This is a genomic window from Acuticoccus kalidii, from assembly GCF_021556395.1.
Classification (GTDB): Bacteria; Pseudomonadota; Alphaproteobacteria; order Rhizobiales; family Amorphaceae; genus Acuticoccus; species Acuticoccus kalidii.
The window spans coordinates 261,392-319,062 of sequence record NZ_JAKGCS010000033.1; the positions used below are offsets into that span (position 1 = coordinate 261,392).

47 protein-coding genes and 1 pseudogene (1 of these 48 cut by a window edge) are annotated in these 57,671 nt (G+C 67.6%); 35 read left to right on the top strand and 13 right to left on the bottom strand.

What is annotated here, in order from left to right:
• Positions 1-190: 190 nt before the first annotated feature.
• The 11 genes from frr to lpxB all read left to right on the top strand — a co-directional run bounded on the left by frr (position 191) and on the right by lpxB (position 11,851).
• Entirely contained in the window at positions 191-745 is a 555-nt protein-coding gene (frr, locus tag L1787_RS19735) for a ribosome recycling factor (RefSeq protein WP_235710822.1), read from the top strand.
• A 38-nt stretch (positions 746-783) separates the two neighbouring features.
• A complete protein-coding gene (locus L1787_RS19740; RefSeq protein WP_235711028.1) occupies positions 784-1,527 on the top strand; it encodes an isoprenyl transferase in 744 nt (247 codons plus the stop codon).
• On the top strand, positions 1,524-2,465 hold the full coding sequence (locus L1787_RS19745) for a phosphatidate cytidylyltransferase (RefSeq protein ID WP_235710823.1): 942 nt from the start codon (positions 1,524-1,526) through the stop codon (positions 2,463-2,465). The genes L1787_RS19740 and L1787_RS19745 overlap by 4 nt, the downstream gene beginning before the upstream one ends.
• Entirely contained in the window at positions 2,462-3,625 is a 1,164-nt protein-coding gene (dxr, locus tag L1787_RS19750) for a 1-deoxy-D-xylulose-5-phosphate reductoisomerase (RefSeq protein WP_235710824.1), read from the top strand. The genes L1787_RS19745 and dxr overlap by 4 nt, the downstream gene beginning before the upstream one ends.
• A 106-nt stretch (positions 3,626-3,731) precedes the next feature.
• A complete protein-coding gene (rseP, locus tag L1787_RS19755) occupies positions 3,732-4,865 on the top strand; it encodes an RIP metalloprotease RseP (RefSeq protein ID WP_235710825.1) in 1,134 nt (377 codons plus the stop codon).
• Between the two features lie 168 nt (positions 4,866-5,033).
• Positions 5,034-7,361, top strand: a complete 2,328-nt coding sequence (gene bamA, locus L1787_RS19760) for an outer membrane protein assembly factor BamA (protein WP_235710826.1) — start codon at positions 5,034-5,036, stop codon at positions 7,359-7,361.
• A gap of 107 nt (positions 7,362-7,468) precedes the next feature.
• Positions 7,469-8,521: a UDP-3-O-(3-hydroxymyristoyl)glucosamine N-acyltransferase gene (lpxD, locus tag L1787_RS19765; RefSeq protein WP_235710827.1), complete on the top strand. Its 1,053-nt coding sequence runs from the start codon at positions 7,469-7,471 to the stop codon at positions 8,519-8,521.
• Between the two features lie 70 nt (positions 8,522-8,591).
• Entirely contained in the window at positions 8,592-9,053 is a 462-nt protein-coding gene (fabZ, locus tag L1787_RS19770) for a 3-hydroxyacyl-ACP dehydratase FabZ (protein WP_439648310.1), read from the top strand.
• A 7-nt stretch (positions 9,054-9,060) separates the two neighbouring features.
• On the top strand, positions 9,061-9,897 hold the full coding sequence (lpxA, locus tag L1787_RS19775) for an acyl-ACP--UDP-N-acetylglucosamine O-acyltransferase (RefSeq protein ID WP_235710829.1): 837 nt from the start codon (positions 9,061-9,063) through the stop codon (positions 9,895-9,897).
• Positions 9,894-10,721: an LpxI family protein gene (locus tag L1787_RS26150; RefSeq protein ID WP_235710830.1), complete on the top strand. Its 828-nt coding sequence runs from the start codon at positions 9,894-9,896 to the stop codon at positions 10,719-10,721. Before lpxA ends, L1787_RS26150 begins: the two co-directional genes overlap by 4 nt.
• Positions 10,718-11,851, top strand: a complete 1,134-nt coding sequence (gene lpxB, locus L1787_RS19785; protein ID WP_235710831.1) for a lipid-A-disaccharide synthase — start codon at positions 10,718-10,720, stop codon at positions 11,849-11,851. Before L1787_RS26150 ends, lpxB begins: the two co-directional genes overlap by 4 nt.
• Before the next feature lie 51 nt (positions 11,852-11,902).
• On the opposite strand, the pseudogene L1787_RS19790 reads toward lpxB, so the two are convergent.
• From L1787_RS19790 to L1787_RS19800, 3 genes and pseudogenes are all read right to left on the bottom strand, one after another.
• Positions 11,903-12,662, bottom strand: a pseudogene (locus L1787_RS19790) (IS5 family transposase).
• 47 nt (positions 12,663-12,709) lie between these two features.
• Positions 12,710-13,006, bottom strand: coding sequence for an immunity 53 family protein (locus tag L1787_RS19795; RefSeq protein ID WP_235710832.1), 297 nt, complete (start codon positions 13,004-13,006; stop codon positions 12,710-12,712).
• A 132-nt stretch (positions 13,007-13,138) separates the two neighbouring features.
• A complete protein-coding gene (locus L1787_RS19800) occupies positions 13,139-15,226 on the bottom strand; it encodes a ComEC/Rec2 family competence protein (protein ID WP_235710833.1) in 2,088 nt (695 codons plus the stop codon).
• Positions 15,227-15,369: 143 nt separating this feature from the next.
• On the opposite strand from L1787_RS19800, the gene gltX reads away from it, so the two are divergent.
• Positions 15,370-16,791 carry a glutamate--tRNA ligase gene (gltX, locus tag L1787_RS19805; protein WP_235710834.1) on the top strand — a complete coding sequence of 474 codons (1,422 nt, stop codon included), beginning with the start codon at positions 15,370-15,372 and terminating at the stop codon, positions 16,789-16,791.
• Here gltX and L1787_RS19810 read toward each other — a convergent pair.
• Entirely contained in the window at positions 16,779-18,014 is a 1,236-nt protein-coding gene (locus L1787_RS19810; protein WP_235710835.1) for an MFS transporter, read from the bottom strand. The genes gltX and L1787_RS19810 overlap by 13 nt on opposite strands.
• Positions 18,015-18,206: 192 nt before the next feature.
• On the opposite strand from L1787_RS19810, the gene gltA reads away from it, so the two are divergent.
• On the top strand, positions 18,207-19,502 hold the full coding sequence (gltA, locus tag L1787_RS19815; RefSeq protein ID WP_235710836.1) for a citrate synthase: 1,296 nt from the start codon (positions 18,207-18,209) through the stop codon (positions 19,500-19,502).
• A 2,475-nt stretch (positions 19,503-21,977) separates the two neighbouring features.
• On the opposite strand, the gene L1787_RS19820 is transcribed toward gltA, so the two are convergent.
• Positions 21,978-28,337, bottom strand: a complete 6,360-nt coding sequence (locus L1787_RS19820; protein WP_235710837.1) for an apolipoprotein A-IV repeat region-like domain-containing protein — start codon at positions 28,335-28,337, stop codon at positions 21,978-21,980.
• 335 nt (positions 28,338-28,672) lie between these two features.
• Here L1787_RS19820 and L1787_RS19825 point away from each other — a divergent pair, with 335 nt between their 5' ends.
• From L1787_RS19825 to L1787_RS19860, 8 genes are all read left to right on the top strand, one after another.
• Complete coding sequence (locus tag L1787_RS19825; RefSeq protein WP_235710838.1) at positions 28,673-28,993, top strand: 2Fe-2S iron-sulfur cluster-binding protein; 321 nt, start codon at positions 28,673-28,675, stop codon at positions 28,991-28,993.
• A 156-nt stretch (positions 28,994-29,149) separates the two neighbouring features.
• Positions 29,150-29,905 (top strand): alpha/beta fold hydrolase, encoded by a 756-nt coding sequence (locus L1787_RS19830; RefSeq protein ID WP_235710839.1) that lies wholly within the window; start codon positions 29,150-29,152, stop codon positions 29,903-29,905.
• Between the two features lie 65 nt (positions 29,906-29,970).
• On the top strand, positions 29,971-30,783 hold the full coding sequence (gene epsC / locus L1787_RS19835; RefSeq protein WP_235710840.1) for a serine O-acetyltransferase EpsC: 813 nt from the start codon (positions 29,971-29,973) through the stop codon (positions 30,781-30,783).
• Between the two features lie 221 nt (positions 30,784-31,004).
• Positions 31,005-31,220, top strand: a complete 216-nt coding sequence (locus tag L1787_RS19840; RefSeq protein WP_235710841.1) for a DUF3126 family protein — start codon at positions 31,005-31,007, stop codon at positions 31,218-31,220.
• Positions 31,221-31,224: 4 nt separating this feature from the next.
• A complete protein-coding gene (locus L1787_RS19845; protein WP_235710842.1) occupies positions 31,225-31,746 on the top strand; it encodes a gamma carbonic anhydrase family protein in 522 nt (173 codons plus the stop codon).
• A gap of 13 nt (positions 31,747-31,759) precedes the next feature.
• Complete coding sequence (locus L1787_RS19850; protein WP_235710843.1) at positions 31,760-32,647, top strand: rhomboid family intramembrane serine protease; 888 nt, start codon at positions 31,760-31,762, stop codon at positions 32,645-32,647.
• 62 nt (positions 32,648-32,709) lie between these two features.
• On the top strand, positions 32,710-33,138 hold the full coding sequence (locus tag L1787_RS19855; protein ID WP_235710844.1) for a CBS domain-containing protein: 429 nt from the start codon (positions 32,710-32,712) through the stop codon (positions 33,136-33,138).
• 171 nt (positions 33,139-33,309) lie between these two features.
• Positions 33,310-33,744, top strand: a complete 435-nt coding sequence (locus L1787_RS19860) for a DUF805 domain-containing protein (RefSeq protein ID WP_235710845.1) — start codon at positions 33,310-33,312, stop codon at positions 33,742-33,744.
• A 19-nt stretch (positions 33,745-33,763) separates the two neighbouring features.
• On the opposite strand, the gene hisI is transcribed toward L1787_RS19860, so the two are convergent.
• On the bottom strand, positions 33,764-34,162 hold the full coding sequence (gene hisI / locus L1787_RS19865) for a phosphoribosyl-AMP cyclohydrolase (protein WP_235710846.1): 399 nt from the start codon (positions 34,160-34,162) through the stop codon (positions 33,764-33,766).
• A 66-nt stretch (positions 34,163-34,228) separates the two neighbouring features.
• Between hisI and L1787_RS19870 the strand changes: the two genes are divergently transcribed.
• The 4 genes from L1787_RS19870 to L1787_RS19885 all read left to right on the top strand — a co-directional run bounded on the left by L1787_RS19870 (position 34,229) and on the right by L1787_RS19885 (position 38,012).
• Positions 34,229-34,669, top strand: coding sequence for an iron-sulfur cluster assembly scaffold protein (locus L1787_RS19870; RefSeq protein WP_235710847.1), 441 nt, complete (start codon positions 34,229-34,231; stop codon positions 34,667-34,669).
• Complete coding sequence (gene yidD, locus L1787_RS19875) at positions 34,666-34,971, top strand: membrane protein insertion efficiency factor YidD (protein ID WP_235710848.1); 306 nt, start codon at positions 34,666-34,668, stop codon at positions 34,969-34,971. The genes L1787_RS19870 and yidD overlap by 4 nt, the downstream gene beginning before the upstream one ends.
• An 81-nt stretch (positions 34,972-35,052) precedes the next feature.
• On the top strand, positions 35,053-37,212 hold the full coding sequence (gene thrS, locus L1787_RS19880) for a threonine--tRNA ligase (protein ID WP_235710849.1): 2,160 nt from the start codon (positions 35,053-35,055) through the stop codon (positions 37,210-37,212).
• Between the two features lie 95 nt (positions 37,213-37,307).
• Positions 37,308-38,012 (top strand): DUF4396 domain-containing protein, encoded by a 705-nt coding sequence (locus tag L1787_RS19885; protein ID WP_235710850.1) that lies wholly within the window; start codon positions 37,308-37,310, stop codon positions 38,010-38,012.
• A 43-nt stretch (positions 38,013-38,055) separates the two neighbouring features.
• On the opposite strand, the gene L1787_RS19890 is transcribed toward L1787_RS19885, so the two are convergent.
• Entirely contained in the window at positions 38,056-39,420 is a 1,365-nt protein-coding gene (locus L1787_RS19890) for an esterase-like activity of phytase family protein (protein ID WP_235710851.1), read from the bottom strand.
• 214 nt (positions 39,421-39,634) lie between these two features.
• Here L1787_RS19890 and L1787_RS19895 point away from each other — a divergent pair, with 214 nt between their 5' ends.
• The 3 genes from L1787_RS19895 to L1787_RS19905 all read left to right on the top strand — a co-directional run bounded on the left by L1787_RS19895 (position 39,635) and on the right by L1787_RS19905 (position 41,862).
• The gene (locus L1787_RS19895) at positions 39,635-40,681 is read left to right on the top strand and encodes an FAD-dependent oxidoreductase (protein ID WP_235710852.1); all 1,047 of its coding nucleotides are present in this window, start codon (positions 39,635-39,637) and stop codon (positions 40,679-40,681) included.
• A gap of 88 nt (positions 40,682-40,769) precedes the next feature.
• The gene (locus L1787_RS19900; protein ID WP_235710853.1) at positions 40,770-40,937 is read left to right on the top strand and encodes a hypothetical protein; all 168 of its coding nucleotides are present in this window, start codon (positions 40,770-40,772) and stop codon (positions 40,935-40,937) included.
• 40 nt (positions 40,938-40,977) lie between these two features.
• Entirely contained in the window at positions 40,978-41,862 is an 885-nt protein-coding gene (locus L1787_RS19905) for a CE1 family esterase (RefSeq protein WP_235710854.1), read from the top strand.
• Positions 41,863-41,901: 39 nt separating this feature from the next.
• Here the strand turns inward: L1787_RS19905 and L1787_RS19910 are convergent, their stop codons facing one another.
• The gene (locus tag L1787_RS19910; RefSeq protein WP_235710855.1) at positions 41,902-42,756 is read right to left on the bottom strand and encodes an EamA family transporter; all 855 of its coding nucleotides are present in this window, start codon (positions 42,754-42,756) and stop codon (positions 41,902-41,904) included.
• 92 nt (positions 42,757-42,848) lie between these two features.
• On the opposite strand from L1787_RS19910, the gene L1787_RS19915 reads away from it, so the two are divergent.
• Positions 42,849-43,757, top strand: a complete 909-nt coding sequence (locus L1787_RS19915) for a LysR substrate-binding domain-containing protein (RefSeq protein ID WP_235710856.1) — start codon at positions 42,849-42,851, stop codon at positions 43,755-43,757.
• A 239-nt stretch (positions 43,758-43,996) separates the two neighbouring features.
• Positions 43,997-45,304, top strand: coding sequence for an adenylate/guanylate cyclase domain-containing protein (locus L1787_RS19920; RefSeq protein WP_235710857.1), 1,308 nt, complete (start codon positions 43,997-43,999; stop codon positions 45,302-45,304).
• On the opposite strand, the gene L1787_RS19925 is transcribed toward L1787_RS19920, so the two are convergent.
• Genes L1787_RS19925 through L1787_RS19935 form a run of 3 tightly spaced genes read right to left on the bottom strand, consistent with a single transcriptional unit; the run spans position 45,286 to position 49,948 of the window.
• Entirely contained in the window at positions 45,286-47,340 is a 2,055-nt protein-coding gene (locus L1787_RS19925; protein WP_235710858.1) for a PP2C family protein-serine/threonine phosphatase, read from the bottom strand. The genes L1787_RS19920 and L1787_RS19925 overlap by 19 nt on opposite strands.
• Entirely contained in the window at positions 47,341-49,209 is a 1,869-nt protein-coding gene (locus L1787_RS19930; protein WP_235710859.1) for a hypothetical protein, read from the bottom strand.
• Positions 49,196-49,948 carry a hypothetical protein gene (locus L1787_RS19935; RefSeq protein ID WP_235710860.1) on the bottom strand — a complete coding sequence of 251 codons (753 nt, stop codon included), beginning with the start codon at positions 49,946-49,948 and terminating at the stop codon, positions 49,196-49,198. Before L1787_RS19935 ends, L1787_RS19930 begins: the two co-directional genes overlap by 14 nt.
• A 178-nt stretch (positions 49,949-50,126) precedes the next feature.
• Between L1787_RS19935 and L1787_RS19940 the strand changes: the two genes are divergently transcribed.
• The 4 genes from L1787_RS19940 to L1787_RS19955 are packed head-to-tail and all read left to right on the top strand — an operon-like array spanning position 50,127 to position 54,516.
• Positions 50,127-50,825 (top strand): hypothetical protein, encoded by a 699-nt coding sequence (locus tag L1787_RS19940; RefSeq protein ID WP_235710861.1) that lies wholly within the window; start codon positions 50,127-50,129, stop codon positions 50,823-50,825.
• Positions 50,812-52,782, top strand: a complete 1,971-nt coding sequence (locus L1787_RS19945; RefSeq protein WP_235710862.1) for an MFS transporter — start codon at positions 50,812-50,814, stop codon at positions 52,780-52,782. The genes L1787_RS19940 and L1787_RS19945 overlap by 14 nt, the downstream gene beginning before the upstream one ends.
• Before the next feature lie 8 nt (positions 52,783-52,790).
• Positions 52,791-53,789 (top strand): ABC transporter substrate-binding protein, encoded by a 999-nt coding sequence (locus L1787_RS19950; protein ID WP_235710863.1) that lies wholly within the window; start codon positions 52,791-52,793, stop codon positions 53,787-53,789.
• Between the two features lie 10 nt (positions 53,790-53,799).
• Positions 53,800-54,516 carry a GNAT family N-acetyltransferase gene (locus tag L1787_RS19955; RefSeq protein ID WP_235710864.1) on the top strand — a complete coding sequence of 239 codons (717 nt, stop codon included), beginning with the start codon at positions 53,800-53,802 and terminating at the stop codon, positions 54,514-54,516.
• Between the two features lie 32 nt (positions 54,517-54,548).
• Here L1787_RS19955 and L1787_RS19960 read toward each other — a convergent pair whose 3' ends face one another.
• Entirely contained in the window at positions 54,549-56,129 is a 1,581-nt protein-coding gene (locus L1787_RS19960; protein WP_235710865.1) for a DHA2 family efflux MFS transporter permease subunit, read from the bottom strand.
• 2 nt (positions 56,130-56,131) lie between these two features.
• Positions 56,132-57,469 (bottom strand): HlyD family secretion protein, encoded by a 1,338-nt coding sequence (locus L1787_RS19965; protein WP_235710866.1) that lies wholly within the window; start codon positions 57,467-57,469, stop codon positions 56,132-56,134.
• A 151-nt stretch (positions 57,470-57,620) separates the two neighbouring features.
• Here L1787_RS19965 and L1787_RS19970 point away from each other — a divergent pair, with 151 nt between their 5' ends.
• Positions 57,621-57,671, top strand: partial view of a TetR/AcrR family transcriptional regulator gene (locus L1787_RS19970; RefSeq protein WP_235710867.1) — the start only. It continues 609 nt past the right edge of the window; only the first 51 of its 660 coding nucleotides appear in the window; it begins with the start codon at positions 57,621-57,623; its stop codon lies off the right edge, out of view.

The following is a 57,671-nucleotide window of genomic DNA, read 5'->3' on the forward strand; positions in this document are numbered from 1 at the left end:
CGCAGGACGGCGCCGCTCTGGCGTGTGCGCCCCTTGGGCGGAACCCGTCTTTGTCTTTTTCAATAGGCGCTCGACGAGGGGACGACATATAACCTCGTCAAAACTCCACATTGCCCGAATGGTACTGTCCTTGATACGAAGGCCGCCATCTCGGGCGCTCCGATAAGAACGATGCGGAAGGAAATACGGTATGGACGCGGTTGATCTTGATGACCTGAAACGGCGGATGGACGGCGCGATCCAAGTCCTCAAGCAGGAATTGTCCGGCCTCCGCACCGGCCGCGCCAGCTCGTCGATGCTGGAGCCCATCACCGTCAATGCTTACGGCTCGCACATGCCGTTGAGCCAGCTCGCCACGGTTTCCGTGCCGGAGCCGCGTCTCGTCACCGTGCAGGTGTGGGACCGTTCGATGGCCCAGGCTGTGGAAAAGGCGATCCGCGAATCGAGCCTCGGCCTCAATCCGGTCGTCGAAGGGCAGCTCATGCGGATTCCGATCCCCGAGCTCAACGCCGAACGCCGGCAGGAGCTCATCAAGGTCGCGCATAAATATGCCGAGGCGGCGCGCGTCGCCGTCCGTCACGTGCGCCGGGACGGGATGGAAGAGGTGAAAAAAGCCGAGAAAGATGGTCTCGGGCAGGACGAAATGCGTGCCTTGTCTGATAAAGTGCAAAAATTGACGGACCAGAAGGTCTCCGAGATCGATCAGGTCCTCGCTTCCAAAGAGCAAGAGATTTCGCAGATCTGACAGTGAGTCATGACCCCCTCGCGTCCGAGCCGCTCGTGATGCCACAACGCGACGATCCGCATGTGGGGGTCCCGCGGCATGTTGCCATCATCATGGATGGCAATGGCCGTTGGGCCGGACAGCGCGGGATGCCGCGAACCTTCGGCCATCACAAGGGGGTCGAGGCGGTGCGGCGGATCGTGCGCCATGCCGGCGAACGGTCGATCAGAACGCTCACCCTCTTCGCCTTCTCGCGCGAGAATTGGGGGCGGCCGAAGTCGGAAATCTCCGAATTGATGTCGATCCTGCGGCGGTTCATCCGCAGCGATCTCGGCGAATTGGTCGAGGCGGGGGTCAATATCCGCGTCATCGGCTGCCGGGACGAGCTCGATCCCGACCTTCTGCAGATGATCGAGGACGCCGAGCAGCGCACGCGCCACAACACGCGCCTGCGCCTGGTGCTCGCCTTCAATTATGGCGGACGGGACGAGATCGTTCGCGCCGCGCGGCGCATGGCCGAGGCGGCCGCGAGCGGTGAACTCGATCCGGCGACGATCGACGAGGCGTGCTTCGCCTCCTACCTCGACACCGGGGCGTGGGGTGATCCCGATCTCGTCATCCGCACCAGCGGCGAGAAGCGGATCTCGAACTTCCTGCTGTGGCAGTCGGCCTATGCGGAGTATGTCTTTCCGGCGGTGCTTTGGCCCGATTTCGGCGAGGACGAATTCGACAAGGCGCTCGCGGAATATGCGAAGCGGGAACGGCGCTTCGGCACCGTTCCGGAATCGATCGTGGAATCATGAAGCGATTTCGCCGGCGCACCAACCCGACGGATCATACCAAACAAGTCCCGCCGCGCCCCCCCTCCCGGATCCGCGAGCGGGTGAGGGCGCTGCGCGCGCGCTTCGTCTTTCAGCGCGAGTTGCGGTTGCGCCTGTTGTCGGCGGTCATCCTCATTCCGATCGTCCTCTTCCTCACCTGGTATGACGAAATCACCTTCGGCGTGCTCGTTCTGGTCGCCGGTCTTCTCGTCCTTCACGAGTGGATGCGGATGATCGGGGCGGGAGGGCTCACGGTGTTGCGCGCCGTCGCCTTCATCGGGATAGGCGCGGTTGCCGTCGCGACGCTCGTTCAATCGGTCGTCTTCGCGCTCGGCACGCTCCTCCTCGCCACCATCGCGGCGATGGCCGTCGCCTCGCGTCACCGGTTCGACATCGCGGTGCGATGGGTCACGGTCGGGATGCTCTATTGCGGGATCGCCGTGATCGCGCCGATCGAGCTGCGCAAGGGCGATGACGGGTTCGGCGCGGTGATTTTCGTTCTCCTCATCGCCTGGGCGACGGATATCTTCGCCTTCTTTGTCGGCCGCAAGATCGGCGGGCCGCGCTTGTGGCGGCGCGTGTCGCCGAGCAAGACGTGGTCCGGCGCACTCGGCGGTCTCGTCGCGGGCGTCCTGTTCGGGGCGCTGGTCGCGGCCTTTCTCAACGTCCCGCTCGGGATCGCGACGATCCTCGCCGCCGCCCTCATCGCCGCCGCGGCGGAGGGGGGAGACCTTTTGGAATCGGCGGCCAAGCGTCGGTTCGCGATCAAGGATGCGGGATCGCTCATTCCGGGGCATGGTGGGGTGATGGACCGGGTGGACGGGGTGATCGCGGCGGTGTTCGTCACGGTCCTTCTCGGAAGCGCCGTTTCGGGGGAAACTCCGGCGAGCGGGCTTCTCATGCTGTTGGGGCGCTCATGACGACGCGCGTCGTGCTTCTCGGGGCGACCGGATCGGTCGGCACATCGGCGCTGGAGGCGATCGCCGCCGGCCCGTTCGAGCTCGTGGGCGTCGCCGCCAATCGCGACGTCGCGGCCCTCGCGGCCATCGCCGAGCGCTTCCGGCCGCAGATGACGGTGGTCTCCGATCCTTCGGCCGGGGGCGAGCTCGCCGCGCGGCTGAAGCCATCCGGCCTCGCGAGCGACGCGGGTGCCGACGCGCTCGCCGCGCTCGCCGCGATGGACGCCGATCGCGTCATCGTCGCCATTCCGGGCTTTGCCGCGCTGCGGCCGGCGCTCGCGGCGGTGGATGCGGGGCGAATCATCTGTCTTGCCAACAAGGAATGCCTCGTCGCGGCCGGGGACGTCGTGATGGCGCGGGCGCGGGCGCGCGGGGCGACGGTCCTGCCGGTTGATTCGGAGCACAACGCGATCTTCCAGGTGTTCGAGCCGGCGGCCGACGCGGCGATCACCAAGATCGTGCTGACCGCTTCCGGCGGCCCCTTCCGCACCGCGACGCGTGAGGCGATGGAGCGGGCGACGCCGAAAGAGGCGCTGAAGCATCCGAACTGGTCGATGGGGGCGAAGATCACCATCGATTCGGCGACGATGATGAACAAGGGTCTCGAGGTGATCGAGGCGCACCATCTCTTCCCGGTCGGGCCGGAGCGGATCGGCGTCGTCGTGCATCCCCAGTCGATCGTGCACGGGATGGTCGTCTATTCGGACGGCTCGTGCCTGGCGCACATGTCGAACCCGTCGATGGTCACGCCGATCGCCCATTGCCTCCATTATCCGGCTCGCGGGCCGGCGCCGGTCGCGCCGCTCGATCTCGTTGCGTGCGGCTCGCTCACGTTCGAGGCGCCGGACGAGGAGCGCTTTCCCGCGCTGCGCCTCACCCGCGAGGCGCTCCGCTCGGGCAATGTCGCGACCAACGCGCTGAACGCGGCGAACGAGGTCGCGGTCGCGGCCTTTCTCGCCGAGCGAATCGGCTTTCTCGACATCGCGCGCACGGTCGAAAGCACGCTCGATGCGATCGCGGGTCTCTCCCTCTCGTGCGACAGCCTCGACGATGTCGAGGCGACCGACCGCGAGGCGCGACGCCTTGCGCAGTTGGCATCGGCGGCGGCCGTCACGACCTGACAAGGCTGGTGCCACCGGGTGGATGCAGTTCTGCACCGCCCATACGTGACGATAAGCGTGCCGTCGACGCGGCGACGTTCGATTGGCTCGAACAGTAGGTTGCAACATGGAATGGGTTTCGCACCTTGCCACGAATGCGGTCGGCTACATCCTGCCGTTCCTGTTCGTGCTCGGGATCATCATCTTCATCCACGAGATGGGGCACTTTCTGGTGGCCCGCTGGTGCGGTGTCGCGGTCGACGCCTTCTCGATCGGCTTCGGGCCCGAGCTGTTCGGCCGGGTCGACAAACATGGCACCCGGTGGCGCCTGTCGGCGATCCCGCTCGGCGGCTATGTCAAGTTCGCCGGTGACGAGAATGCCGCGAGCGTGCCCGATCGCGAGGCGATCGAGCAGATGAGCGAGGCGGAGCGCCGGTCGAGCTTCTATCTGAAGCCGCTCTGGCAGCGCGCTGCGATCGTCGCGGCCGGGCCAATCGCGAATTTCCTTCTCGCGATCGTGATCTTCGCCCTCTTCTTCATGTTGAGCGGGCGGCCGGTCGCCGACGCGGTCGTCTCCGCCGTCGAGCCGGAGAGCCCCGCCGCCGAGGCCGGCTTCGAGCCCGGCGACGTCATTTTGTCGATCGACGGCAACTCCGTGCGGGATTTCTCGGCCGTTCAGCGCCGTGTCGCGAGCGCGGCGGGGTCGGAGCTCCAGTTCACCGTCGATCGCGGCGGCGAGATCGTGCAGCTCACCGCAACGCCCGAGCGGCGGGAGATGACGGATCCGTTCGGCAATGCCTACACCTCGGGGGTTCTCGGCGTGCGGCGCGATGTCGGGTCTGAAGGGATCCCACGGGAATATCTCGGACCGATCCAGGCCATCGGGGCGGGGATCGGGGAGACCTGGTACATCACGACCCGCACCGTCGAGGTCGTCGGCGGAATCATCACCGGCACCCAGTCGGCGAGCCAGCTCGGCGGGCCGATCCGCGTCGCCCAGGTCTCGGGCGAGGTCGCGGGGCTCGGAATCGCGGCTCTTTTCAGCCTCGCAGCGATGCTGTCGGTTTCAATCGGGCTGATTAACCTTTTGCCCATTCCCATGCTCGATGGCGGGCACCTTCTCTTCTACGCGATCGAGGCGGTGAGGGGACGACCCTTGTCGGAACGCGCGCAGGACGTGGGGTTTCGCATCGGTCTGGCGCTGGTGCTTTTGTTAATGGGTTTCGCCACTTTCAACGACATCGTTCACCTTACGTCTTAGAAAGGCGTTGCTCTTGCGCAACGGTCGGGGGGCAAACAGGCCTGAAGGCAGCCCTACTGCCTTGTTCTGCCAGGCTCGGTTGCGCATAGCTGTCGTGGGTCGTCACCACTTCGCGGCCCATGTCGAAAGCGAGGCACCGTCCCGACCATGTTCTTTTGTCCGGGCCCCATGATGCGAACATTTTTCCGAGCGCTGGTTCTCGTCGCCGTTCTAGGCACGTGTACCTTCACCGTCGTCGCGCCGGCTCTTGCCGCCGTCGCCAGCCGCATTGTGGTGGAAGGCAATGAACGGGTCGATGCAGACACCGTCCGCGCCTACGTCACGATCAAACCGGGGGTCAGCTACGGCCCCGGCGATGTGAGCGAGAGCATTGATACGCTCTTCGCCACCGGCCTCTTCGAGGACGTTTCGATCACCCAGCAAGGCGGCTCACTCGTCGTCCGGGTGACCGAGAATTCGGTGATCAACCGGGTTTCCTTCGAAGGCAATCGCCGCGTCTCCGACGAGATCCTCGAGGGGACCGTCGACAGCCGCTCCCGCGCGATCTTCAGCCGGAGCCGTGTCCAGTCCGACACGCAGAAGATCCTCGAGGTCTATCGCCGTCGCGGCAACTATCTTGCGACCGTTGAGCCGGAGATCATCGACCGCGGCCAGAACCGCGTCGACCTGATCTTCAACATCAACGAAGGCAAGAAGACCACGGTCGACCGGATCACCTTCATCGGCAACCGCTCCTTCTCGGATGCGCGCCTGCGCGACGTCATCCGCACCAAGGAGACGGGCCTTCTCGGCTTCCTGCGGTCCACGGACACGTATGATCCGGAGCGGCTCAATGTCGACCAGGAGCTTCTGAAGCGCTTCTATTTCAACCGTGGCTTCGCCGATTTCCGCATCCTGTCGGCGACGGCGGACTATGACCGCGAGCGCAACTCCTTCTACATCACCTTCACCCTCGACGAGGGCGAGCGTTACGAGTTCGGCACCGTCCGTGTCGACACGACCCTCGCCGACCTCGATCCCGAGGAGCTGCAGCGCCGTGTCGACACGCGTCCCGGCCGCCGCTACTCGGCCGAGAATGTCGAGAAGTCGCTCGAAGAGCTGACCCTCGCCGCGAACCGCCAGGGCTATCCCTTCGCGAACGTCGTGCCGACGGGTGAGCGCAACTTCGAGACCAACACGATCGACGTCGTCTATCGCGTCGACCAGGGCACCCAGGCCTATATCGAGCGGATCGATATCGTCGGGAACACCACGACGCGCGACTATGTCATCCGTCGCGAGTTCGATATCGCGGAAGGCGACGCCTATAACCGCGTGCTTCTCGACCGGGCGGAGCGTCGCCTGCGTGCACTCGGCTTCTTCGAGAGCGTCCGCATCGCGACGACCCAAGGCTCCGAGCCCGACCGCGTGATCGTGACGGTCTACGTCGTCGAGCAGGCCACGGGTAAGGTCTCCTTCGGTATCGGTTACTCGACCTCGGACGGCGTGATCGGCGATCTGTCGATCGAAGAGCGCAACTTCCTCGGCCGCGGCCAGTATGTGAAGGCGTCGATCGGCGGTGGTGAGAACACGCAGAACGCCGAGTTCTCGTTCACCGAGCCGTACCTCTTCGGTCGCCGGATCTCGGGTGGTTTCGACCTCTATACCCGCCTGTCGGAAGAGAGCGACACCCAGGCCTACGACATGAACGAGACGGGTGGCACGCTGCGTCTCGGCCTGCCGATCACCGAGCAGACCTCGATCCAGGTGTTCTACAACCTGTTCACCCGGAACGTGAACGTGAACGAGGGCGACTGCGGTGGCAGAAACCCGACGCTCCCGCGCGCGATCTGCGAATCGAACGGCGACCGTCTGACGTCGGCCCTCGGCACCTCGCTGATCTACAACTCGCTCGACGACCAGTACAATCCGAGCGAGGGCATCTACGCGAACTTCACGACCGAGTTCGCCGGTCTCGGCGGTGACGCCTACTACTGGCGCAACACGGCCCGTGCCCGCTACTACCAGGAGGTCCTCCCGGCCTATGGTATCGTCGGCATGCTGAGCTTCGAGGGCGGTGCGATGCAGGCGCTCAACGACGACCTGCGCATCCAGGACCAGTTCTTCGTCGGCGGCAGCAAGATCCGCGGCTTCCGGTCCTCGGGTATCGGTCCGCGCGACAAGGCGACCGGCGATGCGCTGGGTGGCCGCTACTACATGGTCGGCACCGCCGAGGCGACGTTCCCGATCCCGTTCCTGCCGCCCGAGGTGGGCCTGTCGGGCGCGGTGTTCGCGGACGCCGGTTCGCTCTGGGGCGTCGACCCGGACATCGTGCGGCGCAATGGCGGCTCCTCGACGATCGTGTCGAACGACTTCGACCTGCGCGCCTCCGGTGGTCTCGGCCTCATGTGGAAGTCGCCCTTCGGTCCGATCCGTGCCGACTTCGCGGTTCCGTTCATCGAGAACGATGCCGACAAGACCCAGGTCTTCCGCCTTTCGGGTGGCACGCAGTTCTGATCGAACGAACAACATTGTTCGAAAACGCCGCCGGTTTCGGCGGCGTTTTCATGTCAAACGGATCCTAAGCGAAACGGATCGTGGCCCTACACGTGGATCGTGACCCTATGTCGAGCCCCTTCTTTCCGCCCGCAGAGCCCCAGACCCTTGGCCGGATCGCCGATGCGGTCGGCGCCGTCGTCGACGATGCCGCGCGAGACAGGATCATGTCCGACGTGATGCCGCTCGACAGCGCCGGGCCGGAGCACGTGACCTTCCTGCGCGACGCGAAGATGCGCACGATGCTGCAAGAGACCCGTGCCGGCGCCGTCTTCTGCCATCCGCGCTTCGCCGATATCGTTCCCGCCGAGACGGTGGCGCTCCTGACGCCCTATCCGGCGAACGCGTTCGGCCTCGCGGCCGGCCTCTTTCACCCGTCGGCGATGCGGCCGCGCCCGCTGACCGCCCGCGCCGGCGGCGAGATCGCGGCGAGCGCCATCGTCGAGGAGCCGGACAGGCTCGAGGCCAACGTCATCGTGGAGGCGTTCGCGGTCATCTCGCGCGGCGTCGAGATCGGGCGCGGCTCGGTGATCGGTCCGAACGTCGTGATCGGTCCCAATTGCACGATCGGCCGCAACACCACGATCGGTGCGAACACCACCCTCCAATGCGTCCATATCGGCGATCGGGTCATCATCCATCCGGGTGTTCGGATCGGTCAGGACGGGTTCGGCCTCGCCCGCACCCCGGACGGCTATCGCAAGGTGCCGCAGGTCGGCTCCGTCATCATTCAGGACGATGTCGAGATCGGCGCCAATTCGACCGTCGATCGCGGCTCGCGCCGTGACACCGTGATCGGCAAGGGCACGAAAATCGACAACCTCGTGCAGATCGCCCACAACGTCGTCATGGGCTGCCATTGCGTGATCGCAGGTTGCACCGGCATCGCCGGATCGGTCACGATGGGCGACTATGTCACCATCGGCGGACATGCAGGATTGAAAGACGGTGTGACCATCGGAAGTGGTGTATCCATAGCCGGTAAGGCCGCCGTTGGGGATGACATTCCCGCCGGGGCGAGTTACGCGGGGTATCCAGCGATGCTCGCACGGGATTATTTGGCCGAGCGGCGCGCAATCGGGCGCCTCACCCGGCGCAAGACGGATGCTTCAAATTCATAAGCCGTCCACCTATGTTGGCGGCTTACCGTGACATGGGACGGACAACAGGACGATGGATGGAGGAAGCGGACTGACCGAGGCGAAAAGGACCGTCGAGACGGTCGAGATCCGCGACGTTCTCAAGTACCTGCCTCACCGCTATCCGTTTTTGATGATCGATCGCGTCATCGATATCGATCAGGACAATTTCGGAATCGGTATCAAGAACGTCACGATCAATGAGCCGCAATTCCAGGGGCATTTCCCGACGGAGCCGGTGATGCCGGGCGTTCTTCTCATCGAAGGAATGGCCCAGACCGCCGGCGTCCTGTGCGTCCTCGCGCAGGGGCAGGACGAAAGCCCCAAGCTCGTCTATTTCATGACGATCGATAAAGCGAAATTCCGCAAACCCGTCGTTCCGGGAGACGTCGTGGCCTATCACATGACGAAGGAGCGTCAGCGCGGGAACATCTGGCGCTTTCACGGCGAGGCCATCGTGCGCGACCAGGTCGTCGCCCAGGCCGACGTCAGCGCCATGATCGTCCGCGATTGAGACGGACGTGACCATCCATCCGACGGCCATCGTCGCCGAAGGGGCGCAAATCGGGGAGGGGGTCACGCTCGGCCCCTACACCGTGATCGACGGTGACGTCACCCTCGGCGACCGCGTCACCATCGGCCCTCATTGCGTCGTGACGGGCCACACCACGATCGGGGCCGACACACGCCTCTTTCCCGGTACCATGGTCGGCGGTCCCCCGCAGGATCTCTCCTATAATGGCGAGCGCACCGAAGTCGTCATCGGCGCGCGGACGGTGCTGCGCGAGCACGTGACGGTCCATGCCGGAACCCAGCGCGGCCGGGCGCGCACGGTCGTCGGCGACGATTGCTTCCTGATGGCCGGCGCCCATGTCGGGCACGACTGTGTCGTCGGCAATCATGTGATCTTGTCGAACAATGTGCTTCTCGCCGGGCACGCCTCGCTCGGCGATTATGTCCTGATCGGCGGCGGCGCGGCGATCGTCCAGCGCGTGCGGATCGGGGCCTATGCCTTCATCTCCGGCCTTTCCGGCGTCACGAAGGACGTGATCCCCTACGCCTATGTGATCGGCCATCGCGGCCGGCTCGATAGCCTCAATCTCGTCGGCCTCAAGCGGCGCGGGTTCGGGCGGCAGGACATCCGCACCCTCCTCGACGCCTATGCCATGCTGTTCGAGGGCGAGGGCCTCTTCCGCGAGCGTCTCGCCCGGTTGACCGAGGCAATGGGCGAGGATCCGCTCGTCGCCCGCATCGTCGATTTCATCGCCGAAGGGCACAATCGCCCGCTGCTCCATCCCCTTCCCAAATCCGACACCGACGCCCAGTCGGAAATCGATCTCCTCGAAGCCGGGGTGTGAGCGGGCCACTCGCGATCATCGCCGGCGGCGGCGCGCTTCCCTGGGAGGCGGCCGCACTGGTCGCCCCGCGCCGCGAGGTCGTGGTCTACGCGCTCGACGGGGAGGCCGATCCCGCGCCCGCCGGCATCGAGACCCATCCGATCGGCTACGGCCAGATCGGCCGCCTCTTCAAGATGCTCGCCGCCCGCAATTGCCGGGACGTCATGTTTCTCGGCGCGATCCGCTCCCGCCCCGATTATCGCCGCATTCTGGGTGACGTCGAGACGCTGAAGCTCGTGCCGAAGATTGTGCGCGCCATCGTCGGTGGCGACGACACGATCGTGCGCAACGTCATGGCGCTCGTCGAGGCGGAAGGCTTTCGCGTCGTCTCCGTCGAGGACGCCGTGCCGGAGCTTCTGGCGCCGGCCGGCCTCCTCGGGCGACATGGGCCGAGCGAGGCGCAGCGCGCCGATATCGCCTTCGGCACCCGCTATCTCGACGCCGCAGCGTCCTTCGATATCGGCCAGGCGGTCGTCGTCGCGGAAGGCCGGATCATCGCGGTGGAGGCGGCGGAGGGGACGGATGCCATGCTCGAACGGTGCGCGAGCCTGCGCGAGGCGAAGCGTTTTCGCACCCCACGCGGCGCGGGCGTCCTCGTCAAACGCGCCAAGCGCGGGCAGGACATGCGCTCCGACGTTCCGGTCGTCGGCGCGGGCACGCTCCAAAAGGTGATTGCGGCCGGTTTCGGCGGCATCGCCGTGGAGGCGGGGCGCACGATCCTTGCCGAGCGCGCGGCGATGATCGCAGCGGCCGACAAAGCGCGCGCCTTCGTGATCGCCCTATGAAGTCGCTCAAGATCGCGATCATCGCCGGCGAGGAGTCGGGCGACCGTCTCGGCGGAGCGCTGATGGCGGCGCTCGCCGAGCGGGCGGAGATCACCTGGTTCGGCGTCGGCGGCGAGGATATGGCGGCCGCCGGCCTTCAGCCGATCTTCCCGCTCGACGAGATCGCCGTGATGGGGTTCGACGCGATCGTCCGCCGCCTTCCACAGCTCCTGAGGCGCATCTCGGAGACGGCGACGGCGGTCGCCGAGTTCGGACCCGACGTCCTCATCATCATCGATGCGCCGGAGTTCAATCACCGCGTCGCCAAGCGCTTTCGCAAGGCAATGCCCGCGGTGCCGATCGTCAATTATGTGAGCCCCACCGTGTGGGCGTGGCGGCCGGGCCGGGCGAAGGCGATGCGGCCCTATGTCGACCTCGTGCTCGCGCTCTTTCCCTTCGAGCCGGAGGTCCATGCCCGTCTCGGCGGGCCCAAATGCGTCTATGTCGGCCATCCGCTCTATGAGCGCCTCCGTTCGCTGCGCCGCGGCGGAGAGGGGGAGACGCTGCTCGTCCTTCCCGGCAGCCGGCGCGGCGAGATCGATAGGCTGATGCCCCTCTTCGGCGATGTGCTCGCAAGGCTTCGGCCGGAGCTTCCGGTGCGCCTCCTTGCGGTCCCGCGCCATCGCGCGCGGATCGAGGCGCTTCTCGCCTCCTGGCCGCTCGCGCCCGAGATCCTGTCGGGCACCGAAGGCCAGCGCGAGGCCTTCCGTTCCGCCCGCGCGGCGCTCGCCGCGTCGGGCACCGTGACGCTGGAGCTTGCCGCCGCGCGCGTGCCGATGGTGGTCGCATATAAGCTCGACTGGGGCTATCGGCAGGTGAAACGCCTCCACCGCGTCCTGCCGATCGTCACCGCGCCCTCGATGGTGCTCGCCAATATCGTGATCGGGCGCAATGCGATCCCGGCCTTCCTGGAAGACGAGGCGACGCCCGAAGCGCTCGCCGCCGCGCTCGGCCCGCTGCTTCTCCCCGAAAGCCCGGAGCGGACGTGCCAGGCCGAGGCGTTTGACGCGTTCGACGCGGCGATGGGGGTGGAAGATTCGCCGGCCGAGCGGGCCGCCGACGCAGTGCTGACGCTTCTGTCCGAACGCTGATCCTCCCGGGTGCGGCGCGGCCGCGGCGCTCCGACGTCACCAAAAAACAGGCTAGGCCGTAGATGCATAAGCGTGGAGCCACAGGCGCACTGAGTCGAGCTGAACCATAGCGAGGAAGTTGGCAGCGAGCTTGTCCTAGCGGGTGGCGACGCGGCGGAAGTGCTTCAGCTTGGAGAAGAACCGCTCGATCAGGTTGCGCTCGCGGTAAAGCCACTTGCTGAAGCAGGGTTTCCAGCGGCGGTTGCTCTTGGGCGGGCTGTTGGGCGTGGCGACCTGGTCTTGGATCAGCTCGCGGATGCCGTCAGCGTCATAGGCCGAGCCGGCCAATACAATTGTACGTGTGCCAAGGTGGTCGAGCAGCGTGTCAGCGATCTGTCCGTCGTGCGTCTGCCCGGCGGTCAGGCCGAGCCGGATCGGGAGGCCCTGCGCATCGACGGCGACGTGGATCCTGGTCGTGAGCCCGCCGTGTGATCGACCGAGGCAATGATCTGCACACCTTTTTGCCGTCGCGGCCTGCTGTGGGCGCGAACGGTGCTGTTGATCATCTAGATGTCGCCGCCGTGCGCGGCGGATGTGGTATCCTCAGCCGGTCCCACACGCCTGCCTTTCGCCATCGCACGAAGCGGGTGTAGCAGGTGGTGCGTGGGCCGTAACGCTCCGGCTGGTCCCGCCACGGCGCACCGGAACGCAGCACCCGGAAGATGCCGTCTGGCACGCGCCGATCATCGACGCGCGGCACGCCTCGGGGGTTGTTGGGCAGAGGCGGCTCGATCACGCACCGCTCAAAATCAGTCAGGTCGTATCGGCTCATTCTGAGCGTGAATCATAAGTCGTGAGGACCGAAGAGCCTATGAACAGCTAGAAAGGCTTGGTCGCCCAATCTCGAAACGCTTCAAGAAGCGATCGAAGGTGTAGGGCGCCCCCGGCGCCGTGAAACACGTTGCCCTCAGTCCAACACATCCACCAGTCGGCTTCATGTTCACAATTGTGCGAGATCCGCTCCAGCGTCCGCCCGTCGCAATCCGTTCCTTCAAGGTCGATCTTCAGCGACCAGCCTGGATTGTCGATGGTGCCGATTGAAGCACCGAAGCTGTGCTCCCAGTCCCCATCGCATTGCGCCTCATACCACTGGGCTAGCCAATCCAGAACGTCCATCTCGCTATGCTATCGGAGCGCTGTCGAGGTGTGAAGATCGATCGCTCATTTCCCGGCCCTTATGGGTTCACGACCTAGGCGAGGCCTCTGTCTTCCGGGGGATGGGGCGAGGTTTCGGGGGCCAATAAAGGGTCAGTCGCGCTCCACGGTGGGCGCGACGTGCCAATGGCGGACGCGGCCGTTCGGGCGGGCGGTGTCGCGCCGCCACAGGCCGTCCACGCGCCGGGCGCCGATGCTGCCATGGGCGATCAGGTCGCGTCGGTCGATCCGCAAGGGGGCGGTGCAGGTTCGCACGATCCCGCGGCTCACGACCGCCTCGGCGCTCGCGCAATCCTCGGCGAGGGCGCGGGGGGAGCGGGGGACGGCGAGGAGGCCCTCGGCGAGCCCCAGCGTGCAGCCGAGCGCGTCGCAGCGGGGCGCGGGAGCGTCCGCCGCCGGCAAGGCGGGTGCGCCGTCGGCGCGGCGCCAGCTCTCCGCCGCGAAGCCCGCCGGGCGTCCGAGGATCGTGAGGCGGCCGTCTTCGCCGCGCGCGGCGACGGTCTCGCCGTCGTCGGCGACGAGGATGTCGTAACGCGGCGCCGTCGGGGCGAGCGCGAGGCCGGCGAGGATCGCGCCGATCCCGAGAAGGCGCCAGGGCGCGAGGAAGATCGCGAGCCAGAGGATGCCCGCCGCGACGAGGGCGAAGGAGAGAGCCGGGATCGCTCCGACCGCGCCGGCCGAACCCGTCCAGTCGCTAACCGTGTGGGCGAGAGCGAGGATCGCCGTGAGGCCCGTGCCCATCGCCATGAGCGGCAGTTCGGCGAGCCCGACGGGCCAGGCGAGGAGGGCGAGGACGCCGGCCGGCATCGCGAGGATTGTGAGGATCGGCATCGCGGCGAGATTGGCGAGGAGGCCGAGCGGGGCGAGCTGGTGAAAATGATAGGCCGAGGGTGCCGCCGTCGCGAGGCCGGCGATCATCGAGGTCGCCGCGAGGCCGGCGGGGAAGAGGACGAGGGGCCTCGCCCATCCTCGGACCGTTAAGCGGGGCCGTCCCGCCCACCATTCATAGGCCCCGACGAGGGCGACGACGGCGAGGAAGGACATCTGGAAGCCGGGCTCCACGACGCTCACCGGATCGATCAGCATGACGACGATCGCCGCCACCGCAATGGTGCGCATCGTGAGGGCGGGCCGATCGGCGAGGATCGCGACGAGCGCGACGGCGAGCATGATATAGGCCCGCATTGTGGCGACCGAGCCGCCCGAAATCGCGAGATAGAAGGTCGCCGCGAGGAGACCCACCACCGCCGCCCATTTGCGGATCGGATAGCGCAGCGCGATCGGCGGGACGAGAGCGAGCCCGCGCCGCACGAGGGCGAAGACGGTGCCGGCGACGAGCGCCATGTGAAGACCGGAGATCGCGAGGATGTGGCCGAGCCCCGATCGGCGGAGCGCCTCGACATCGCGCTCCTCCATTGCGCCGCGTCGGCCGACGAGGAGGGCGGCGGCGAAGGCGGCCTCGCGCGGGGGAAGGACCGCGGCGATGCCGGTCTCGATCCCGCTGCGCAGCCGGTCGATCGCGCGGATGGGGCCGTCGCGCGGTGGCGCGCCGGTCGGCCGCAAGGGGCCATAGGAGAAGCCGGTGGCGCCGATCCGGTCGAAGTAAAGGCGGCGGGCGGCATCATAGCCTCCGGGATAGACCGGCCCGGCGAGCGGGAAGAGGCCGACGAGGCCGCTCACCGCGTCGCCGACCGCGAACGTGTCGCCGCCGCGCATCGCGATCCGCACGGCGTGAGGCACCGGCCCGTCAAAGTCGCCTTCGAGGTCGCCGATGACGAGGCTCTGGCGGCCTTCGCCGCGCGATTCGGCTGCGAGGACGCGGCCTGTGATGGTCAGCGTTTCGTCGGCGGCGAGCACCGGGGTCGCGCGATATTCGGCCTGGAGGGCGAGGAGAAGGGCGCCGAGAACCACCATCGCGAGGGCGAAGAGCGGCCCCGTGAACGCGGCGAACCGGTCCGATCGCGCCGCGCCCCAGCGGACGACGAGGAGAGCGGCGAGCGCTTCGCCGAGGCGCAAAGGCGAGGGGTCGAAGGGGGCGGCGACCGCGAGCCCGATCCCCGCCGCGACGAAGACCGGCGTCCACAGCCCCGTGCGGCCGAAATCGACATCGTGCGCGATCATGCGGCCGAGCCACGTGGCGACGGCGAAACGGCCATCGGCCGGGGTGAGAACGAGGCTCATCGCCGATGCCCTCTTGCGTGCAGCGGGGACCCGCGTACTTAACGGGCTTCGTCTTCGTCCCGTCGGCCGGAAGGGTCGACGGACCGGCAGTCGGTTCGCTACATCTGCCGGGACCTAGCCACACTAACGTGTATCGGATGATAATGAAACCCAAGGTGGTAACGCGTTTCGCCCCGTCGCCCACCGGCTTCCTGCATATCGGGGGCGCGCGGACGGCACTCTTCAACTGGCTCTATGCCCGCCATCATGGCGGTGAGATGCGCCTGCGCATCGAGGACACCGACCGCGCCCGCTCGACCAAGGAAGCGATCGACGCGATCCTCGACGGTCTCACCTGGCTTGGCATCGAGGGGGACGGGGAGGCGCTCTATCAGTCCGAGCGCGCCGCGCGTCACCGCGAGGTCGCCGAGGCGCTGCTCGCCAAGGGCGCGGCCTATCGCTGCTATACGAGCGCCGAAGAGCTCGCCGCGATGCGCGAGACGGCCGCCGCCGAGGGGCGCCCGCCGCGTTATGACGGGCGTTGGCGCGACCGGGATCCGTCGGAGGCGCCGGCGGGCGTCGATCCGGTGATTCGCCTCAAGGCGCCGCTCGAGGGCGAAACGGTGATCCCCGATCTCGTACAGGGCGAGGTGCGTTTCGCCAACAAGGATCTCGACGATCTCGTGATTCTGCGGTCCGACGGATCGCCGACCTATATGCTCGCCGTCGTGGTCGACGATCACGATATGGGCGTCACCACCATCATTCGCGGCGACGACCACCTCACCAACGCCGCGCGGCAGTCGCTGATCTACAAGGCGCTCGACTGGCCGGTGCCGGAGATGGCGCACATTCCGCTGATCCACGGGCCGGACGGGGCGAAGCTCTCCAAGCGGCACGGTGCGCTCGGGGTCGAGACCTATCGGGCGATGGGCTATCTGCCGGAGGCGCTGCGCAATTATCTGGTGCGTCTTGGCTGGTCGCACGGGGATGACGAGTTCTTCTCCACCGAGGCGATGATCGAGCTGTTCGATCTCGGCAGCGTCGGCCGCTCGCCGGCGCGGTTCGACTTCGCGAAGCTCGAGAATATGAACGGCCATTATATGCGCGAGGCCGATCCGGCCGCGTTGCTGGACGCGCTCGGCCCGGTGATCGACGCCGAGGAGGACGCGCCCGCGCTGAAGGCGGCGCTGGACGCCGGCGGGCGTGAGCGGCTCGCGATCGCGATGCCCTCGCTCGCGGAGCGGGCAAAAACGCTCAAGGAGCTTCTCGACAACGCGCGCTTCCTCTGGGCCGCCCGGCCGCTCGCGATGGAGGAGAAGGCGCAGAAGCTGCTCGACGGCGAGGCGCCGGCCCATCTCGCGGCGCTCAACGCGCGCTTCGCGGCGTTGCCGGACTGGACCGCCGAGGCGATCGAGGCGGCGGTTCGCGCCTATGCCGAGGAGGCGGGGCTGAAGCTCGGCAAGGTCGCCCAGCCGCTTCGTGCGGCGCTCACCGGGAGCACCACGTCTCCCGGGATCTTCGACGTTCTCCTCGCTCTCGGGCGGGACGAGGCGATGGCGCGGATCGCCGATCAGGCGGCCTGACGGGCGAGCGTCGGGAGCTGACCCGACAGGCGCGTGGCGACGATGGTGAGAAGCACCGTCGTCGCCGCGCAATAGCCCGACATGAAGAGCGCCTGCTCGGGAAAGGTGACGCCGAGATCGATCAGCCAGCCGGTGACGCCCGGACCGAGAGCGGTCGAGAACACCATGCCCGACGTCACCAGCGCCTTGATGCTGCCGATATGGCGGGTGCCGTAGAGGGTCGGCCAGAGCGAGCCGAGGAGCGTCGCCGCGATGCCATGGCTGGCGGCGATGCCGACGAGGGTGGCGAACCAGATCCAGACCCCGCCCGGCACCGCGAGGAAGGCGACGCCGGCCGCGACCGGGATGAGGAAGACCGGCAAGACGCGCGTCGGCCCGAGCCGGTCGATCACGCTGCCCGCGATCAGCGTCGTCGTCAGCGATATGGCGGCGTAGAGCGGGAAGGCGAACGCCATCGTCTCGAGATTGAAGCCGCGGATCTCGGAGATGTGAACCTGGTGGAAGATCACACAGGTTCCGATGAAGGGCGGTGCGAGGACGGCCGGCAGCAACGCCCAGATCGACCAGTGGCGCAGCACCTCCCTGCGGCGCCAATGTCGGCCGCCGATGCCGACGGCCTCCTCGCCACCGCCTTCGCCCTGCGGCGTGCGGCCATGGCGCAGGAGAAGAAAGAGGATCGGCAGGAAGACGAGGAGGAGCACGGCGATCACCACCGCCCAGGTCGCGCGCCAGCCCAAAACCTCGATGAGGCGGACGGTGACGAGCGGAAAGATCGCCTCGCTGATCGGAAAGCCGATGATCGCGATCGCGATGGCGCGGGCGCGGTTCGCCCGGAACCAGCGGGCCATCGCCGTCATCGAGATGTGGGTCATCATGCCCTGGCCGCAAAAGCGCAGCCCGAAGACAGCAAGGGCGAGCATGATGGGGCCGGTGGACAGCATCATCGTCGCTGCCGCCGCCGCATAGAGAACGAGCACGGCCATCGTGAGGCGCGCGAGGGGCCGCGTATCCGTCAGGCCGCCGAACTGGAAGAGGCAGGCGGCTGAGAGGAAGGTCGCGATCGTGTAGAGCCCGCCCCATTCGCCGTCGGACAGGCCGAATTCGGAACGAATCCCACCGGAGAACAGCGAGATGAAGTAAGTCTGCCCAAATGCTGAGCCGAACGTCAGGAGGGTGCCCGTTGCGAGCCACCAAGCGTTCTGGCGATAGAAGCGAGATCGCATGCGCCAGTCCTACGCCTTTGTGGCCGCTCAATAAAGCGGCATCTGGGGCTCGTGGGACGTCGGAGACTTGAAGGGGCGGTGCGCTTCAGATAATCCGCGGTGGACAGAATCTGAACGCAACGTGAGCGGCTTCCTCTCCGGTTGCCTACAGACACGGCGCGTCATCCACTTTAGAGGAATACGGGGCCGACGATGACCACAGACCATAGCGCGCAGTTTGCCGTCGGTGCCGAGACGGTGGACTACGATGTGATGCACGGCTCGGAAGGGCCGAGCGTCGTCAATATCGCTTCGTTCTACAAAGACACCGGGATGTTCACGTACGATCCCGGTTTCACCTCCACCGCTTCGTGCGAATCGAAAATCACATACATCGACGGCGATAAGGGCGTTCTCCTTTACCGCGGTTACCCCATCGAGCAGCTCGCCGAGCACGGCGATTTCCTCGAGACTTGCTACCTCCTTCTCTACGGCGAGCTTCCGACGCAGCAGCAGAAGGCGGACTTCGTGAGCAAGGTGACCTACCACACCATGATTCACGAGCAGATGAACCGCTTTTATGCGGGCTTCCGGCGGGACGCGCACCCGATGGCCATCATGGTCGGCTGCGTGGGTGCCCTGTCGGCCTTCTATCACGACTCGACCGACATCCATGATCCGCAACAGCGGATGATCGCCTCCATCCGCATGATCGCGAAGATGCCGACGATCGCGGCCTGGGCCTACAAATACTCCGTCGGTCAACCGTTCGTGTACCCGCGCAACGATCTCGACTACTCGTCGAATTTCCTGCGCATGTGCTTCTCCGTCCCGTGCGAGGAGTACGCGGTGAACCCGGTCCTCGCCCGCGCGATGGACCGCATCTTCATCCTCCACGCCGACCACGAGCAGAACGCGTCGACCTCGACCGTCCGTCTGGCCGGCTCTTCGGGCGCCAACCCGTTCGCCTGTATCGCGGCCGGCATCGCCTGCCTCTGGGGTCCGGCGCATGGCGGGGCCAACGAGGCTGCGCTCAACATGCTGGAGCAGATCGGCAGCGTCGACCGCATCCAGGAGTACATCGCCCGCGCCAAGGACAAGGACGATCCGTTCCGCCTCATGGGCTTCGGACACCGCGTCTACAAGAACTACGACCCGCGCGCCCGCATCATGCAGAAGACCTGCCACGAGGTGCTCGGCGAGCTCGGCATCAAGGACGACCCGCTCCTCGAGGTCGCGATCGAACTCGAAAAGATCGCGCTCAACGACGAGTATTTCGTCGAGAAGAAGCTCTATCCGAACATCGACTTCTATTCGGGCATCACCCTGCGTGCGCTCGGTTTCCCGACGACGATGTTCACGGTCCTCTTCGCGCTCGCCCGCACCGTCGGCTGGATCGCGCAGTGGAAGGAAATGGTCGAGGATCCGAACCAGAAGATCGGCCGTCCCCGCCAGCTCTATACCGGCGCCCAGCGCCGCGACTACACCCCGATCGTCCAGCGCGGCTGATCGGCGGCGGAGGGCGAGGCCGCCCTCCGCGACATGTCGGGCGTCCGCCCCGACCATGCGAACAACGACCGAACCGGGTGCCCGACGGCGCCCGGTTTTTTGTTATCTCGCCGGTCGGGATCGAGCGGCGCTTGGGTGGGGCTCCGCGCTCCATGCTCCAGAATGCCGACATGCGGCTTCCAAGGAGGCCGGGTACCTCGGCCCCGCCGCGCCAAGTGCCGGATGTCGCCCGGATCCCCGCGGCGTGGCCGGTCCGGAGACCGTGAGCCGCGTGGCCGATGACCCGTTCACCTTGCCCTGCCTCTGACAGGAGGCGGACGCGCCGGCTGCGCCACGTCGGGCGCTGGAGGGCGCCGCGAGCTTTGTTGAGCCGCGGGTCTGGGTACGGCCGATGACCCGTTGCCCTAACCCTGCCGCTGACAGGAGGCGGGGACGTCGAGGATGCCACGCCGCGTGACGGGGCGCCCGGCGTTTCAGCTCCCTTGTCGGCGGCGGTGACGGGCGGGCCGGATAGCTCCGCGCCGCCAGGATGCTTAGAGGTGCGGCTCTGCTACGCCGGGACTGAAGGGCGTTCGGTGTTGTGTCGTCCCGTCGGTCGGCGTGGCCCCTGACTCGTTCATTTAACCTGACGCTGACATGAGGCGGTACGTTGAGGATGCCACGCCGCGTGATGGGGCGCCCGGTGTTTCAGTTCCCTTGTCGGCGGCGGTGATGGGCGGGCCGGATAGCTCGGTGCCGCCAGGATGCTTAGAGGTGCGGCTCTGCTACGCCAAGGCTGAAGGGCGTCCGGTGTTGTGTCGTCCCGTCGGTTGGCGTGGCCGCTGACCCGTTCATTTAACCCTGCCGCTGACAGGAGGCGGGGACGTCGAGGATGTCACGCCGCGTGACGGGGCGCCCGGCGTTTCAGCGTCCCTGTCGGCGGCGGTGATGGGCGGGCTGGATAGCTCCGTGCCGCCAGGATGCTTAGAGGTGCGGTTCTGTCCCGCCGGAGCTGGAGGGCGTCCGGTGTTGTGTCGTCCCGTCGGTCGGAAGCGCACAATGGGTGCCCTGCGTCCCGTGCCTGTTCACGGGAGCGGGATATCGGGCGCGTTAGCCCGAACGCTGGCTGAGCCGCTCGCCGGGTCCATGCCAGCCGGGGATGAGAGGGGCGTCTCGCGTCAGGCCTTCCACCTCTTATTGCTCACAGAGATTGGGGTCGGTCGCGCCAAAATGGGTGTGCGAGGCGTGTCCATTCTTTGGTTGTCCGGTAGGTCGCTGGCGGCGCGGCGCGACGCCGATGCTCGGGTGACTTGCCATGTTCGAGCACGTCCGCCGCCTCTACCAGCGCGACCGCGACGTCCGCAGCGAGGTCGATGGGTTATGTCGAGGGTTTCGAGGCGCAGACGGGAGCCCGCTGCCTGCGCCGATACCGCCGGGCGTTACCAGGGAATGGGGTGTCGATTTCGCCATCCGGTCCGCTGCGTGCTCGGGCGTCTTTACCCTCGAAGGCGGAGCGAGGTTGCTCGGTGAGGTGGTGCGTTTCCGGTGCCGCGCGCCGGACCGCTGGAACGGAACCTGTTGGCGCCGGCGTCGCCGGTCAAACGGCTCGACTTGCGGCACGCAGAGCGGCCGGGGCGGTGGCGGACGGCTCCGACCGGCAGCGGCTGGGGGCTCGGCCGGCGCTCTCCATGATCCGCCGCATGGGGCGGGCGCACGGGACTGCACGGGTCCGTCGGATGTGGGTGGTGCTCGGACGGACCGACCTTGTGCGGCATCGGGGCAGGGGCGAGGGACGCCTCTGCCGCGGGGATGCATAGCGCCTGAGGGATCGATCATTCCGGCCGAAGAATGCGCGAGGGCGCTCGCGGGGCATGTCTCGCCGTCGGCGGGGAATACGGCAATGCCGTTTGGGGTGGCCATGTGTGCACGCGGGCCGATTAAGGCCGACCGGTTCATGATGAATGCGGCCCCATCGTAGGCGCGTCATGCGGGCCGGGGATGTAGGCCGCTCGGGGTGGCGGGCTCTCTTCGTGACCGCCGGGTTTGGTCTGGTCTCCCGCCCGGTCGATGGGGCGGGTGATAGCATCCGCCTAGAAGGGCGCCCGCGATGATGGCCGCCGGGCCCTTGCCGGGGGCTTGGCGGCGTTGGACCGACGGGCGGGACGCCGCGTCGGCCAGCGCGCCGGGATGCGGCTTCAGCGCGCCGGGATGCGGCTTCAGCGCGCCGGGATGCGGCTTCAGCGCGCCGGGATGCGGCTTCAGCGCGCCGGGATGCGGCTTCAGCGCGCCGGGATGCGGCTTCAGCGCTTCGGGACGCGGCTACAGCGCGCCAGGACGCGGCTACAGCGCGCCAGGACGCGGCTACGGCGCGTCAGGACGCAGCTACGGCGCGTCAGGATGCAGCTACGGCGCGTCAGGACGCGGCGAGGCCGGGCAAAAGAAAAGGCCGCTCCGCGGGGGCGGGGCGGCCTTTTTCGTGGTTGGGGAGGCGCTCGGCTAGTTCAGGCGGCCGGAGGCGTGGGCGAGGAGGGTGTAGAGCTTGCCGTCGTCCGACATCAGCGCGTCGCGGGTGCGGCGGCCGGTGGTGTCGGCGCGGGCGGCGGCGTCCATCTGCTCCTCGAAGCCGTCGACATAACGGTCGACCTCGCTGCGGAAGTCGCGGTCGCGCTGGTAGCGGCGGCGGACGTCCTCGAAGGTCTGCTGCCCGTCGAGCGTGTAGAGCTGGCGGGAGAAGATCTGCCGCTCGCCGCGATTGAAGCGGGTCCACAGCTCGCGATAGGTGCCGTCTTCGATCGCGCCGGCGGCGGTCTGGGCGAGGCGGGAGAAGCGGTCGTCGCCGTTGCTCTCGCCGTTCTCGATGTTCGCCTCGGCGCGGCGCAGGAGGCCGTTCATCCAGCCGCCATTGTCGCGCCCATCCTCACGCCCGTTGTCGCGGGGGCGGCCGTTCGCGCCCTCCCGCTCCGTCGGAGCGGCGGCCCGGCGGACCTCCGGCAGACGACGCTGGTCGTTGCGGCGGTAGGTCTCCCGGCTGCCTTCGTCGGCGGCCTTGGCGCGACCCTCGGCATGGCCGGAGGAGTGGCGGGCGACGATCGCGCCCAGCTCGCGCACCGCGTCGAGCTGATCGGTGATCGCGCGGCGGAGGGCTTCGGCGTTCTGCACCGTCTCCTCCGGCAGCTCCATCACGGACCGCTCCAGCGCATTGCGGGTGCTCTCGAACTCCTCTTTCACCTCGCGGGCCGACTGGCGCATGTCGCCGGTCGCGGACTGGAAGCGCTCGGCGACGCCTTGGAGCGCCTCGACCATTTCGGCCGCCATCGCCTCGTAGGAGATCCGCAGATTCTCCCGCACGCGCTCGGCGTCCGCGTTGGCGCTCTCGTGGAGCTGCTCGAGTTGCGGGGCGACCGCGCGCGAGGCCTCGTCGAGCGTCCGCTCGAGGAGGAGGCGGGCGTCGTGGACGCGCTCCTCGGTGGTGCGGAGCTGTTCGTCGACGCGCTCGGTGAAGGAGCGCATCAGCGCGTCCACCTGCTCGGACTTCAGCATGAGGTTGCTGGAGAGGTCCTCGAGCGCGGTGCGGCGATCGTCCATGCGGCTGTCGAAGGACGACGCGTCACCCTCGAAACGCTCGACGGTGTTGGCGAGGAACTGGCCGTCCCGCTCGATGCGTTCGGCGATCGAGGAGAGGTCGGACAGGGCCGCATCGGCCGTCTCGCGCAGCGCGCTCGCCTGGCGGGACATTTCCTCGCCGGTGCGGTTGGTGTCCTCGAGCGCGCCCTGGACGACATCGCGCAGCGCCTCGCCGCGGGTGGACAGGTTGTTCTCCATGTCCGCGAGCGTCGCGCCGACCGAGGCCAGCATGTCGTGAAGGGCGGTGTTGGTGGCGTGAACGCGATCGAGCGTGCCGCCGAGTTCCTCGATGAGGGCGCGATGGGTGTCGCGCAGCTCGGAGATCGCACCGGCGCCGCGCTCGGCGAGGGCGTTCAGGAACTGGTCGCCATGGTCGTCGATGACATTGCGCAGATCGGCGAGCGAGGCGGCGGCGTCGCGGGCGACGGACTTCATCGCCTCGGCCGTGCGCGTGCCTTCTTCGGACAGCGCATGATGGGCGCTCGCCATCGTCTCGGAGATCGCCGTGCGCGTCGTCTCGGTGCGCTCGTCGATCATCTGGAGGAGCTGGTCGAGCGCCTCGACCATCGCGTCGCGCATCATCTTGCCGCCCGAGGCGACCTCGCCGGACATCGACGCCATGGTGTCGGCCAGCATGCGGTTGACGGCGGCGGTCTCCTCCTGGAGCTGGGTCGAGATGCCTTGCATCGGCTCCAGGATATCGCGGCGAGCATCGTCCACGACGCCGCGCAGCGCCTCCTGGGAGCGGGTGCCCTCGGCCGCGAGGCCGTCGGCGATCGTGTCGGTCGCTTCGCGCGACAGATGCGCGATCTCTTCGAGACGCGAGGCGAAGGCGTTGTTGATCGCCGCCTGGCCGTCCGAGAGCGCCTCGGCGATCGAGCGGGCGCGTTCGACGAGGGCGTCGGAGACCTTCTCGACACGGCCGTCGAGCGCGTCTTCCATCGCGTCGAGACGCTCGGTGAGGACGGTCGCGATCTCGCTCGCGTGGTTGGTGAGTGCGGTGACGACGGCGGTCGAGCGCTCGTTGACGAGCTCGTCATAGCGGTCGATCGCCTCGGTGAGTTCCTTGGAGATCGGAACGCCGCGCTCGTCGAGGATCGTCGACAGGCGCGTCATGTCGCCGGTGATGCCCTCGCGCAGGAGATCCATCCGGCTCGCGAACGCGTTCGCCTCGGCGTCGAAGGCGGCGGAGAGGCCGTCCATGCGCTCGCTGAGGGTGCGCTCATAGCTGTCGGCGGTGTCGCCGAGGAGGGACTCGATGAACGTCGCCCGATCCGAGATCGCGTTGGTCAGACGGTCGCCCCGCTCGGCAAGCGCCTGCTCGAAGGACATGATCTGCCCCTCGATCGTTTCGCTGACCTCGCGATTGCGGCTGACGACGGCCTCGCTATAGCGCTCCAGCGAGCCTTCGAGGCTGACGCGGATCTCGTCACCACGCTCAGCGATGATTTCGGCGATGCGGTTGGCGGAGCGGTTGATCTCCTCGGCCGCGTTCGCGCCGTTCTCCGTGACGGTGTTGGCGATCTCGGTGCCGGCGCGGGCGAGGGTCTCGGCGAGCTCGGTGCTCTGCTGACGCATCGCGCTGGAGACGCCCTGGACGGCGTCGGCGAGATTGTCGCGGACACCCTCGGTGTGGGTCCTGAGATTCTCCTGGAAGGCCTCGGTCGACTGGCGCAGCGTGATATCGAGCTGGCTGCCCTCGGAGGTGATCGCGAGTTCGATGCGCTCGGCGGTCCCCTCGATCCGGCCGGCGAGTTCGCCGCCGGACTGGGTGATCGTCTGCGTCATCGCGATATGGACGCTCTCGAGGCGCTCGGTGAAGGATTCCGTGCGCACGGCGATGTCTTCCACCAGCGAGGAGCCGGAGCCGGCGATGACATCGGCGACGCGGTCGACCTCGCCGGTGATCCGCTCGACGATCTGGTCGGTCCGCTCGGACAAAGCCTGGCCGGCATGGTCCGTGCCCTCGGCGAAGGTGCGCTCGAGCGCCTCGCCGAAGCGGGCGAGGGTGGCTTGGAATTCCTCGGCGTGGTTGAGGAAGTTCTGCTCGAGCTGGACTTGACGCTCCTTGAGCACCGACTCGGAGCGGTCGGCCTGGGCGAGGAGCGTTTCCGACAGCGTCGTCGAGGTCGACGACACGGCGTCGGTGAGGCGGTCGCCGAGCGCGTTGATCGAGGATTCGATCTGGTCGATCTGGGCAAACACCGCATCGTGCATCTGGGTGGAGGCGCCCGAGATCGTCTCGGTCATGCGGTCGCCGAGATGGGTGAGGCGGCCTTCGACCTCATGGATGCGGTCGCCGAAGGAATCGAGCATCGCGGTCGTGGTGGACTGGACGCTGCCGGACATGTGGTCGGAGAGGACGCGCAGGCGGTTCTCCATGTCCTCGACCTGGCGGCCGACCGATTCCGTGAAGTCGCTGGAGGCACCGGACACGACATGGCTCACCCGGTCGCCGAGCGTGTTCAGCGTCACTTCGAGCTGCTCGGCGTGGGTGATCAGCGTCTCGCTCATCGTCGAGGACGAGGAGGAGACGGCGTCGGTCAGACGGTCGCCGAGGACGCCGAGCGTCGAGGAGACCTGATCGACCTGGTTGAGGAGCTGGTTGGAGAGCTCCTCGGTCGCGGCCTGGATCGAGCTCGCCGCGACGGTGCCGCCCTGGGCGATCGTGGCGTCGAGTTCGCCCATCTTGCTCTCGATCGAGGCGACGAGGCGGGAGGCTGTCTCGGTGAGGCGCTCGTCGACCATCGTGGAGCGCAGCGTCACGGTCTCGACGGCGCGCTCGGCGGTCTCGGAGACCTCGCGCTCCATGAGGCTCATGCGCTCGCCCATCGTCGTCGTGATGTAGCGCGAGGCGATCTCGACGCGCTCGTCGATCTCGCCGAGGCGGCCTTCGATCATCCCGCCGATCCGCTGAGCGGCATCGGAGAGGGTGGTGTCGAGATGGCCGAGCGAAGAGGTCACGACGGTGGTCAGATTCTCGCCCGCCTCGGACATCCGCGCGGTCACGATGTCGAGCCGCTCGCCGACCTGGCCCTCCAGCGACTGGGAGGCGGTGACGAGGGTCGATTCGATCGTCGCGAGGCGCTCGTCCACGATCGTGACGACCTCCTCGGAGGCGCGCGACAGGGTGGCGTCGATGCTCGAGATCTGGCTGTCGAACGTCGCGGTGAGCGACTCGTTGGCGCGCGTCATCTCGATGGTGACGGCTTCGGCGCGCTCGGACAGGTTGGTGGTGAGGTAGGTCGCCGTGCGCGTCAACGCGTCGTCGACGTCGCCGAGACGGCCCTCGACGGTCTCGATCAGTTCGCGCGAGGCGCGTTCGAGCGTGCCGTCGATGCTCTGAACCGAGGTGTCGACGAGGCTCGAGAAGGTCTCGGACGAGCCGGTCACGGAGTTCTCGAGCGCCTCGAGGCGTTCCTCGATCATCGTGGTGAAGCGCTCGGAGGCGAACGACACCGACGTGTCGACGACGTTCATCCGGTCCTCGACGGTGCTCGACAGGCGGTCGGCCGAGAGCGACACGGCGGTTTCGAGCGCGCCCATGCGATCGGTGATCGTCTTGTCGAAGTTCGCGCTCGCGTCGGCGACGGTCACGCGGACCTGTTCGAGGTTCGATTCCAGCGTGTTGGTGAGCGTGCCGTTCACCTCGGTGATCGCGCCGGAGACCTTGTCGCCGGTGGTCATGAGGATCTTCGTCACCTCTTCGGCGCGTTCGAGCACCGTGTCGGCCATCGTCGAGCCGGTGCTCGCGAAGCTCTCGGTCATCGCGACGGTGCGGTCGGCGAGGGTGTCGACGAGTTCCTGGCCGACGCGGCCGAACTCGTTGGTGATCTCCTTCGACTGGCCGGCGATGGAATCGATCAGGATCTCGGAGGTCGAGCGGATTGTCTCCGTCGCGGAGCCGGCCTCGGCCTGCAGGCTGCCGACGAGATATTCGGTGGTGGAGCGGATCGTCTCGACGGTCTGCCCGGTCTCCGAATGGAGGCTGCCGACGAGCGCTTCGGAGGCGGCCTTGACGGCGTTGATCGTCGCTTCGGACTGATCGTTGAGGGCGGTGATCAACGCATCGACGAAGCCGTGCACGGCCTCGGACTGGGTCGTCGAGGTCGCTTCGAGCTTGGCAACCATCTCGCTGCCGGTGTCGGTCAGCTTGGTTTCGAGCTCACGCGAGCGGTCGACGAGCTGAGTGACGTAGGAATCGCCCGAATCCGTGAACGTCGACACCAGCGACGAGCCGGACGTGCGCAATTCCGCGATGAGCCGGTCGGTCTCGTCGTGGAAGGTGGATTTGATCTGGCCGGTCGTGTCCCCGAGGCGTTCGGTGAGGGTCGACTGAAGGCCCTCGACGAGATCGGCGAGGCCGGATTTCGCCTCGGTCAGCTCGTCGCGGACCTTGTCGGAGTTCGCCATCAGCATTTCGCGCTCGGCGACGAGCTCTTCGAAGAGGGCGCGGATCTTCGCCTCGTGATCGCCATAGGAGCGTTCGAGGGCGGCGACTTCGCGATGGACGAGGATTTCGAGTTCGCTCGCACGCTCGAGCGCCTGCTCGATGCCCGCGCTCATGCCTGCGACTTCGCGGCGGATCGCCTGGCCGATATTGGCGACGCCCTCGGAGGCGTTGATCTCGGGCTCGGTGAGGCGGGCGGCGATGTCGGTGACGGCCTCGGTGGTGGCGCGCAGCTCCTCGGACCGGCGGGCGAGATAGGCGGCCATGACGATGAGGAGGATCGGCCCCACCGTCGCGCCGAGGACGGCAAAGGCGATCGGGGAGGTGAGGAAGGTGGCAAATCCGTCCTGCGCGGCGAGGCGAGCCGCGATGAGGACACCACCCGCCGCCCACACCAGCGAGGCGACCGTCGCGACGGTGAGCGCCGTCAGCCCGCGCCGTCGTCCGGCCCGGGTCGCGGTCTCGAACCGGGCGCGATCGTCGTTCGCGGCGGCTTGCTGCTTGGCGAGCGCGCGATGACGGCGCCGTCGCGGACGGGCGGCGTCTCCGTCGGGTGCGTCGTTCGCGGGCGCGAAGCCGGCGGGGCTCTCAGCGGCGGCGGTGGTCGCCGTCGCCTCCTCCCCATCATCCAACGAGCGCTCGATGCCGGTGACGAGATCGACCTGTTCGTCGCTCTCTGGGCTGTCGAGATCGAACTTCAGCGCCTCTTCGACGGCGTTGAGCGCGGCATCGGACGGGTCCGAGCCGGGTTCGTCTGTTGCGCGGTGCGGGTCTGTGGCCATGGATCGTCGCCTCGATCGTACGCTACGCTGGTATCGGACACGACGTCCGACACACCTGTCGTGACCCCTTTGGGCCACGGAAGTGCGGCGGTTGAAAGATGCCGCCTGGGTCAGCCGTTAATGAATTGCTAATGCCATACTCGCATAGGGCGAACAAGGAAGCCGACTCGTTGACGAATTTTAAGGTTAACAGCATTAACCCCTGTCGCCGCGGGGATGATCTTTCGCATGGGAGGGATGCGCCGAGGAGGGGCGTTCTCGCCGCACCTCGACGCGGCTTTGCTTGACGCCACCCGACGAATGGTTATGTCGCACGCAGCTTGCTGCGAGGACCCATGCCCACGATCACCTACATTACTCACGACGGCGAAACCCACAAAGTCGAGGCCGATGCCGGCGGAACGGTGATGGAAGCCGCGGTCCGTTCGATGGTCCCGGGCATCGAAGCCGAGTGCGGCGGCGCCTGTGCGTGCGCGACGTGCCACGTCTATGTCGAGGAGCCTTGGCGCGAAAAAGTCGGCGGACCCTCGCCGATGGAAGAGGACATGCTCGATTTCGCCTTCGACGTGAACGAAGGCTCCCGCCTTTCCTGCCAGATCAAGATCACCGATGAGCTCGACGGGCTCGTCGTCCGGGTTCCCGAACGGCAGGCCTGACGGCGAGGGAACGATTGTTCGCGAAAAACCGATATATCGCGAATGGCACGCCCCTCGCGGGCCGCGTGCGACCGATGCGGCGCTCCCGACGAGCGTGAGCGTGCCTGACGATGTTCGCGGCCCGAGGCCGCCTTTCCGACTGCGGGGCCTTGCCTGATGCCGAGCTTCTCCTCCGACGGCGTGACGATCGACTATCTCGACGAAGGGGAGGGGCCGGCGGTCCTCCTCATTCACGGCTTCGCGTCGAACCGGATGGTCAACTGGGTCAACACCTCTTGGACCACCTTGTTGAAGCGCGCCGGCTACCGCGTTCTCGCGATCGACAATCGCGGGCACGGCAAGTCCGAGAAGCTCTATGACCCCGCGCAATATCGCGCCGAGCTGATGGCGGCGGACGCGATCCGCGTGCTCGACCATGCCGGCGTCGAGAAGGCGGCGATCTTCGGTTATTCGATGGGCGCCCGCATTGCCGCCTTCGCGACCGTCGCCGCGCCCGAACGGGTGTGGGCGCTGGTGATCGCGGGGCTCGCGAGCAATCTCATCGCCGGGATCGGCGGCAGTGAGGAGATCGCCGAGGCGCTCGAGGCCGCCTCGCCGAGCGACGTCGCCGACGACGAGGCGCGCGCTTTCCGCATCTTCGCCGGCCAGACCGGGGCCGACCGCAAGGCGCTCGCCGCCTGCATCCGCGCCTCCCGCCAGGCCTTCAGCGAGGCGTCCGCCGCCTCGATCGACGTGCCGACCCTGGTGGTCGCCGGCGAGTTGGACGAGATCGCCGGCTCGGCCGACGGCCTTGCCGCATTGATCCCGGGCGCGAAGGCGCTCACACTACCGGGGCGCGACCATATGAGCGCGGTCGGCGACAAGTTGCACAAGTCCGAGGTGGTCGCCTTCCTGGACGCAACGCGCATGTGAGTTGCCCTGCGGGGCATCGGCGCTTATGTGCTGGCGGCCGGGTGGAGCCGGCCAGGAGAGGGACCATGAGCGAAGCAGCCGTCGTCGTTGCGCACGATCCCGTCTGGCGCCGTGTCCGCACGGAAGCCGAAGCGATCGCCAAGCGTGAGCCCGCGCTCGCCGGGTTCGTCTACGCGACCGTCCTCGATCAGACCTCCCTGGAGGAGACGATCGCCGAACGGGTCGCCAATCGGCTGCAGGACCCGCAACTCCACGCCACCCACATCCGCAATGCCTTCCACGATGCGCTCGACGACGACCCGACCCTTGCCGACGTCTTCCGCGCTGACATCCTCGCCGTGTTCGATCGCGACGCTGCGTGCGAGCGGATCATCGAGCCGATCCTCTATTTCAAGGGCTTTCAGTCGCTCGCCGCGCACCGGGTCGCTCACTCGTTGTGGACCCGCGGACATCGCGATTTCGCGCTGTTGATGCAAAGCCGCGCGTCGGCCGAGCTCCAGGTCGACATTCATCCGGCCGTGCCGATGGGGCGCGGGATCTTTATCGACCATGCGACCGGCGTCGTGATCGGCGCCACCGCGCGGCTCGGCAACGACGTATCGCTCCTCCAGGGGGTGACGCTCGGCGGGACGGGCAAGGAAAAGGGCGACCGGCATCCGAAGATCGCCTCGGGCGTCCTCGTGGGTGCCGGCGCGAAGATCCTCGGAAATTTCGAGATCGGCGCCTGCTCGCGCGTGGCGGCGGGCTCTGTCGTGTTGTCCGCGGTGCCGCCTAACGTGACGGTCGCCGGCGTCCCGGCGAAGATCGTCGGCTCGGCCGGCTGCCGCGAACCGTCCCGCTCGATGGATCAGATCCTCGCCGACCTCGCCGAGGTGTGAACCGGGCGCATTTCGCGCGCCTCTCGACCGGACTTCCACCGCCATCGAGGGGCGGGTGTGCGCCGCAAAAGTGAGGACGGTCCGCGACTTCGTCCGTGATCGGGCCGGCAAAAGCACGGGCGAGCGGTTGATTGGTCAGCGTCCATCGGGCAGCGTGCCGCTCGACCGCGCCGTGAGTTTGCGGTGCAGCATTGAGTAAACCAGACACGATGGAGTCGAGGGTGAACAAAACCGAAATCGCCAAGCTTGAGGCCTATATGCGGCGCACCTTCGCGAACGATACGCTGTCGGTGCGCGCCCGCCCGCGCAAGGACGACTCGGCCGAGGTCTATCTCGGCGAGGAATTTATCGGCGTCCTCTATCGCGACGAGGACGAGGGCGAGCTGTCGTGGAATTTCACGATGGCGATCCTGGAAGTGGACTTGGAAACCGTCTGATCCGATGGCGACCTATCGGCTCGAGGGAATCCTGCCCGAATGCGACATGCGCTCGTGGGTCGCCCCCACGGCCGTCGTCATCGGCCGCGTGCGTCTCAAGGCCGATGCGTCGGTCTGGTGGGGCGCGGTCCTTCGAGGCGATATCGAATGGATCGAGGTCGGCGAAGGCGCCAACGTGCAGGACAATTCGGTGTTCCACACCGATTTCGGCCTGCCGATCACGATCGGCGACCGGGCGACGATCGGACACCGATCCGTCCTTCATGGTTGCACGATCGGCGCCGGCGCACTCGTCGGCATGGGGGCGACGGTGCTGAATGGTGCCGTCGTCGGCGAGGAGGCGATGGTGGGCGCCAACGCGTTGGTGCCCGAGGGGATGACCATCCCGCCACGGACGCTCGCCCTCGGCTCCCCGGCCCGCGTGATCCGCGACCTCACGGTCGAGGAGATCGCCCGCATCGCGGAAGGTTCGCGGTGGTATGTCGAGAACGCCCAGCGCTACACTGCCGCGTGCGACCCGCTCTGAACGGGCGCCGGCGATGACCGCGCGCCCGCTCCTGTCCTCCGCCGATCCTGGCGGATCGATCGCAACGGCGGTCCCCGCAAGGTCTCACATGACGGTCTCGATGGCCCACATCCCCAAAATCCCGTCCCAGGATCCGCCGCAAGAGCCGACATGGTCGGAAGAGGGGCCGCCGCCGCCGCCACAACCGCCGCAACCGCCGCTGACACCCCCGCGCGAGCCGCTCTTCATGCTGCCGGGCTCGGTGATGCTGATGCTCGGCCTGATGGTCGTCATCCATGTGGTGCGGTCCGCGCTGAGCTTTACCGAGGATCTCGAGATCCTCGCCCTCTTCGCCTTCATCCCGGCGCGCTATGCGGGTGATGTCGTGGGCTTTCCGGGCGGCGTCGCGGCGGATGTGTGGACGTTCGTGACCTATGCGATGCTGCACGGCTCGTGGGCGCACGTCATCACCAACGGCATTTGGATGGTGGCCTTCGGCACGGCCGTCGCACGGCGGTTCGGGGCTCTGCGCTTCTGGCTCTTCTCCGCCGCCGCCGCGGCTGGCGGGGCGGCATTCCATCTCATTTTCCACATGGGCGAGGCCGTCCCCGTCGTCGGCGCATCTGCGGCGATTGCGGGGCAGATGGCGGCCGCGGCACGCTTCGTGTTCGACGGAGGCGGGCCGTTGCGGATCGGCCGGAGCGGCGACCCGGCGGCGTTTCGTCGCCCCGCGCGCTCCCTTCTCGGTATCCTCGAGAACCGGACGGCGGTCGCCTTCATCGTGGTTTTCTTCGCGCTCAACGTGGCGATCGGGCTTGGCGGGAGCTTTTCGGGCGGGGTTTCGGTCGCCTGGCAGGCCCATGTCGGCGGCTTTCTCGTCGGCCTTTTCACCTTCCGCTGGTTCGACCCTGTGAGTCGGTAGGCATTTTCGCCAAAGTGTGGGACCATCATCATACAACCAAGGGCAGATGGGGAGGTCCCGCAATGAGTGTGAAAACAATCCTCCGGGGAAAGGGCGGCGACATTTTCTCGATGGCGTCCGACGCCACGCTTCAAATGGTTGTAGCCGAACTCGCAAAGCGCAAGGTCGGCGCGCTGCTGATCATCGATGGTGAGCGTCTCGCCGGCATCGTCTCCGAGCGCGATGTCGTCCGCGTTATCGCGCGCGACGGGCCGTCGGCTCTCACTTCGCCGGTGTCCGCCGCAATGACGCAAAAGGTCGAGACCTGCGGGCTCGACGAGCCGATCCACGACGTGATGAGCCGGATGACGGCGAGCCGTTTCCGCCACATGCCCGTGGTGGAGGAGGACCGGCTGGTCGGCGTCATCTCGATTGGTGACGTGGTGAAGGAGCGGATCGAGGAGGCCGAGCGCGAGCGGGACGAGATGCAGGCCTATATTCATTCCGTCTGAGGGCTCCGGTCCATCGCATCGCGAATGGTGGCGCGGTCCCCCGCGCCGCCAGACACCGTGATGCGCCGGCGCCGTCCGGCACGCGCGCGCCGGACAGAAAACGCCGCGATCTGATCGACGCGGCGTGCGGAATCGGGCATCGACGCGGGACGTGATTCGACGAGGCGAACGATGTTCCGTGACTATCTCGGCGACCCGGCGGACGGACGGCTCGGCCGCGGTCGCTTCATCCTGTTGTGGCTGCTGCTCGGTATCGTCACCGTCGGCGTGCTGATTGTGGTGATGATCGCCTTCGGTGCGCTCGGTGGCGTGCTCGCCCGCATCAGCGCCGAGACGGGGACGCCGCCTCCCTTCATCGACGCCTTTCCGATTCCGATGATCCTCGCCATCGTCGCGGTGGTGCTCGGCTCGATCTATGCCGGCCTCAACATCACCGCCAAGCGGGCGCGCGATGTCGGCCTACCGGGATGGCTGGTCGCGATCGTGATCGCGTTCGTCTCCGGCGGAACGATCCCGCTCAGCGACAACGGGGCGACGATCGGCGCGGGTTTCCTGCTGAGCGCGATCCTCGCGCTCCTTCCGAGCGGCTGGATCGGGCGCGGCTGAGCGCGCCCGTCCGCTCCGCCTAGCCGACCCGCGCCAGCGACCCGTCCGGCGCGACGGCCCTGTAAAAACAGGAACGCGCCCCGGTATGGCACGCCCCGCCATCGCCCCCGACGCTGACGCGCAGGAGCACGGCGTCCTGATCGCAGTCGACGCGGATCTCGGTCACCGTCTGAATCTGGCCGGATGTCTCGCCTTTTTTCCAGAGCGACTTGCGCGACCGGCTGTAATAGTGGGCAATCCCGGTTTCGAGCGTTGCGGCGAGCGCCGTCTTATCCATATGAGCGAGCATGAGGACCTCGCCGCTCGTCGCATCCACCGCGAGCGCCGTGACGAGGCCGTCAGGCCCGAATTTCGGGGCGAGCGTCTCGCCGAGCTCCTGTACGGAGGCGTCGGGGGAGGGGGCCGGGAAGTCGCGCACGTCGTGAACCCTTCGTCTTTCGATGTCGTCGGCGTAGTCTTATATGGGAGTGGGCGGAGGATCGTTATGCTCAGCGACCTTTACAACGACAAGATACTCGGCTTTGCCGCCAATATTCCGCGCCTCGGCCGGCTCGACGACCCGGACGGCACGGCGACGCACCGTTCGCGCCTGTGCGGCAGCCAGGTGACCGTCGACGTCAAGATGAAGGACGGCAAGGTCAGCGACTTCGCGCACGAGGTGAAGGCGTGCGCGCTCGGTCAGGCTTCGTCCTCGATCATGGCGAGCCACGTGATCGGCGCGACCATCGAGGAGCTCGAAGAGGTCGAGCGGCAGATGACCGCGATGCTGAAGGAAAACGGCCCGGCGCCGGCCGGCCGTTGGGCCGATCTCGCTTATCTGGAGCCGGTGCGCGAGCACAAGTCGCGTCACGCCTCGACGCTGCTCACCTTCGGGGCGACGCTCGAGGCCGCGCGCAAGGCCGCCGGGGTCGCCGAGGCCGCGTGAGGCCGGTCGCCGCGATCCTGCGCGGGCTCATCTTCGTCTATCGCGTCACGCTGTCGCCGCTGCTCGGGCGGCAATGCCGGTATCTTCCCACCTGTTCGCAATATGGCGACGAGGCGATCAAGCGTTATGGCGCGTGGGTCGGCTTCTGGCTGACGCTCGCGCGGATGCTGCGCTGCAATCCATTCGGCGCCGCCGGCTATGATCCCGTCCCGGATCTGCCGCCGGACGCATGGCGCCGGCCCTGGCGCCACGCCCGCTGGGGCGCCTCCCACATGGACCCGAAGAGCCGCATCGACCGCTGAGGCGGATTGCATCTGGCGCATGAACGGTTAGATAGGGCGCACCTACCTGCATCCGTAGGCAGCGAGTGGGCGAGAGAGACCATGATCAGCGTAACATTCCCCGACGGGGCGTCCCGCCAGTACGAATCCGGCATTTCCGGCGCAGAGATCGCCGCTTCCATTTCCAAGTCGCTCGCGAAGAAGACGATCGCCATGGTCGTCGACGGCGAGGTCGCCGACCTGGCCGATCCGATCGAGCGGGACGTGTCGCTGCGTTTCGTGACGCGGGCCGATCCCGAGGGGCTGGAGCTCATCCGCCACGATGCGGCGCACGTGATGGCCGAGGCCGTCCAGTCGCTCTGGCCGGGCACCCAGGTCACGATCGGCCCGGTGATCCGCGACGGCTTTTATTACGACTTCTACCGCGACACCCCCTTCACGACCGACGACTTGCCGAAGATCGAGGCGAAGATGCGCCAGATCATCGCCGAGAATCGGCCGTTCACGAAGGAGGTGTGGTCCCGCGACAAGGCGCGCGACACGTTCGCGGAGATGGGCGAGGGCTTCAAGGTCGAGCTCGTCGACGCGATCCCCGAGGACCAGGACGTCAAGATCTACAAGCAGGGCGATTGGTTCGACCTGTGCCGCGGGCCGCATATGGTCTCGACCGGCAATGTCGGCGAAGCCTTCAAGTTGACGAAGGTCGCGGGCGCCTATTGGCGCGGTGATTCCAACCGCGAGATGCTGTCGCGCATCTACGGCACCGCGTGGGCCGACAAGAAAGACCTTGCCGCCTACATCACGATGCTCGAAGAGGCCGAGCGGCGCGACCATCGCCGCCTCGGGCGCGAGATGAACCTCTTCCACTTCCAGGAGGAGGCGCCGGGCGCCGTCTTCTGGCATCAGAATGGCTGGCGTCTGTTCCAGACGATGATCAACTATATGCGCCGCCGCCAGAACGAGGCGGGCTATGAGGAGATCAACACGCCCGAGCTGATGGATCTCGAGTTGTGGAAGAAGTCCGGCCACGCGGAGAAGTTCGGCGAAGGCATGTACCTGTCCGAGCCGAAGGACGAGAAGACCTTCGCGATCAAGCCGATGAACTGCCCGGGCCACGTCCAGGTGTTCAAGAACGGGCTGAAATCCTACCGCGATCTGCCGGAAAAGGTCGCCGAGTTCGGCAAGGTGCACCGCTATGAGCCGTCGGGCGCGCTCCATGGCCTGATGCGCGTGCGCGCCTTCACCCAGGACGACGCGCACATCTTCTGCACCGAGGAGCAGATCACCGAGGAATGCCTGAAGGTCAACGACCTCATCCTCTCGATCTATTCCGATTTCGGCTTCGACAATATCGACATCAAGTTCTCCGACCGCCCGGAAAAGCGCGTCGGCACGGACGAGGTGTGGGACCAGGCCGAAGAGGCACTGAAGAAGGTGCTGGAATCGACGGGCCGGCCCTGGACCCTCAACAAGGGCGAGGGCGCGTTCTATGGGCCGAAGCTCGAATACACCTTGCGCGACGCGATCGGCCGCGAGTGGCAGTGCGGCACGCTCCAAGTCGACTTCAACATGCCCGGCCGTCTCGGTGCCTTCTATATCGGCGCCGACGGCGAGAAGCACGTTCCGGTCATGCTGCACCGGGCGCTGTTCGGCTCGCTGGAGCGTTTTCTCGGCATCCTGATCGAGAATTTCGCCGGGCACATGCCGCTCTGGCTCTCGCCGATGCCGGTGAAGGTCGCGACGATCGTTTCCGACGTCGACGATTATGCCCGCGAGGTGGCGGCGGCGCTGCACGCGGCCGGTCTCGTCGCCGAGACCGATCTTCGCAACGAGAAGATCAACTACAAGGTCCGCGAGCATTCGGCCGCCAAAGTGCCGGTGATCCTCGTCGTCGGCCATCGCGAGGCGGAGGAGCGCACGGTCAATGTCCGCCGCCTCGGCTCGCGCGATTCGCGCACGGTGCCGCTCGACACGATCGTCGCCGAGCTCGTTTATGAGGCGATGGCGCCGGATCTGAAACGCACGCTCGAGACGCGCCAGACGGCGGCCGATCGGTTCGACCAGCGCATCGACGTCGTCGAGGTCTTCGAGGGCTTCGTCGTCAATGACGGGGCCGAGGGGCTGTCGAGCGACGTGTTCGAGCATCGCGAGGAGGCGGTGGAAATGGCCCGCCGCATCCTCGCCGAACGGGGTGGCGGCGTCGCCACCGTGTCGACCTTGGCGGGCGAGACCGAACGCATGACGGTCGATCCCGCGGAATGACGGACGGGAGGCGCGCCTCCCGCTCCTCGACGCGTCTCCGCACCCCATGACCGCGCCGGCCCCGATTGGCCGGCGCAGACACGGAGTGAGGAAGAATGCCGCCGATCCTTCACGCCCTGGCGCTCCTGTCGCTGGGGCTCGCATGTCTGTCCGCTTTGTTCATCCTGGCCGACGTGGTCCGCCGACCACAGCCGATGTGGATCATGAACGTCGTCTGGCCCGTCATCGCGCTGTTTTCGAGCCTTGCCGGGGTGTGGTTCTATTGGCGCCATGGCCGCGCAATGCCGCGAGGGGTGGAGGGCCACCACCATGGCGATACGCCGTTCCCGGTCGCCGTCGCCAAAGGCACGCTCCATTGCGGGGCGGGCTGTACGCTCGGTGATATCGTCGCCGAACTCGTGGCGCTCGCGGTGCCGGGGATCGCGGTCGTGTTCGGTTATCAGCTCGTTTTCTCGGAGCGGATCTTCGCGATCTGGGCGTTCGACTTCGTGCTCGCCTTCGCCTTCGGCATCGCCTTCCAGTTCTTCACCATCGCTCCGATGCGCGGGCTCGGCCTCGTTGACGGTCTCATTGCGGCGCTGAAGGCGGACGCCTTGTCGCTGACGGCCTGGCAGATCGGGATGTATGGCGTGATGGCGCTCGCGCATTTCTGGTTCTTCGCCGTCGTCATCGGCGTTCCGATCGACGCGTCGATGCCGGAATTCTGGTTCGCGATGCAGATCGCGATGATCGCCGGCTTTGCGACGAGCTACCCGGCCAACTGGTTCCTCCTCAAGGTGGGACTCAAAGAGGCGATGTAGGCCGAAGGAGACGGCCGCGGAGCGAACCCCGCGGCCGGGCGCGTTATTTCGCGGCGAGAAGCTCGGGCACGGCGAGGAGGAAGAACTCGTTGTTCATCGCCTCGTCGAGCTGACGGCCGGAGGAGAAGGGCAGATTGTTGTCGGTGCCGACGAGGATGTGCCCGTCGTCGATCTTCATCACGTCTTCGATGGTGAAGAACGGCACGGTGTAGGTGCCGGTCATGTCGCGGTTCGCGGCGGTCTCGAGGAGCGCCTTGCCGTCCGGGTCGTCGATGTTCATGAGGTCGACGTGTCCGATGCGGCGCACATGGCCGGCCTCGTCGCGATCGGCCATGTCGATGAGGACGATGCGCTTGATCATCGCCGGGTTCGGAAAGCAGTCGTTGCGCGGCTCGCCTTCGCATTTGAGGCTCGGGTCGCCTTCGCCATTGTCACGCTCGATGACGAGGGCACGGGTTTCGTCGATGAAGTTGAAGTCGCCGATCGCGGTGGCACCCTCGTCGAGCGGGAACTTCACGACCTCGCCGGTCCATTCGCCGGCCTCTGGGTCGAACGCCATCACGGTGAGGCTGTTGTCCGTCACCTCGCCATTGTCGTCCATCAGCGGCTTTTCGAGCATGGCCCACAGGAGGCCGGTGCCCGGCTGAAGGGCCATCCCCTCGTAGCCGCCGGAGCGGGCGACTTTATAGTCCTTGCCGGCGGTCGCCGGGATCTTGAGCGCGGGATTGTCCGGCCCCATCAACACCTCGCCGTCGAGCATCGTCGGGTAGACGGCCGTCACCACGCCGTCGAGCGAGGCGCGGATGATATAGGGGCCGAATTCCTCGCCGATGAAGATCTCGTCGCCGACGCGCTGGATGCTCTCGAGGTCGAAATCGGAGCCGGTCAGATAGCGCGCATCGGTACCCTCATAGGCGATGCGGAAGGGGACCACCTTGTTGGGATCCTTCAGAAAGATCGTCTCCTTGACGGCGATCTTCCCGTTTTCGAGGTCGGGCGTCAGCGTGTGGAAGAACAGCAGCGTGTCGGGGCTGTTCGCCTTGGAGCCGAACCCGTTATCGGTGAGGGCGTAGATCGATCCGTCCTCGGCGCGCTCCATCGCAAAGCCGGAAAAGCCCTGAAGCGGCTGGCCGATAAAGGGGAAGAAGAGGCCCGTTCCGCGATCGCCGTGAAAGGCGCCGGTGGTGCCTTCGACGCTCATCGGGGCGTCGATGCGGTCCGGGCCGCCGGCATATTTGCCGCTGACCCAGGTGTCGGCCGGCGCGTCGGCGGGCGGCGTGATCAGGCTGAGGGCGGGGATATAAGCGTGCCCGGCGAGCTTCGCGGGAAAGACGGTCTCATCCTGCGCGAGTGCCGGGGACAGCATCAGCGCCGAAAGCGCCACGGCGAGGCCAGAGTGACGAAGCATCGAAATCTCCATAGGTCGATGGGTTGCGATGCCGGTAATCGGGCCGATTAACGCGGCGATGACCGTTTGTTGACAGTTCGGCGACGTCGGCCGTCGATACCCGCGCTGCCCGCAGATCGCCGCACCGGGCTGGCGTGCGGGGAGCGCGCTCCCACATGCGTTGCGAGGCCGGCCGGCGGATCGCCGGTCGGCCGGGAATTCGCGGGTGGTTCATATGCACGTCTTTATCGCAGGCGCCGGCCCCGTCGGCCTCAGCGCCGCCATCGCGCTCACCGCGCGGGGCCATCGCGTCACGATCGCCGACCGCGCGATGGGCGTGACGAGCGAATCGCGCGCCGTCGCCGTCAACCACAATTCCCTCGGCCTTCTCGCCCCCTCCGGCGTCGCCCAGGCGATCCTCGAAACCGGCGAGACGGTCCGCACCGTGCGCATCATGAAAGAGGATGCGCTCCTCGCGCGCCTCAAGGTGCCGGGGCAGGACCGGCGTTGGCCGACGATGGTGGCGCTGCCTCAGAGCGAGACCGAGCGCTTGATGGAGACGGCGTTCGAGCGGATCGGCGGCCGCGTCATGTGGGGCCATTCGCTCGTCACGGTCAGCCAGACCCAGGCGGGCGTCACCGCCACCATCCGGGCGGACGACACCGGCGCCGAGACGGTGATCGAGGCCGACCTCGCGTTGGGCGCCGAGGGCACGCACAGCGTGACGCGCGAGGCGCTCGGCCTGCGCTTCGAGGGCCGCCAGTTGCCGACGACCTGGAGCCTAGCCGACATCACCTGCGACTGGCCGTTCGCCGAGCAGGCGTGCGCGGTGATCTCCGACGAGGGGACGATCAATTTTCTCATCACCCTCGGTAATGGCCGTTTCCGCGCGATCGGCAATCATCCCGACGTCCTCGCCGTGGTCGAGAGCATGATGCGGATCGAGGAGGTGCACTGGTCGAACCCCTTCACCGTTCAGCTCCGCGTCGCCTCCGCGATGGGCAAGGGGCGCATCGCGATCGCCGGGGATGCGGCGCACAGCCACTCTCCGGTCGGCGGGCAGGGCATGAACCTCGGCATTGCCGACGCGTACGCCTTCGCCGATGCCGTCGATGCGGGCGATCTCGCTCCCTACATGGCCGAACGGCCGGGCGCGGCGCGCCGCGTCGTGGCGCGCACGGATCGCGCTTACCGGCTGCTGTCGTCGACCTCTAAGGGGGCGCGCATCGCGCGGGACACGCTGTTGCGCAGTGCCGGATTCGTGACCCGTCTTCTCGTCTGAACGCCTTTCCGATTGCGCGGGCGAATGTTCAATGGAAGCCTCAGCAGGAGGCCCCACATAGTTTGTGGGATCCAATTGGAGAACGAGCATGACTGGTGATCCTCGCTCCACACCGCGCGAGCCGCAGCCGCAGCCGAAGCCGGAGGAGGTGACGCAAGACCCGCCTCTGACCGACGAGGGGCTCGACGAAGCGCTCGACGAGAGCTTTCCGGCGAGCGATCCGTTGCCGCCGCCGACCCATACGGGCCGTCACTGACGCGGCCGTCCTTGTGCGAGCGGATCGGGCGCGTCTCATCATGAAGGTCGGAGCGGGGTTCGCTGGGCTCGGCTTTATCGTCCTCGCGTTCGTGCTCGGCGTCCTCGCCGGGCCCGCAGCCGCTGCCGCCGCCGAGACGTGCGGCGGCGCGGAGAATCCGTGCGAGACGCCGCTCGGGACCTATCACGTCATGCGGCCGGCCGGCCTTGCGGGCCCGCTTCCGGCCTTCGTCTATTTTCATGGCGCGGGCGGATCCGGGCGGACGATCTTCGAGGCCGACTTCGCCGCGGCGCTCGTCGCGCGCGGCTTCATGGTGATCGCGCCGAACGGGCTTGCACGACCGGACAGCCGGTTCGGCCCCGGCTGGTCCTTCCGTCCCGAAAGTCCCGCCCTTCGCGACGAGCTCGCCTTCACGCGCGAGATCCTCGACGATGCGGTCGCCCGGCACGGGCTCGACCGGGACCGGGTGGTGCTCTCCGGCTATTCGATCGGCGGCTCGCTGGTCTGGTATCTCGCCTGCCGCGACGCCGATCTCGCGGCGCTCTATACGCCCTACGCCGGCGGCTTCTGGCGCCTCTTGCCCGAGACCTGCGACGGCCCGGTGCGCCTGCTCCACACCCATGGCTGGCGCGATCAGACCGTGCCGTTGGAGGGCCGCCCCCTTCGCGGCGGCGAAATCTACCAGGGCGATATCTTCGCCGGCCTCGCGCGGTGGCGCGCGGTCAACGGGTGCGCCTTGCTGCGTGCGGACAGTTTCGAGACCGAGGGCCGCTATTGGCGCCGGCGCTGGACCTCGTGCGATGCCGGTTTTCTGGAGCTCGCCCTCTGGCCGGGCGGTCACACCCCGCCGGACGCCGGCTGGTCGGACATGGCGGCCGATTGGGTCGAGGCGCAATTTGCGGCGGTGGACGGCCAGGACGGCTAGCCTAACGCTCCATGAGGGCTGCTCCGTCGCCGGCGGGGCTCACGCCCGCATCAGCATCATGCCACTGAGGATGAGGATCGCGGCGAGGATGCGCCAGCGCCCGACATGCTCGCCCAGAAAGAGGACGCCGATCAGGAGGGCGAACAGGACGCTCGTCTCCCGCAGTGCCGCGACGAGGGCGACGGGCGCGCGGGTGAAGGCCCAGATCGCCACCCAGTAGGAGCCGAGTGAGAGCGCGCCGGCGAGGAGGCCGGTTCGCCAGATAGGCGCGAGCCGGGTGAACGCCGCCCGCCCGCGCGTCGCCGCGGCGAAGCCCGTCATCATCACGCTGTCGAGCGCAAAGAGCGCCATCGTGTAGCCGGACGCGGTCGCCGCGAGGCGGGCGCCGACGGCATCGGTCAGCGTATAGCTCGCGGTGAAGACGGCGGTTCCGAGCGCGAAGGCGATCGCGGCCGGGTGGGGCGGGCCATGATCCTTTCCGCCGCGCAGCGACATTGCGATCACCCCGAGCCCGATCGCCGCTACGGCGAGGAGGCCGAGCGGAGCGAGCCGCTCGCCGAGAAAGAGCGCCCCGACGAGGGCGACGATCAAAGGCGCCGTCCCGCGTGCGAGCGGGTAGACCTCGGCGAGGTCGCCGTGGGCATAGGCGCGGATCAGGAAGAGCCGATAGCCGACATGGAGCGCGGCGGAGAGGACGAGCCAGCCCCACGCCTCGCGCGCCGGAAACGGGAAGACCGCGAGAAGGGCGAAGGCGATCGCGCCTTGCGCGAGCGAGAGCATCAAAATCGCGGAAAAGCGGTCGCCGACTTTCACGACGGCATTCCATCCGGCGTGCATCAAGGCTGCGGCGAGAACCGCGAGGTAGGTGAGGGTGTCGAGCGGTGCTGTGTCCATTCCGCTCACATGGCGGATGGATCAATTGCGGTAAAACGACTATTTCGGAGATCTATCGTGAGGAAAACTCACGAACTCTCGTCGGAGACGAAATGCGCCGTGCTCTTCCCTCGCTGAACGCTCTGCGCGCCTTCGAGGCGACGGCTCGGCTCGGCCGGATGACGGAGGCTGCCGATGCGCTCGGCGTGACGCACGGCGCGGTGAGCCGCCAGGTTCGCGGGCTCGAGACCTCGCTCGGGCTGCGGCTGTTCGAGGGGCCGCGCAACCGGCTCGTCCTCACCGATGCGGGGCGGCTCCTCCTCACCCATCTCGCCGAGGGATTCGACCGGATCGAGACCGGGGTCCGCCTCGTCCGCGACGAGGCGGAGGGGACGCTCGACGTCTCCTGTCTCGGCACTTTGGCGCTTCGCTGGCTCATTCCGCGCCTCGATCGCTTCCGCCGCGCCCATCCCGCGATCGAGGTGCGGCTCACCCAGTCCGACGCCCCGGTCGATCCGGCGCGCGAGCGGTCCGAGGTCGCGATCCGGGTGAGCGCCGACCAACCGCCCGAGGGCATGGTGGCGACGACGCTGTTCGTGGAGACGGTGGGCCCCGTCCTGTCGCCGCGGCTGATGGAGCGCGACGCGCGGCCGATCCTTCAACTTCCGCGCCTTCACACCGAGACGCGGCGGCCGGCCTGGGCCGATTGGCTTGCCGCATCCGGCCGGGAGGACGCGCGGGAGGCCCCGGCCGGCACGGTGTTCGATCATTTCTATTTCATGCTGGAGGGGGCGACCGGGGGTCTCGGCGTCGCGATCGCCCCGCATCTCCTGGTGCTCGACGATCTCGCCGCGGGCCGCCTCGTCGCCCCGTTCGGTTTCGTGCCGAGCGGGAAGACCTACCGGGCGATCCGGTGCGGCGGCCGCCACCACAAGGCCGATGCCTTCTGCCGATGGCTCGCCGAGGAGGCCGAGGCGACGGCCGCCGCGCTCACGCAAGGGTCCGGTCCGGAGACGCGATGAGCGCCTCGTTGGGGCGGTTCGCGCGCGATTTTCTCAACTGCCGACCCAAAGGCGGGTCCCGGACAAACGGCATGGCAATGTGCGGAGCCGGCCCGCAAGATTGTTTCTGAGCCGTCGCATCGAGGCGAATTTCCGCGCTTGCCACGATGGGTGGGGGGTGTCAGACGGAAGGATGGCGCAATCGGGGCAGCGCCCGTCGCGGTCCCGCTCAGCGCATCCGAATCGGCCGGGGAGACCGCATGAGCGACTACGAGCATCGTGATGCCCGGATCTCCGAGCGTATTTTGGAATCGATGCGCGACGGCGTCGTGACGATCGACCTCAGCGGCAACATCATCACCTTCAATGCCGCCGCGGGCCGCATTCTCGGCAAGGATTCGCAGGCCGTCCTCGGCCACTCCTTCGCCGAAGAGTTTCTCGCCGAAGAGAGTTTCGACGACTTCAACGAGGTCGTCTTCAAGGCGGTCTACGAGGCGACGACCATGCATTCGGTCGAAATCGCCTTGCAGGTCGACGGCAAACGGGTCGACCTCCTCGTCGCCTCGTCCTTTCTCACCTTCGACGGGGACGACGGTGAGGCGCAGCGCTTCGGCGTCGTGGTGGTGTTCTCCGACACGACGGAGGAGCGCAAGCGGCGCAAGATCAAACGCTTGTTCGGCGAATATGTGGACCCCCGCATCGTCGACCGGATCCTGTCGAACACCGAAGCGACGCGGAACCGCCGCGGTGACATGACGATCTCGTTCGTCGACATGCGCGATTTCACCGGCTGGTCCGAGCGGCTCGAGACCGACGCGCTCGTCGACCTCCTCAACCGTTTCCTCGCCGCGATGACGGAGCCGATCGGCGCCGAAGGTGGCATCACCGACAAATATATCGGCGACTCGGCAATGGCCTGCTGGGGCGCGCCGTTTACCGATACCGAGACGCAGGCGCGCGACGCGTGCGCCGCCGCCCTCGGCCAGATCGGCGCGTTGCCGGGGCTCCGCCAGGCGCTCGTGCGCGAGGGCGTCGCCGGCGGGGACACGCTCGACGCCGTCGTCGGCGTCGCGACGGGGGACGTGCTCGCCGGCGATATCGGTCCGCCATCGAGCCGCAACTTCACCGTCATCGGCAACGCGGTGAACCTTGCGGCCCGGCTTCAGGAGGCGGCGAAGTCCTACGGGCAGCACATCCTGGTGGCGGAGGAGACGGCGATACGCGCGGGGGCGGAATTCGTCTTCCGCGAGATCGACCGCATGACGGTGCGCGGCTCGCAGCGACCGGTGACCATCTTCGCCCTTCTCGGCGTGAACGGCGATGTGGATCCCGAGATCGTCCGCCTCGGCGAAATCTATCTGAGCGGGTTGAAGCTGATGCGCTCGCGCGATTGGAGCGCCGCGCGCAAGGCCTTCAACGCCTGTCTCGAGATCGAGCCGGACGATACGCCCTCAAAGCTCATGCTGGAGCGGGTCGAGGCCTATGAGGCCGACCCGCCGCCCGATTCATGGGACGGCGTGTGGCGGCGGGCGCAGCGGTCGCTGATCAATCATCCGCCTTTGAAATAGCGCAGCGCGACACAGGTCAGATCGTCCGCCCGATCGGCGCCCCGCTCGAATTCGAGCACCGCATCGCGCACCCGCTCGGCGACGATATCGACCGTCTCGCCCCGCGAACGGGCGACCTCCGCCTCGATCCGCGCCTCGCCGAAGGCCTCGCCCGCGACGTTGAAGGCTTCCGTCGCCCCGTCGGTGAAGAGGAAGAGGAGGTCGCCGGGCGTCATCGTGACGTGGGTCTCGCTGAAGGGGAAATCCTCCATGATGGCCAGGGCCGGATCGCCGGTCCGCGGCAGCGGCCGCACCGCACCCTCGGCGCCCGCGAGATAAGGCGGGTTGTGGCCGGCATTCACGTAGGTGAGGCGGCCGGTCGCGAGATCGAGGACGCCGTGGAAGACGGTCACGAACATCATCTGTTCGTTGTCGGCCGCGAGGAAGGTGTTCACCTCGGTGATCGTCGCCGCCGGTGAGGCCGATTTCAGCGCGGTCGCTTTGATGAGCGTCCGGCTGATCGCCATGAAGAGCGCCGCTGGAATGCCTTTGCCGGACACGTCCGCCACGACGAGGCCGAGGCGGTTTTCATCGATCATGAAATAATCGAAGAAGTCGCCGCCGACCTCCTTCGCCGTTTCCATCACCCCGTCGATCGCGAAGGCGGGGTGAGCGGGAAGCGGGCGCGGCAGGAAGGAGAGCTGCAGCTCGCGCGCGATGTCGAGCTCCTGTTCGAGCGCGGCGAGGCGGGCGCGGGTGATGATCGCGCCTTGCAGCTCCTTGATCAGCTCGGTGAGGCGGTGGTGCTGGTCGGTGATGCGCTGGGACATGCGCTGAAGCACCTCGGCGAGGATCGCGAGGTCTTCGTTCGGGCGGTGCTGGGTCGCGCCCTCGGCGCCGGGCTCGGCCATCACCGCCTTGAGGTCGGCGAGCACCTCCGCGTGGCCTTCCGGGTCGAGCGTGCCGGCGAGGCGTTCGAGCTGCCGGCGGATGACGCGCTCCTGCCGCCGCCGCTGGCGGGCGATGCCCTGTTCCTGCTCCACGAGCTTCAGCGCATTGCGCCGGAAGATGACGAGCGACTCGCCGATGCGGCGGATCTCGCCGGCCCCGCCCGGCTCGGGATTTTGGGTGAGATCGCCCTGGGAGAGGGCCCCGAGGGTCGAAATCGCCGCTTCCAACGGGTCGAACGCCTGGCGCAGGAAGATGTAGAGCCCCGCCACCATCACGATGCTGAAGGCGGCGATGATGATGAAGCCGCGCTGCTCGACCCTGCGGCTCGCGGCGAGGCTGTCGGTCGCGTCGCGCAGGGTGACGAGCGTGCCGGCGATCCCGCCGGTGACATCCTCCACCGGCGAGCCGGCGGCGAAATAAGACCGCCCGTCGGCGGCGAGGAACTCCGCCCCGGCGCTGCGGCGGGGAAGCTCGGGGCCTGCCGCCTCCCACAGATCGAAATCGCTGCCGGCGATGACCCGTCCTCGCAGCGAGACGAGATAGGCCGGCCCGCCGATCAACTCGCTGAGGCTGTCGATCACGGTCTGCGCGTCGATCGCGACGGAGACGACGGCGCGCGGCGTGCCGCTCACGGTGATCCCGCGGGCGGCGAGGACGACATAACGGTCGGGCCGCTCCTGGCGCAGGCCCTGGAGGGAGGCGACGCCGGTGGTCAACAGCTCGATCGCCGTCGTCCCGAGGAGCGAACGCGATCGGAAGAGGGGCGCATTCGAGGCGATCAACTCGCCATCGAGGCCGAGAACCTGGACCGTCACGTCGTTCGGCACGAGATCGGGCGAATTCTGGAGAACGCGCACGACGGACGAGGCGGCAAGGTCGGGTGCGGCGACGGACAGGCGGGCGGAGAGCTCCGCCGCGTCGGTGTTGAGACTGTCCGCCCGGGCGCGCACGAGGCTGCTCCAGAGCGAGCGCTGACTGTCGATCGCGATGTCGGCGAGGCGGTCCTGTTCGAGCTGGGAACGGATATAGCCGAGCCCGACGAGGCTCGCGATCACGAGGATCAGCGCGATCGACAACAGGAAGGTGATGCGGGTGCGCAGAAGCATCTAGCGGTGCCCCCGCGTGCGCCGAGCCCGTCCCGACGCGAGCGCGGTGAGGAGGGAGAGGAGGACGAGGAGCCCCGCCACCGGGATGGCGATCATGATGCCGGCGAAGGCCAGCGGATAACCGAAGCCCTCGCACAGCGCGGTGAGGACGAGGGCGGCGAGGATGATCGCCGCCGCGGTGCCGCCGAAGCCGCGCGCGCCGAGGGCGTGGATGGTGAAGCCGAAGCCGAGACCGATCGAGACCGTCGCGACGATCGCCGGCAGGTCGATCAGGAAGGCGGCGGCGAGGGCGGCCGCCGCGAGCGCCGCGCCGAAGAGGGCGGGCGGCCGCGCGCCGGTCGCGACCGGGACGAAGCTTGCCGCGCCGAGGATCGCGAAATGCATCGCCATCGTCGCGTAATTCTCGGTGAAGGCGGCGGCCGAGACGTAAAGATCGCTCCAGGTGAAGATCGTCATCGCGGCGGCGGCGAGGGCGAAGGTCTCGCTTGGGCCGAGCGTGAAAAGGGTGCGCACGCGCCGCACCCGGCGCGGCGCGCCGGCGGTCGAGGCGAGGGCGACGATGGCGAGGAGGACGCCGATCGTGAGGAAGGCGAAGCGGCGGCCGACTGATTCCGCGATCAACCCGCCGAACGCCGGCCCGATCGCCGCCGCTGCGAGAAAGACGAGCGCGGCGCGCCATGGCCGTCGCGCGCCCGCCCCCTCGGCGAGAAGCACGGTGAAGGCCGCGAACCACACGCCGAAGCCGGCGACGGCGTTGGTCGCGATGAAGATCGTGACATCGCGCAGGATGAAGGTGCTGCCGATCGCGATCGCGGCGGCGAGGGTCGCGACGAGGGTCACGAGTTTGGACAGACGCCCGCCGAGAAGACGGGCGGCGAGAAGGCCGAATAGGCCGCCGAGCCCGGACGCGGCCATCGTCGCGGCGATGACGAGGGGGAGGATCGGATCGTCGCCCACCCGGTCCTCGGCGAAGTTCGTGGCGAGGGGCCGCGTCGCCATCGCCATCGTGAGGAGGAGGAGCGGCCACCAGACGAACCCCACTTCGAGACGGCGCACCTTGAAGGGGCGGTCGAACCGGTAGGCCGAGAGCGGGGCGAGGGCCGCGCCGATCCGCTCGTGAAGGGTGTGGGTGACGTCGAGCGCGCGCACCTCGTCGACGACCGATTGAAGGCGTCTCTGCCCCCGTCTCAATCCGACGGTGAGGCGCGCGGCCGCCTGGCCGAGGGGCTGAAACGGACCCGGCCGCGGCGCGCTGAAATCGGCGAACACGCCATGGCTCACCGCCCGTCCACCGACGACGAACCGCGCCTGCGGCAGGTCGCGCCGTTCGAGCGCCACGATCCGGTAGAAGACACCGGCGGCGATCCCGGCCGCGATGGCGATCGCGATCGCCGCTTCGACGATATGATCGTGCACCCGCTGCAGCATTTGACGGGAGGGAACGACGACGATCGTGCCGTCCAGGCTTTCGCCGCTGATTGCGGCGCGGACCTCACGGTGCGCGCCATAGACGAGGCCGGGCTCGCCGGCGGCATAGAGGGTCCGCTCGGTCGGATCGAGAACGCGGATCTCGGCGACGCTCGGATTGGCGCTCAGGATATTGTCGAGATAGGGCTCGACGCCGCGCATCGCGTCGAGGGGGATGCCGAGGCCGATCGCGCGGTGAACGTCCGCCGCGACCGACTCCGCGATCGACGTCGCGACGTGATCGGAGCGTGTGTCGAGCGCCTCGAAGGACCGTTCGATGCGCGGCAGCAGCACGAAGAGCGCCGTGGCGAGCACCACGGCCATGATGAGGAGGGCGGTCGCGACCGCCGCGCGTGTCGAGCCGGCCGCGCCGCTGAGATGGGGGCGGTCAGACTTCTTCATCGAGACGCTGCAATTCGCCGGCGGCGGTGTCGAGCACCGCCTCGGCTTCGCGAACACGCGCGATCGCGACCCCGGCGGATGCGCCGATCGGCTCGCGCGCGTCGCGCGGGGGCTCTTTGGCGAGGATCGCCGCATGGGCGGCGAGGATCGCGGCGTCGCGGCGCGGGATCAGCACTGCCCCGAGAATGAGGGCGGCGAGGCCGGCGAGCGCGATGATCACGCCGTTTTGTGCCAGCAACGGGCCGAGCAGCGAGAGCGGGGCGGCAAGCGAGGCGCGGTCGACGATCAGCGCGACCCATCCTTCGACATGGTTGAAGTCGTTGGCGAGCGGGCGGCCGATCGTCATCGTTTGCGGCTCTTCGGCCTGCCAGCTTTGATGCGTCCGGCGGTTGGCGATCGCCTCGCGCCAGGCCTCGGGCACCGGCTCGCCGACGGCGCCGCGATCGGTCGAGAACAGCGTCGTGCCGTTCTGGGAGAAGACGTCGGCGGCGATGACGCTTTGGGCATGGGCAAGGGCGCGCTCCAGGAGCGGCTCGACCTGTTGGAGTTCGGCGAGCGGCAGGCCGAGCTGCAAATTGCGCTCGATCGTCTGCTCCGTTTCGCCGAGCACGAAGTCGAGTTCGGCGCCGCCGAGCGCGCGATCACCCTGTTCCACCGTGCGCGCGGCGACGACCACGAACGCGGTGAGCGCCGCGAGTGTCGCAAACAGCACGAGAGCGAGGCCGCCTATGCGTCCCATCGGGTGTCCCTAGCAGGGGATTTGGTCGAGGTCTGTGCCGAATACGCCACAACTTCGCCACGTTGTGGTAAGGGATCGGGTGAGATTTGTCGCGTGGTCGATGCATAAAACTCGACACGATTCTTCCGGTGAGCGCCAGCGCGGCGAGGACCGACGCGACGCCGCCAAAGGAAACGCCATGCGCAGGCTGGGATTGACGTTGCTCCTCGTGCTGCTGCCCTTGATAGCGGCATCGTTGTTGCTCGGCGGCTATCTGAATTATGCGAGCGTGCGCAACACTTATCTCGAGATGGTCGGCCATCGCATGGAGACGGTCGCGCGGCGGATCGCGAGCGACGCGCAGATGGCCCTTTCGATGGGCCTTCCACTCGCCGGGCAGGACGCCTTGGAGCGCGCTCTGGTGCGCGAGAGCGAGGCCGATCCCGACCTTGCTTCGGTCGACGTGGTGTCGAGTACGGGGCGGATCCTCTTTTCGAGTGACGAGAGCCGGCGCGGCATCGACGATGCGCCCGACAGGGCGATCGCCGAGCGGCGCACCGTGCCGATCATCTCCGCCTTCGAGACGGCCGAGGGCACCGTCGTGGTGCGCGCTCGTCGGAGCGCGATCGATGCGGCACTGACCCGCCTCGAGGGAACGATCGGCGTTGCGGTCGGCCTCGCGCTCGCCATCGCGGCGCTCGCGGTGGCGCTCGTCGTCCTCCTCGCGGTGCGGATCCTCTATCGCCGCCTGACCGAGCGGGGCGAGACGTCGGCCGGACGCGCCGTCCCGGCGGAAATGCTTGCCGTCGTCGACGAAGTGGACGAGGCCCACCGCGCGATCGCCGCCCGCCTCGCCGCGACCGGCGCCGAAAGGACGAGTGCTCATGCGTCGCTTTGATGGGGCCATCGTCGCCTGTGTCACCGCGATCCTGATCGCGGGGCTCGCCGCGATCTCGTGGCAGACGATCCGGGGCGCGCAGCAGCTCCTCCTGCCGGCGCTCGACCAGAAGGCCGACACCGTCGCCCGCTCGCTCGCCGGCCTTGTCGCTGATGCGGCCGGTTACGGGGTCGATCTCGACCATCTGGTGCGGGCCGAGGAGGTTCTGTCCGCCACGCTGAGCGAGAACCCCGAATTCGTCGTGATCTCGATTCTCGATCAGGACGAACGCGTCGTCGCGACGGCCGGGGAGGCGGCGACCGCGGAGCGGATCCGCACGGTCGCGGCGCCGATCGAGGTGGGCGGGGCGACCGTCGGTTCCGTCATGGTCGCGATGCCCGACGCCGTGGCGCGGACCATCCTGCGCGAGCTCTGGCTCGACGTCGCCGTTCTCCTGATGGTCGCCGTTCTCGTGGCGCTGGAGCTCGTCGCCTTCGCCTTCTCGATCCCGTCGGCGGTGCTCCTGCGCGGTCTCGCGCAGCGGCTCGATTCGCTGGCGCGCGGCGATCTGCGCCCGCATCTGCCGCTGTCGGGTCGCGGTATGATCGCCGACGAGGTCGTCGCGGTCGACGAGGAGCTGGCGCGCCTTCGCACCGACCATGCGCGCCTGCGCGAGGCGGCGGAAAAGGCAGACGACCGGGAGGCGCTCGCCCGCCTCGACGCGCTCGATGCGCGCTATGAATTCACCGGCACGCGCCATCTTCCGCCGGTCAGCCTCATCGCGGTGCGCGCCCCGGTCTTCCTCTTCTTCTTCGCCGAAGAGCTGACGCGGCCGTTCCTGCCGAGCTACATCAAATCGCTCGCCCAACCGATCGCGGGGCTCTCGATCGAGTTCGTGATCGCTTTGCCGATCATCCTCTTCATGGCGATCGTCGCCTTCATGCAGCCGACGCTCAACGGGTGGACCGAACGGTTCGGCCGGGCGCGCTCTCTCCGGGCGGGGGCGCTCGTCGCCGTGCTCGGCTATATCGGCACGGCGATGGCGGGCTCGATGCTGGAGCTCGTCCTCTACCGAACCGTGACCGCTTTCGGCTTCGCGACCGTCTTCGTCGCGGCGCAGGGCTTCATCGTCGATCGGACGGGCGCTGCGAACCGGGCGCGTGGGATCGGCCTTTTCGTCTCCGCGATCATGGCGGCGATGCTGTGCGGCCCGCCGATCGGGGGGATCGTCGCCGACCGGCTCGGCGTCAATGCCGCCTTCATGATGTCTGCGGTGATGGCGTTGATCGCCTATGTCTGCGCGCTCGTCGCTTTGCCGCGCGATCCGGCGCTCGAACAGGCGAGGGCGCGCGGGGTGCGGCTCGGCGATATCGTCGTGGTGCTGCGGCAGCCGGCGCTGTTTTTGCTCCTCGTCGGATGCGCCTTCACCTCCAAGATGATCCTCATCGGGGTGTGCATGTACTATCTGCCGCTGACGCTCGCGACGACGTTCGAGCCGGCGGTGATCGGCCGCGTCCTCATGCTCTACGGGCTCGCGATGCTGGTGGTCGTCCCGGCGATCTCACGCCTTTCGGACGAGGGGAGCCGGCGCGTGCCCTATGTGGTGATCGGCGGTGTCCTGTCCGGCCTGTCGGTGCTCCACCTCTTCCTGTGGCCGGCGCCGTGGGGCGCGGCGCTCCTCGTTCTTCAGGTCGGCATCGCGCAAGGCATCTCGACGACCCCTCAATCGGCACTGGTGGGGGAACTCGGCAGGCGCTATCTCCCGGACCTGTCGGAAGGGGGGCTCTATGGCGTGTTCCGGTTGATCGAGCGGACGGGCACGGCCGTCGGCCCGGCGGCCGTCGCGACGGTGTGGGGCGCCTATTCGGGCGACGTCGCCATGCTCGCGATGGGCGCGCTCCTCATCGTCGGCGCGCTGCTTTTCGCTCTCGCGTCCCTTTCGACCGGCGCGCGGCCGGTTCCGGCGGCCGGTGAATGAGGTCCAACATGATCACACGACGCTCGACCTTGAAGCTCGGCGCCGGCCTCCTCGCCATGCCCGCCATCGCGCGGGCGCAGGACCCGACGCCCTACACGATCTACCAGATCACCTATCGCGGCCCGACCGACGTCGAGCGCGGCTTTCGCGACTATCTCGAACAGCGCGGCATCCCGGTGAACATCATCGAGCGCAGCGCCGACCTCGATCCCTCGCGTGTTGCGGGCTTCGTCTCGGAAATCCGCGAGATCAAGCCGGACCTCGTCTATACCTGGGGAACGCCCGTCACCCTCGCGGCCTTCGGCCGGTACGACGAAGCCGATCCCGACCGTTTCGTGAGCGATATTCCCGGCGTCTTCACGATGGTCTCGGCGCCGGAAAGCTCGGGCGTCGTTCCCTCGCGCGCGTCCTCGGGGCGCAACATCACGGGCACCTCGCACGTCGTCCCGCCCGAGCCGCAATTGCGGGCGATGGAAGCCTATCGGCCTTTCAAACGGCTCGGCGTCCTCTACACCTCGACGGAACAGAACTCCGTCGCGATCGTCGCGGAGCTGCGCGAATTGACGGGCGCGCTCGGGTTCGCGCTCGAGGAGCGCACCTTTCCGCTCGGCGCGGACGGAAAGCCGACGACGGAACACGCGGCCGAGCTCGTGAAGGAACTGTCCGAGGCGGGGTCGGAATGGCTCTATTATCTGCCGGACACCTTCCTCTCGACGAACATCGACAAGGTCGCTCCCGTCGCGACCTCGCTCGATCTGCCCGGCTTCTCCGCGACGGAGCTGTTGCACCGGGATGCGCTGATCAGCCTGATCAGCCGGTATTATTCGCTGGGTCAGCTCACCGGCTACAAGGCCGAGCAGATCCTGACCCTCGGCGTTGCGCCGGCCGACATTCCGATCGAGACGCTGAAGCGCTTCGCGCTCATCATCAACATGCCGCTTGCCCGGCAGCTCGAAATGTATCCGCCGCTCGCGATGCTGAACTACGCCAATATCTTGACCGAATGACGGGATCCGCATGAGCCACCGATCAACAGACCCGCTCGCGTGCGTCGCCGTCGATCTGTCCCCGGCGGACATTCCGCGGATCTATGCGGTCTATACGCGCGCGCTCGCGGCGGTGCCCGATCCGGCCGCGGTGCGGGCCGATGCGCCGAGCTTCTTTGAGGAGATGTTCGCGGTCGGGGGGGAGATTATCGGCTTTCTCGACGAGGGCGAGCTCGTCGCCTACGGCGTCCTGCGCCCCGAGCTCGACAGTGAACACGACCGGGCGGGGCTCGACGGGCTGGTGGCGCCCGGCGCGATGATGCGCGTCCTCGACGGCTCCGCCGTGTGTCCCGCCTATTGGGGGCGTGGCGTCCAGCGGGCGGTGATCGAGACGCGGATTTCCCATGCGCAGACGCAAGGCGCAAGCGACGTGATCGCCAAGGCCGCGCCGCGCAACGTGCCGTCGATGCGCAATCTGACCAAAGGCGGATTTCGGATCGTCGGGCGGGTGATGAAGCCCTATGGCTGGCGTTATGTGCATCATCGCCCAGTTGCGCCGTGCCCGGCCGTGCCCGAGGCCGGGGAGTGGGCGCGGGCGGACGATGTGGACGCTGCCGAGGCGCGCTTTCGCGCCGGAGGCTTCGCCTTCGAGGCTCGGCGCGACGAGGCGGGCGAGCCGATCCTGCGCTTTGCCAAGGGGCTCGCGCCCCAGTCCGCCGACAGCGAGGCCGCATCGGTCACGGCCTGAGGCGACGGCGGCCGGGGGCGCCGGCCGACGCGTCAGTGACCGCCGCCGCCACCGCCCGGCGATGTCGGGCGCCGCATCAGAGGCGTCGCGCAGACGAGAAGCACGAAGAGCGCCGTCAGCGCGGTGAAGACATCGGCGAACGCCATCACCGTCGCCTGCTGCTGCACGATATTCCCGATCTGGGCGAGCGCGGCGGTCTCGGCGTCTGAGCCGAGGCTCGAAAAGCCCGCGGTCAGCGTGGCGAGCGTTTGGTCGGCCTCGCCCTTGCCCCAGGTGACGCTCTCGGCGAGGCGGGCGGCGTGAAGGTCCGTCCGGCTCGTGATCAGCGTGTTGATGATCGCGAGGCCGACGGCGCCGCCGAGATTGCGCATCACGTTGAAGAGGCCGGAGGCGTTCTTGAGGGCGTGCGGCGGCATCGTGCCGAGCGACAGGTTGGTGATCGGCACCATGCACAGCATCAAGGACACGCCGCGCAGCACCTGCGGCCAGAACAGCTCCCAAAAATCCCAGTCGGCGGTGATGCCCGAGGCCATCCACGTACCGGCGGCAAAGCCCAGAAAGCCGATCGCAATCATGATGCGCGGATCGATCTTGGCGGCGAGGCGCCCGGCGATCGGGGCGGTCACGAACATCGCGAGCCCGCTGACGAACATCGTCTCACCGATCATCAACGCCGAGTAGTCGCGCACGCGGGCGAGATAGATCGGGTAGAGATAAGTGAGGCCGTAAAGGCCGATGCCCATGACGAAGCTGAAGGATGAGCCGGTCGCGAAATTGCGGTCGGAGAAGGCGCGCAGATCGACCACCGGCTCGCGCGCGGTGAAGGCGCGCCAGAAGAAGCCGACCGCCGACACCCCCGCGATGAGCGCGAAGACAGTGATCTCCGTTTCCTCGAACCAGTTCTTTCGCGCACCCTCCTCGAGGACATATTCAAGGCTGCCGAGAAAACCGGCCATGAAGAGGAGGCCGGCCCAGTCGAACCGGTCGAGCAGGGACAGGTTCGGCTCGTCGAAATCGACGAGCGTGACGACGGCGATCGTCACGAGGATCCCCGGCACGATGTTGATGAGAAACAGCCAGTGCCAGGAGAACAGCTCGGTGAGATAGCCGCCGACGGTGGGGCCGATCGTCGGCGCGAGCGTCGCGACGAGGCCGATCATCGGCGCCACGATCGGCTGCTTCTCGCGCGGGAACACGGAATAGGCCGAGGCGAACACCGTCGGGATCATGCCGCCGCCAATGAAGCCTTGGAGCGCACGGAAGACGATCATCTGCTCGATCGAGGACGCCGTCGCGCACATGAAGCTCATGAAGGTGAAACCGGCGCAGCACATCACGAACAGCCACCGCGTCGACAGCGCGCGCGACAGGAAGCCCGACAGCGGGATCATGATCACTTCGGCGATCAGATAGGAGGTCTGGACCCACGAAATTTCGTCGGCGGAGGCGGAGAGGCCGGCCTGGATCTCGGAGAGCGAGGCGGAGACGATCTGGATATCGAGGATCGCCATGAACATGCCGAACACCATCGCGATGAACGCGAACATGCGCCGCCGCTCCACGTTGGGGGCGACGGTGGGGGCGGCGGGAGCGGTGAGGGCGGCGCCGGCCATCTTCAGTGTGTCCGGCGACCCGTCTGTGCGGGCGCCTCGGCGGCGTGCGCGGACCCCGGCGCGAGCGCGGCCGATTGCGGCGCATCGGTGCGCCGATCGACGGTCACGACCGCCGACATGCCGGGCCGCAGGATCCCCTCCGCCACGGCGTCTTCGGACAATTCGATCCGCACCGGAAGGCGCTGCACGATCTTGGTGAAGTTGCCGGTCGCGTTCTGCGGCGGCAGCAGGCTGAAGAGGGCGCCTGAGGCGGGTGCGATGCTCGCGACCTCGCCCTCGAAAATGCGGTCCGGGTAGGCGTCGATGGTGACCGAGGCGCGCTGACCGGGGTGCATCGTCTCGAGCTGCGTCTCTTTGAAGTTCGCGTCGATATAGACCGAGGAGAGCGGCACGATCGCGGCGAGCCGGGTGCCGGACTGAACGAGTTCGCCGACCTCCACCGCCCGGTTTCCGACGACGCCGTCCACTGGAGCGCGGACGATCGTGAAGGAAAGATCCCGCTCGGCCTGCTGCAGTGCCGTTTGGAGGCTGTTCAGGGTCGCCTGTGCCTCGGCGCGTTCGGCTTCAAGGACGGAGACGGCGGCGACGGCCGAAGCATGGGCGGCCTTTGCCGCCGCGACCGAGGCGCGGGCCTTGTCCCGCTCGGCGCGTGCGTTCTCGACGGCCTGCTTGCTCGCGAAATCGGATTTGGCGAGCTTCGATTTGCGGTCGAGCTCGGCGTTCGCGAATTCGAGCGAGGCCTGCGCGCTGTCGATATTGGCCGTCGCCTCGTCGATCCCGGCCTGGGCGGCGTCGATCTGGACGCCGATGCGCTCGATCGTGGAGGACTGAACGTCGATCCGGTCCTGCGCGGACTGCACCGCGAGGCGATAATCGCCATCGTCGATGCGGGCGATCACCTCGCCTTTCGTCACATGCTGATTGTCCTCCACCGGCACCTCGGTGACGTAGCCCGAGACCTTGGCGGCGAGGATCGACATGTCGGCGCCGAGATAGGCATCGTCCGTGCTGACCTCGAAGCGGCCGACGGTCCACCAATGGTGGCCTTCATAGGCCCCGGCGGCGAGGGCGATCGCGATGATGGCGAAGAGGACGAGGCGCTTGCGCCGCGGCTTCGGCGGGGCCGGCTCGGCCGTCGGCGGCGCGGCCGGGGGGGCCTCGTCGGACGGGGCTGCGACTGTGGGACGGCTTTCGAGCGAAGCGGGTTCCGGGCGGGGCGCAGTCTCGTTGCGTCCGCTCGGGGGCGGAGCGTCGGCAGAGGTATTCTGTCGCGCCGTCCGGTCGAGCGCCGTTTCCGTCCGGAGATCCTCGAAGGTCTCGGGTTCGCTGTGGAGCTGCATCGCGGGGCCGTTTGGTTATTGGGTTGACCGAACCGTTCGGTCATACAATATCGGCAAGGTAGGTTGACTGAACGGTTCGGTCAATGGTCACTCTTTACCGGCTTCGTTCACTTCCGGCTAAATGGCGTGCATCGGCATTGAGAGATTCGAGATGGGCAACCCCGACGAGAGCACCGCCACCGCGGCCGAGACCGGCAAGCGC

Excerpts from the sequence above, each read along its gene's own strand:
- L1787_RS19820 (WP_235710837.1), bottom strand. The coding sequence starts at position 28,337 with ATGGCCACAGACCCGCACCGCGCAACAGACGAACCCGGCTCGGACCCG.
- L1787_RS19860 (WP_235710845.1), top strand. The coding sequence starts at position 33,310 with ATGTTCCGTGACTATCTCGGCGACCCGGCGGACGGACGGCTCGGCCGC.
- L1787_RS19910 (WP_235710855.1), bottom strand. The coding sequence starts at position 42,756 with ATGGACACAGCACCGCTCGACACCCTCACCTACCTCGCGGTTCTCGCC.
- L1787_RS19950 (WP_235710863.1), top strand. The coding sequence starts at position 52,791 with ATGATCACACGACGCTCGACCTTGAAGCTCGGCGCCGGCCTCCTCGCC.
- L1787_RS19945 (WP_235710862.1), top strand. The coding sequence starts at position 50,812 with ATGCGTCGCTTTGATGGGGCCATCGTCGCCTGTGTCACCGCGATCCTG.
- lpxD (WP_235710827.1), top strand. The coding sequence starts at position 7,469 with ATGTCGAGCCCCTTCTTTCCGCCCGCAGAGCCCCAGACCCTTGGCCGG.
- L1787_RS19745 (WP_235710823.1), top strand. The coding sequence starts at position 1,524 with ATGAAGCGATTTCGCCGGCGCACCAACCCGACGGATCATACCAAACAA.
- L1787_RS19825 (WP_235710838.1), top strand. The coding sequence starts at position 28,673 with ATGCCCACGATCACCTACATTACTCACGACGGCGAAACCCACAAAGTC.
- gltA (WP_235710836.1), top strand. The coding sequence starts at position 18,207 with ATGACCACAGACCATAGCGCGCAGTTTGCCGTCGGTGCCGAGACGGTG.
- L1787_RS19925 (WP_235710858.1), bottom strand. The coding sequence starts at position 47,340 with ATGCTTCTGCGCACCCGCATCACCTTCCTGTTGTCGATCGCGCTGATC.
- dxr (WP_235710824.1), top strand. The coding sequence starts at position 2,462 with ATGACGACGCGCGTCGTGCTTCTCGGGGCGACCGGATCGGTCGGCACA.
- L1787_RS19855 (WP_235710844.1), top strand. The coding sequence starts at position 32,710 with ATGAGTGTGAAAACAATCCTCCGGGGAAAGGGCGGCGACATTTTCTCG.
- L1787_RS19935 (WP_235710860.1), bottom strand. The coding sequence starts at position 49,948 with ATGGGACGCATAGGCGGCCTCGCTCTCGTGCTGTTTGCGACACTCGCG.
- L1787_RS19795 (WP_235710832.1), bottom strand. The coding sequence starts at position 13,006 with ATGGACGTTCTGGATTGGCTAGCCCAGTGGTATGAGGCGCAATGCGAT.
- thrS (WP_235710849.1), top strand. The coding sequence starts at position 35,053 with ATGATCAGCGTAACATTCCCCGACGGGGCGTCCCGCCAGTACGAATCC.
- L1787_RS19830 (WP_235710839.1), top strand. The coding sequence starts at position 29,150 with ATGCCGAGCTTCTCCTCCGACGGCGTGACGATCGACTATCTCGACGAA.
- L1787_RS19915 (WP_235710856.1), top strand. The coding sequence starts at position 42,849 with ATGCGCCGTGCTCTTCCCTCGCTGAACGCTCTGCGCGCCTTCGAGGCG.
- L1787_RS19905 (WP_235710854.1), top strand. The coding sequence starts at position 40,978 with ATGAAGGTCGGAGCGGGGTTCGCTGGGCTCGGCTTTATCGTCCTCGCG.
- frr (WP_235710822.1), top strand. The coding sequence starts at position 191 with ATGGACGCGGTTGATCTTGATGACCTGAAACGGCGGATGGACGGCGCG.
- L1787_RS19895 (WP_235710852.1), top strand. The coding sequence starts at position 39,635 with ATGCACGTCTTTATCGCAGGCGCCGGCCCCGTCGGCCTCAGCGCCGCC.
- L1787_RS19930 (WP_235710859.1), bottom strand. The coding sequence starts at position 49,209 with ATGAAGAAGTCTGACCGCCCCCATCTCAGCGGCGCGGCCGGCTCGACA.
- L1787_RS19960 (WP_235710865.1), bottom strand. The coding sequence starts at position 56,129 with ATGGCCGGCGCCGCCCTCACCGCTCCCGCCGCCCCCACCGTCGCCCCC.
- L1787_RS19890 (WP_235710851.1), bottom strand. The coding sequence starts at position 39,420 with ATGCTTCGTCACTCTGGCCTCGCCGTGGCGCTTTCGGCGCTGATGCTG.
- L1787_RS19845 (WP_235710842.1), top strand. The coding sequence starts at position 31,225 with ATGGCGACCTATCGGCTCGAGGGAATCCTGCCCGAATGCGACATGCGC.
- L1787_RS19955 (WP_235710864.1), top strand. The coding sequence starts at position 53,800 with ATGAGCCACCGATCAACAGACCCGCTCGCGTGCGTCGCCGTCGATCTG.
- bamA (WP_235710826.1), top strand. The coding sequence starts at position 5,034 with ATGATGCGAACATTTTTCCGAGCGCTGGTTCTCGTCGCCGTTCTAGGC.
- L1787_RS19870 (WP_235710847.1), top strand. The coding sequence starts at position 34,229 with ATGCTCAGCGACCTTTACAACGACAAGATACTCGGCTTTGCCGCCAAT.
- L1787_RS19800 (WP_235710833.1), bottom strand. The coding sequence starts at position 15,226 with ATGAGCCTCGTTCTCACCCCGGCCGATGGCCGTTTCGCCGTCGCCACG.
- L1787_RS19885 (WP_235710850.1), top strand. The coding sequence starts at position 37,308 with ATGCCGCCGATCCTTCACGCCCTGGCGCTCCTGTCGCTGGGGCTCGCA.
- gltX (WP_235710834.1), top strand. The coding sequence starts at position 15,370 with ATGAAACCCAAGGTGGTAACGCGTTTCGCCCCGTCGCCCACCGGCTTC.
- epsC (WP_235710840.1), top strand. The coding sequence starts at position 29,971 with ATGAGCGAAGCAGCCGTCGTCGTTGCGCACGATCCCGTCTGGCGCCGT.
- L1787_RS19940 (WP_235710861.1), top strand. The coding sequence starts at position 50,127 with ATGCGCAGGCTGGGATTGACGTTGCTCCTCGTGCTGCTGCCCTTGATA.
- L1787_RS19900 (WP_235710853.1), top strand. The coding sequence starts at position 40,770 with ATGACTGGTGATCCTCGCTCCACACCGCGCGAGCCGCAGCCGCAGCCG.
- L1787_RS19810 (WP_235710835.1), bottom strand. The coding sequence starts at position 18,014 with ATGCGATCTCGCTTCTATCGCCAGAACGCTTGGTGGCTCGCAACGGGC.
- L1787_RS19740 (WP_235711028.1), top strand. The coding sequence starts at position 784 with ATGCCACAACGCGACGATCCGCATGTGGGGGTCCCGCGGCATGTTGCC.
- rseP (WP_235710825.1), top strand. The coding sequence starts at position 3,732 with ATGGAATGGGTTTCGCACCTTGCCACGAATGCGGTCGGCTACATCCTG.
- lpxB (WP_235710831.1), top strand. The coding sequence starts at position 10,718 with ATGAAGTCGCTCAAGATCGCGATCATCGCCGGCGAGGAGTCGGGCGAC.
- L1787_RS19850 (WP_235710843.1), top strand. The coding sequence starts at position 31,760 with ATGACCGCGCGCCCGCTCCTGTCCTCCGCCGATCCTGGCGGATCGATC.
- L1787_RS19920 (WP_235710857.1), top strand. The coding sequence starts at position 43,997 with ATGAGCGACTACGAGCATCGTGATGCCCGGATCTCCGAGCGTATTTTG.
- L1787_RS19965 (WP_235710866.1), bottom strand. The coding sequence starts at position 57,469 with ATGCAGCTCCACAGCGAACCCGAGACCTTCGAGGATCTCCGGACGGAA.